The organism is Pseudomonas lundensis (assembly GCF_001042985.1).
Classification (GTDB): Bacteria; Pseudomonadota; Gammaproteobacteria; order Pseudomonadales; family Pseudomonadaceae; genus Aquipseudomonas; species Aquipseudomonas lundensis.
In genome coordinates this window covers 1-57,671 of sequence record NZ_JYKY01000002.1, presented here as the reverse complement: position 1 = coordinate 57,671, position 57,671 = coordinate 1, and the positions used below count along the sequence as shown (strand labels likewise).

The following is a 57,671-nucleotide window of genomic DNA, read 5'->3' as shown; positions in this document are numbered from 1 at the left end:
CGTCCGCAATTGCTCGACCGCTTCGGTCTCAACGTCGCCATGAGCGGCCAGCCAGCGCCTGCCGAGCGCGGCGAAATCATTCGTCGGCGTCTGGACTTTGATGCCGATCCACACGGGTTCTGCGCGCACTGGCGCGCCAGTCAGGAGGCCTTGCGCGCGCGTTGTCAGCACGCCCGTGAGTTGCTGGGTGCTATTGCGCTGGATGATGCCTCGCTGACGATCATCACTGAACGCTGCTTTGCAGCGGGCGTGGACGGCCTGCGCGCGGATCTGGTCTGGCTGCGTGCCGCCCGGGCCCATGCCGCGTGGCGTGGCGCCGTCAGTATCGAGGTGCAGGACATCGACGCCGTGGCCGAATGTGCCCTGCGCCACCGTCGTCGCCAGCAGACGCCGCACGCCCCCACGCCGGATCAACCGCCACCGCCCACGCCTTCGCCCACCACGGCGAGCGAGGCCGGGCAGGGGTTGTGGGGGCAATTGCCGGTTCAGCCGCAGACAACCGGCGCGCGTCGTGAAGTGCCGAGCTGGCCAAAAAAGCCTTAGGCATCCGCCCTCGTGTAACCGGGGGGGCGGATGCCAGACCCCGACCGGGAACCCTGGACAGCGGCAAGCAGGGCGCCAGCCGTCCGGCGCCTTGCGGGGCGGTGGATTGGGTCCAGACCTTGCTGCAGGGACGGCCCCGGCAACGTAAGGACCTGGCGTTCAAAACCCGTCGTGGCACCGCGCCCCAGCTGTGGCTGGTGATCGTGGATGCCTCGGCTTCGACCCGGCGTCATCACGCGCTGACGGATGCCAAAGGCTTGCTGGCCGAAGTGTTCGAGGATGCTTATCGGCAACGGGCACGGGTGGCCGTGATGACCGCCAGCGGTTTGAATCCGCAATGGCACGTCAGCGGCATCAAAGCGGCCAAAGGGCTGGAACAGTGGCTGGAAGGCTTGGGCGCGGGGGGCGGTACGCCGTTGCTGGAAGCGGTGGGCGAAGCCAGTGAATGGCTCAATGCCCGGCGGCGGCGCTTCCCGTTGGAGGAGCAACGCGTGTTGTTGCTCACTGACGGTCGGCTCAAGGCATGGCGCACGTCACACGCACTTGAATGCCCTGGTTTGCTGGTCGACATGGAACGTGGACCGATTCGTCTGGGCCGGGCACGACAAATCGCCAGCGATCTGCACATCGAATACCGGCACCTGGATGAACTTCAAACCCTGTAGCTAAAAACGCGAGGCTGTGATCGAGTGGCCGGGGGTGGCACCCTGTTACAGCCTCATTGCGCGATACACCGGTATCAGGCGGATTAAGCCGGCATGACCCACGGCTGCAACGCGTAGCCTTCTTCGCTCAACTCGGCGCGGGCTTGTGCCAGCAGGCTGGCGAGCTGTTGGGCGTCGGCGCAGGCACTGCGCGGGATCTGCTTACGGCCAATACGGGTGCTGGTGCGGTCAATCACAGTCAGGCTCAGTTCGCCATGGCCGTCCTGTGCAGCCCAAGCCACGCACTGGAAAGGTTGAAACGCGTGGCCGGCAATCAAAAGTGCTTCGTTGAAACGGAGCGGGGCGTTCATAGGGTCGTCTCTCAAATAGGCCCATCAAGTGATTAACCGTCGGCTGGGCATACCGTGCGGTTGGTTACTTGTACTGATGACCGATGCCCCCACGCAGGTCACACCCATTTGCGTTTTTTTTTAACAGGTTTTCATGGGACTGATCTGGATCAGGGTTTTGTTGCTGTTCAAAAACAGCGATTCAGCTTGCACGTCTGTGGCTATGAGTGGGCAAAGTTCCGTTTGATATTAGGGTTATAAGAAAACAGTACAAGCGCCGTTCAAAGGTTGACTACCGTTAGGAGCAATACCCTCAACTTACTGTTTTTACTAATCTTTTAATATTTTGGCGCCAAGGAACAGTCATGCTCGAATTGCCCGTGTCCCGCCGTTTGTTAGTGGTTGATCCTTGTGATGATTGTCATCAGATAGTGCCCGGGCTGCGTCACATTGGCTGGGATGTGGACAGTTGTGAGCTGGACGCTGTGATTGATCGTTCATGTGATGTCGGTCTTATTCGGTTACAACCTTTTCACCTGGAACGACCCGAAGCGGTCAAAGACATGATCAGTCGCAGCGGCACCGAGTGGATTGCCGTGCTCAGCCCTGACACCTTGCAATTGAAAACCGTGGGCGATTTTGTCTGCGAGTGGTTTTTCGATTTCCATACCCTGCCTTTTGATGTGTCGCGGGTTCAGGTGACCCTGGGCCGGGCGTTTGGCATGGCGCGCCTGCGAGGCCGCAGCACCGACCCGATTGAAAGCGCAGGGCACGAGTTGCTAGGGGAAAGTCGCGCAATCCGGGACTTGCGCAAACTGTTGGGCAAACTGGCTCCCACGGAATCGCCGGTATTGATTCGGGGCGAGAGCGGTACGGGCAAGGAACTGGTGGCCCGGACCCTGCACCGCCAGTCCCAACGCCACGCCCGGCCTTTTGTCGCGATCAACTGCGGCGCCATTCCGGAACACCTGATCCAGTCGGAGCTGTTTGGCCATGAAAAGGGCGCGTTTACCGGGGCTCATCAACGCAAGGTCGGCCGTATAGAGGCCGCCCACGGCGGGACGCTGTTTCTGGATGAAATTGGCGATCTGCCCCTTGAACTACAGGCCAACTTGCTGCGCTTCTTGCAGGAAAAACACATCGAACGCGTGGGCGGCAGCCAGCCGATCCCCGTGGATGTGCGGGTGTTGGCGGCGACCCATGTGGACCTGGAAGCCGCCATCATCAATGGGCGGTTTCGGGAAGATTTGTATTACCGGCTCAACGTGTTGCAGGTGTTCACCGCCCCCTTGCGTGAGCGGCACGGTGACATGGCCATGCTGGCCAACCACTTTGCACGGTTTTACAGCCAGGAAACCGGGCGTCGACCGCGGACTTTCAGCGAGCAAGCACTGGTTGCCATGGGCAATCACGACTGGCCGGGCAATGTGCGTGAACTGGCCAACCGGGTGCGTCGCGGCCTGGTACTGGCCGAAGGCCGTCAGATTGAGCCCTGTGATTTGGGGCTTGAGACCCGACAGGCGCCCAGCCTGGCCATGGGCACACTGGAAGACTACAAGGACCGCGCTGAGCGGCAGGCATTGTGTGACGTGTTACAGCGCCACAGCAACAACCTCAGCCTGGCAGCCAAAGTGCTGGGTGTGTCGCGACCGACGTTTTACCGTTTGTTACATAAGCATCAAATCCGCTAGGGGCAGGCCCGCCGTGTTCACCCACAGCGGGCCTGTTGCGCACCTGGCGTTAGAAGTAGTACGGGAATTTGAGGCTGAACGTGAAATCCGGCGCATCTTCGGTCAGACCAATCGAGAGGTTGGGCACGATGGTCAGGTTGTCGGTGGCCGCAATGGTCATGCCCACGTTGAAGTAGCCGGCGTTGGCGTCGCTGGTGGTCAGGGTTTGCCAGTCCTGGCCCTTGTATTTGATTTTGCTCTTGCTCTGGATCAGGTCAGACACCGAGAACGACATGCTCATTTTCTCGTTCAGCGCAAAGGCCACGCCCGCACCAATCTGGTAGCTGTCGCCCAGCTTGACGCTGCCGGGTTGTGACTGACCGGCCGTGGAGCCGATGTCACTGAATGAGTCTTCCAGGTTGTAGGTGTAGGAAAGCGAGCCGAACAGCACCGCCGGGTCGAAGGTCTTGACCAGCGAAATGCCCGGCGTGATGGACCACACCCCATTCCCGGTGGGCAAACTTTCGGGGTAAATGATGTTGTTGTTCTGCCCGTCGGTGACCAGCTTGATGCCGAACGGGTCCTTGCCGGTCGGTGCCTTGACCCTGACCGAGAAGACAGCGTCCGGGGTGTTGGGCGATTCGTCGAGGAACTTGTAGGCAACACCGACGTTAACGTCGCCAATGGTCGGATCGCGGGTGACGGTTTTGTCGGACGCTGCCGACGCATCGCCGCCGTTGGCGCCACCGGACTGGTAGGTTGATTCGCGGTACACCACGGGCACGTTGACATCGAATTGCCAGCGATTGTCGAGGTTGTAACGTGCCGTCAGGTCCAGGGTCCAGTTATCAGCTTTAATCCGGTCCAGGTTGAGGTTGCCCAACAGGATGGAGTCCAGGGCCAGAAAGCCGTTGAGGGTTAACTGGCGGGTGTCATAGCGCGAATAGGTGATCCCGGTTTCGATACTGAACTTGCCGCCGCCGAAGAAGCCGCTGGCTTCGTCGTACAGGTTGGTGACACTTTGCGCGGGTTCAGAATCGTCTTTGAGCGACTGGCCGTACGAACTGCCGGTGCCGCCTGCAGCGCCGCCGGATTGGGCCACCGTTTGCCCGCGCTTGAGATCGGCCGGTGACTTGACCAGGCGTTTGGGGGCCGCAACCGCCGGTTGTTCTTCTACTTGGCGGACGCGTTGTTCAAGCACCGCCAAGGCTTTTTGTTGTTGATCGTACCGCTGGCGCAGCTCCATTAATTCCTGTTTCAACGTTTCTACATCAACCTCCGAAGCCGCCTGTAGCAGGGTGGAGGGAAGGAGTGCGCTCATACATACAACTGCGCGAAAGGTAAACGATCGATGCATGAAATAAGCCGTCCGGGTAGTCCATTAAGTAGTGGAACAGCCTAGTTCAATATCCTGCCGCACGAAGGGCTTTTAGTTGGTTGAGGTTTGAATTAAGTCCCTCAGTACTGGGCAGTTTATTGCCCAGCACCATATTCAATTGAGTCATGTTATTCACGGCATTGCCGCCGCCCAATAACGTGGTGTTCTGTAACACGCCACCTTGAGCGATTTGCTGTAACGAGTTGCCTTGATTGTTGTTGGCGGCTATAGCCATTTGAATGGCTCCATTGTTTATCGCCACACTGACGCTACCTGCCGCGTTGCTTAATGAAACCGGATTAGTGGCCGTCAATACACTGCCTTGTTGAGTGAGCGCCGGTGCTTGACCGGATTGGCTGATGCTGATGTCCACATTGTTTAGCGCGCTGTTGTTATCCCCCGCGGCCCGCACGCTCTGGACGACGCCCTGGCCACTGCCCAGGCCGGCACCGCCCAGCACAATGCCGGTGCCGGTGTCGGGCTTGCCTTGTTGCGGGGTGCCTTGTTGGGAATAGGTGGACACATAAAACTGCGGCTTGACCGAATGTTGCAGGTGCAGGCTGGTACTGGCCCCAATGGTCGCGCCCTGAGCATTGGTCCAGGTGCTGCTCATGACCAGACCGAAACTGATAATGCGACCGGGCATGACAAAACGGCCGCGCAACTCTGACAGTTCCTGATCTTTCAACTCTATGGGTTTAAACGACGTTTCGGCCTGCACGTGCAGGCATGTCGCAAGGCAAGTTAGCGCCAGCCAATAGTGGATGTTCATGTGCTGCTCCCGGGAGCGTCCTGCCCGCCATGGTGAATGAGGTGCCGTTAAAAAAAGTCACTCTGGATAAAGCCGAAGTCCAGCAACTCGGCATCTTTGACCGGGCTGAACGCATCCAGCGTGTTCTTGGCCGAGAGCGGAACCGGAGGGGTGCGCAGCGCATTGGTCTTGTCATAACCGGGACCAATGACGGCAAACACAATACCGTTCCAGCCTTTAACAAAATCTTCCTGGCTGTACCGCTTGTGGCCCAACACGGGGTCGCCGATGTACACCCAGTTGTCTTGAGCCCGTTGCAGCACCACAAAATGCTTGTAGCCCCGTATGTCCAACAGCACGACCACCGGGACATTGATGTCGCGCAGGTTTTGGGCCGGGATGCGATACCCCCGGGCGCGCATGCCGATGCTCTCGATGTAGTGCTTCATGTCCAGCATCGAAAAGCCCTGGGTACGCACCAGGTCTTCATTGGCATTGACCAGCATGCCCTTGATCACGTGGTCTTCATCCACGTCTAGCCAATAGGCCTGACGCAAAATAGTGGCCAACGCGGCGGCACCGCAGCTGAAATCGGTTTTTTGTTCCACCAGATCGCTGAAGCGACGTTCGCGAATGCTCTGTACCGGCTTGAACACCAGATTCCCGCCCGGTAACGCCGCAACTGGCATACGGGCCGCCTGCACCTCGCAGGTCAGGCCTAACAACAGGGCGAGCGCGATCCGCAACATGATGAAGTCACCTCACATGAAGAAAGGGCCTCTGCTGTAGAGGCCCTTCAACCCGCCGTGTTACATCGAAGTTTTGCTGATAGCCATCGAGTTGTTCTGCTGATTGCCGACCCCGGCCGAGACGTTGGCACCCACGTTACCGGAGGTGTACTTGATCGAGTCGTTGACGGTCGAGTTGTTGCTCACCGGCACACGGGTGGTGGTGGGGTGATGCCAAGGGGTGTGGGTGCTGACCGAACTCAGGTCATTGACCACCGCCAGGTTATTGGAGGTTTGTACCGTGCCGGCTGCCGCACTGGCCAGATTGCCACCGGACACGGCGATAGCCAGGTTGTTTTTCTGTTGGTTGAGGTCGCCTGCGGACACGTTCACCCCAATGTTGCCGGAGGTGTTTCGGATGGAGTCGTTGAGCGTGGCGCCGTTTTGCGTGCCGTGGTTATTCACTTTGTTGTAGTTGTTGGTCTGGCTGGCACTCACGACGGCCGCCGCAGTGCCGAGCACAAAGTTCTGGTCACTGCTGGCAATGGCGGCGGCGTTGTCCTGCTGGTTACCCGAGCCGGACGCTACGTTGACCCCGACGTTACCGTTGGTGCTTTTCACAGAGTCAGTGACTTTTGCGCTGTTGAGCGTGCCGTTATTGGTGATGTTGTTGTCATGACTGACCTGCACATCAGCGATCACGGCGCTGGCGCCACTCGTGGCTGCCGGTGTCGGGGTGGGGTGGCGATTACTGTCTGCTTGTGCTGCCACAGCCATCAGTGCAGCCAGAGCGAAGACCAGTGGTTTGAGAGCCATTGTTGGTTTCATGATGTTTCTCCATGCTTCATCAGTTATGTGTGTGTTGGCATACGTCATTGCACTTCGCGTAACCCGAGTCACTGCGTGACCCGTACATTCAGGGTGTTAGCCATGCGGTTCCCCACCCCGGCACTCTGGTTGACCTGAACCACTCCGCGGCTGCCGGTGAAGGCCTGATCGCTGGTAACGACCTGGCGGCTGCCCGTGTTGAGTGATCCCGCTCCCGAGTTTGGTTGCAACGCCACGTTTTGCTGGGACAAGGCGTTGTCATCGATGCTTTGCGGTCCGGCGCCCACGGCGACCCGTACAGCGTTGACCATCTGGTTGTTGGCACCGGCAGACTGGTTGACCCCCAGCAGGCCGCTGCCCTGGCTGAACGAGTCGCCGCCAATGCTGGCCCGGGCGTTCATCGCGGGGTCTGCCGGACCTGTGAGTTGTTGCGTGACCCCGGCCGTGGACTGGGCCTGATTGCCAATGGCAATGGCGCGGCTGTTGACTTGCTGCTGCTGAGTGCCTGAAGCCTGATTGATCATCAGGTTGCCGGTGTAATGGGCACCCGAGGCATTGATGTCGGCCTGATTGCTGTCAGCCAGCACCGGTGCAGCGACCAGCACGGTCAAGAGCAGCGCGAGGTTGTTCATGTCATTGCCCGCCCAGCGAGGTGAGCGGGCGCATGCCTTGCTCAACACTGCGGTTGATCTGGCCGCCGAGTGAGCCCAGCGAGCCACCGCCGCTGCCGCCCCCGGCACGTGCAGTGCTGGTCAAACCGGGCATGCCGCTGTTTTGATTCAGCAGGCCCGGCACGCTGCCAGTGCCGGTGTTGATGACGCGGGTGATGCTGGAACCGGTGCTGACGCGAGCGAAGTCCCCGTCCCCCAGTTCGCCGTGGGTGGTGACGGCATTGATCTGGGCGGCCGGGTTGGCATTGACCGTGGTGGGGTTGGGATCTGGGGGCGGCACAATGCTGCCGACGGCGCGAGGGTAGACATGGCGGGTAATCACAATTTCACCCGTGCCATCGGCCTGTGCGTTCACGCACACCAGCCATGCACCGAAGCTGCACGCCAGTAGCAGGTGACGCGTGAGTAATGTGCGTGAAGTCCCCATGACCGTATTCCTTCTTCAATACGCTGGCCCTGATCAGCGTTGTGAAGGAGAGAGCAGAAGCTGTGCCGCTTTTTAAACGTACTTATAAATCAATGGGTTGAATCTTGAGGATGGGCGCCAGACGAACCGCTGTTTCAGCGTTGGTACAGGGGAGTGGGCGGGGCGGGCTAAGAAAGACTGGGGCTGCAGGACGTTTACGGGGCAGAACGCCCTCTGTAACGAGGGTGTTACACAGCACCCGCTGCCACCCTTGAGACCCGGCGGCATAAGGGTTTCGCGGCAGGCGTGTGTTTCAGCAGCGGACACTTTTGGGTGAAACAGGGTCAATTTGCCAGTAATTGTCGAACGGCGTCCATGGCGCTGGCCTGTCGATCCTGCCAACTGCCGCGAATGATGCGCAGGGGCTGGGCATGCCGTTGCAGCCAGTCCCGGCTTTGCTCGAAGAAGTGTTGGCGCTCGGCCAGGCTCGGCTGGCAGCGCAGGCCGTCGGGCGTCCACTCCACATCGTCGGGCGACAGCAGCAGGTGCAGATCGTAGTGGCGGCTCAGCAGCTCCGGCTCCAGCCAGTCCGGGCAGGCGCCGAACAGGGTGGTGCTCCACAGCATATTGCTCAGCAAGTGGGTGTCGAGGATCAGCAAGGGGGGCTGTAGCGCGCGGGCGGCGTCTTCCCAGGCCAATTGCCCGCGGGCGATGGCCGGGATGTCAGCCAGGCAGGTGTCGCGGGGGTGAACGGCCATGAAGTAACGCACGTATTCGCCCACCAGCAGGCCACCGAAATGCTGGTGCAACTGCGCGGACAACCAGCTCTTGCCGCTGGATTCCGGACCCGCCAATACCACGACCTTCATTTACGCAACGCCGGGTCGAGACGCCAGTCGCGCCAGCCCTGAATCGCGATCACCGTGAACAGCGCATACAGCCCGGCGGTCAGGTACAAACCTTTGTAGACAAACAGGCCGACGAAGATGACGTCCACCACAAACCACAGCGCCCAGCACTGCAAACGTTTTTGCGCCATCCACAGTTGGGCCACCAGACTGAACCCGGTCAGCGCAGCATCCAGCCAGGGCTGGGCCGCGTCGGTCCAGTGGGCCATGGCTGCGCCAAGCGCGAGGCTGCCCACCGCGCCGATGGCCAGACCGGTCACCACCTGACGGGCAGTGAGCGCCGTGACCTGGCGCCCCTGGTGTTGTGCACCGGCGCGTGTCCATTGCCACCAGCCATACAGTTGCAGCGCGGCGTAAACCACCTGTAAGAGCATGTCCGAATACAGCTTCACTTCGAAGAAGATCCAGCTGTAGAGCAGCACCATGACCAGCCCGATCGGCCAGCACCAAGGGTTCTGTTTGACTGTCAACCAGACGGCGATGACACCGAGCGCAGCGGCAAACAGTTCAAGCCCTGACATGGAGGTTCCTTGGCGTGGGGAAAAGCCGGGGATTGTAACCGCAGCCGAGCCCTTTGGGGCACTGGGCGCGTCAGGGTTTTTTCAGCAGCACCATGTCGTTCTTGTCAAAGCGCCCGCTCAGTGTCGGCACCGTGTTGCCCAAGACGGTGCCGTGCAAGCCCAGATAGTCCTTGCGGTCCATGATGACCCAGGCCCGCCCGCTGATCGTGCCCAGCTCAGCAGGCGTCTGGGTAAACACCGGTTGCAGGTCGCGCTCGACATTGACCATGAACTTGATGGCCTTGGCATCCTTGCCCATGCCATGCAACACCAGGGGCTGTGGGGTTTGATCAATCAGGCGCATGGCCTCACGGGTGAATGTGCGTGTGTCGTACACACGGCGTGCGTAAGGCTCGTACACCATGATGTAGGCCGACCACACGGCCAGCACTGCGCAGGCGGCCAATCCCGCCGTGCGCCAGCGGGTGTTGAACAGCGCACCCACGGCCAGCAGTTGCAGGACGGCCAATCCCGTCAGTGCCGTGTTCAACGCCGGCAGCGGTTCATCGAGACGTTTACCCGCCATCACCAACCCTGCAAACAACAGGCCCGGCAACAGCAGCAACACGCCCAGCGTCAAGCCGCGCAACAGCGCAAAAGTACGCCCTTGCCGCCCCTGAAACGGGTACGCCGCAATGACCGCCGCCATGGGCAACATCGGCAGCAGGTAGCGGGCTTTCTTGGCCTGGGGGATGGACAGCCCGACCATCACGATCAGCCCCGCCCCCACGCAGTATTTGACCAGCGTTAATGCGGCATCGGGTTCTTTGCGACCGCAAAAGACGAGAGCGGCCAACACCAGGGCGGCCAGCGGGTACGCCAGCGCGTAGTTGCCCATAGCGCTGGTGAAGTAATACAGCACGCTGCTGGCGCCTTCGGTGCCATCCATACGCCCGGTCACTTGCATGCGGATCACTTCATGCACGAAGGTTTCACCGCCGGCGATCCAGGCCAACGCCAGCAACACCCCGATGCACACAACGAGCAGGGCAGCGGCCTGCATGCCCGTGGTCAGCATCCGTCGCCATTGACCGCCGAGTACGAAATACGCACAGAGCATGCCGGTGGGAATCACCAACCCGATGGGGCCGCGCAAGGCAAACCCCAGCACCAGTAAGGCCAGCACACCGGCGTGTCGGCGCGGTGCACCCAAATGGTCGTGGGCGTAGGCCAGGTAAAAAACACCGAGGCTGACCGCCGACAGCATCTGGTCCAGTGACACGGCGCGGGTTTCGGTGATGAACGTCATGCTCAGCAACAATAACGCTACGCTCATCACCGCCCACTGCCGCGAATGCGGGGCGACCAGGCGCCAGGTCAGGGTCACGATTGTCGCGCTGGCAATCGCAGTCGGCAGCCAGGCCGTCAGCCGGGTGACTTCACCGAACGGTACCGAGAGTAGCCAGATCAAAAACGTCGACGTGGCGCTGTAGTCGGGGTACGGCTGGCCATAGGTGGTGGGAAAAACGCTGGGGCCGTGGCGCAGCATTTCTTGGGCAAACAGCACAAAGCGCGAGTCAAAGCCGATGGTTGCCTGAGTGTGCTCACCCAGCACAAACAGCAGCAACGCCAGCGCTCCGGCTATCAGGGACTGCCTGCGTTGAATGTGTAACGCCGGACGGGAGCTATGGGCAGGCATATTGAGTTTCCTTGACCCCGAAAAATGCACAAAAAAACGCCGCCACTGTTGCCAATGGCGGCGTTGCAGGCGCCTTAAAGGCGTACAGCCGACGGCATGGTGCCGGGCGAAACCGGCAAGTTGCAGGATTCGCCACGCCCCATCGGGAAATACTGCAGGCCGGCTTTGGCCAACCGCTCACCGTCGTACAGGTTGCGCCCGTCGAAAATCACCGGGGTTTTGAGGCGCTGTTTGATCAGCTCAACATCCGGTGCTTTGAACTGCTGCCACTCGGTGCACACGATCAGGGCGTCGGCCCCGGTCAGGGTGGACTCCGGCGTGCCCATCAGGCTCAGGCGCGGCTCGTCCCCATACAGCCGCTGGGTTTCTTGCATGGCTTCCGGGTCGAAAGCGCGAACATGCGCGCCCGCAGCCCACAACGCCTCCATCAGCACGCGGCTTGGCGCGTCACGCATGTCGTCGGTGTTGGGTTTGAACGCAAGGCCCCACAAGGCAAACGTCTTCCCGGCCAGATCGCCGTTGAAGAAGGCGCGGATGCGCTCGAACAGCTTGTGCTTTTGCCGCTCGTTGATGGCTTCGACGGCTTGCAACAAGTCGCTGGAGCAGTTGGCTTGCTTGGCGCTCTGGATCAGCGCCCGCATGTCTTTGGGAAAGCATGAGCCGCCGTAGCCGCAGCCGGGGTAGATAAAGTGATAACCGATGCGTGTATCGGCCCCGATGCCCAGGCGCACAGCCTCGATGTCGGCCCCCAAGTGTTCGGCCAGCTCGGCGATCTGGTTAATGAAGCTGATCTTGGTGGCCAGCATGCAGTTAGCGGCGTATTTGGTCAGCTCGGCACTGCGCAGGTCCATAAACATGATGCGGTCATGGTTGCGGTTGAACGGGGCATACAGGTCACGCATGACCTCGCGCACCTCTTCGCGTTCGCAGCCAATGATGATGCGGTCCGGGCGGCGGCAATCGGAAACGGCTGAGCCTTCCTTGAGAAACTCGGGATTGGACACCACGTCAAATCGCAGCGTGCGGCCACTCTGTTTCAGGGCGTTATTGAGGTGCAGGGTCAGCGCGTCGCCGGTGCCCACGGGGACGGTGGATTTCTCCACCAGAATCACCGGCTCTTCGCGGTGACGGGCCACGGCATCGCCCACGCAAAACACCGCGCTCAGGTCAGCCGAACCGTCTTCGCTGGGCGGGGTGCCGACGGCAATAAACAGCACCTGACCGTGCTCCACGGCCAGCTTTTCATCACTGGTGAACCGCAGGCGCTTGCTGTCGAGGTTCTCGCGCACCAGAGCGCTGAGCCCCGGTTCAAAGATGCTGACGTGGCCTTGCTGCAACAACTCGACCTTGTGTTGATCGATGTCCATGCAGATCACATCGTGACCGACTTCCGCCAACACCGTCGCCTGCACCAGGCCTACATAACCACTACCGAATACACTGATTTTCATGCGCAGTTCCTGGAACTTGGGGGACGTCGAGAGTTGATGGTGAGCACGCCGAGAATGACCAGCGTCACGCCCAGGGTTTTTGAAAACGTGAAACTTTCATGGAACATCGGCAGGCTGGCGGCCAGCAGGTACACCAAGGCATAGCTGATGCTCAGTAACGAGTACGCGCGACCCAGCGGCAGGTCGCGCAACGCCAGCAACCAGCACAGCATCGACAGCGCGTACGCCACGATGGCGCCACTGACCACGGCCACTGCGGCCAGCGAGACCTCGCCATGACGCAGCGCGTCCAGCCAGTGGGTCGGCTCCGGCAAGCGCGTCATGCTCCAGCGCATGCCCAATTGGGCGCTGCTGACCAGTACTACACTGGCGCTGGCAAAGGTGAATCCACGGCGCAAGCTCATGCGTGTTGCCCCAGCAGTGCCACACCGGCGATCACCAGCCCCACGCCACACCAGTGGCGCAGGTCGATGTGTTCCTTGAACAGGTAACGCGCCACCAGGGTAATCAGCACAAAGTTCAGGCTGAGCATCGGGTAGGCCACCCCGACCTCCAGGCGTTGCAGGACCAACAACCACACCAGCAGGCCCAGCCCGAGGCACAGCAACGCCAGCCACAACCAGGGCGAGCGCAGCTTGGCGGCAATGCCTGCGTCCACCCCGCGCCAGCCTTCGACTGCATATTTCTGTGCGATCTGGCCCGCGCAGGTCAGCACACAGGCCATGAGCAACAACACAAGGGTCATGGCGCGCTCTGCGGGAAGATCAGAATCACCATGTTGCCTTCGTCGTAGCGCTTGGCATCGTTGGGCAGCATGTCCATTTCATGGCTTTCATCGCTGTTTTTTACCCGCATTACCACACCTACGGGGCCTTTGAGGCGGGCGGCACTGAGCCATGGACCGACCTCGGCCAGGCCGATGCTTTTGCCTTGGGCGTCGTCGTAGGTCAGGCCGTATTTCACTTCGCCCTGGGTGTTGTACAACGTCACATCCGGACGGCGCAGGCGCCAGGCCAGCGCCGAGGCCGCGCCCAGGTCGTTGCTGAGCAATGAAGTGGCCGGCGTCAGTTCCTCGATGTGTTCCAGCACGAACTGGTCGGGCATTTTGTTGTGCACCACGCTGCTGGGCATGGCCGCCGGCAGCAACAGAACCAGCGCGCCCATGCTCAGGGCCGGCGCCGCCCACAGCGAGAGCGGGCGCCACAGTTGCACGGCACCGGCGACGATCCAGGTCAGCAGCACGATCACCAGCAGGGTCATGTGCAGCGGTTCGTTGTCGTAGAAAGGCTTTTTGATTTGGAAGTAGATCAACGCCACCAGACCCACCCCTGCCAGCAACAGGTTGACCAGTGCATTGGTGCGCAAGGCGCCGGTTTGCGCATGCTCCACGCGTTGCATCAGTGCGTGACCCAGCAGCAATGCCAGCGGCAGCATGCACGGCATGATGTAGGTCGGCAGTTTGCCTTTGCTCAGGCTGAACAGGGCCAGCGGCAGCAGCATCCACAGCAGTACAAACACCACCTTGACGTTGCGCCTGTTATGCCAGGCATCCTTGAAGGTCACGGGCAGCAAAGCGGCCCACGGCAAACTGGAAACCACCAGCAGCGGCAGGTAGAACCACCACGGACGGCCGTGTTGCGCATCCTCACCGGCAAAACGGCGAATGTGTTCATGCCAAAAGAAAAAACGCCAGTAGTCCGGTTCCTGGGCATGCACCGCCAGCACCCAGGGCAGTGACACCAGCGCCGCCACCAGCATGGCCAGCAGGCCGAACTTGACCATTTCGACAAAGCGTTTCTGCCAGATCATGTAGGGCAGGGCGATCAGCACCGGCAGCAAAAACGCCAGAAAACCCTTGGTCATGAAGCCCATGCCGCACGCAAAGCCCAACACGGCCCAGCTGATGACGCGCTCGCGCCCGCTGCGGCTGTCCACGGCAAACCACAGCGCCACCAGGCTCAGGTTGACCCAGAAGGTGAATTGCGGATCGAGGTTGGCGTAACCCGCTTGCCCCGCGATCAAGCCGAACGTCATGTAGATCAACGCGCAGGCCACGCTCTTGCGTGGGTCGTTCCACAGGCGCCGTGCCACGCAGTAGGCCAGCAACACGCTGAGGCCGGTGGCCAGCGCCGACGCAATGCGCACGCCAAACAGGTTTTCGCCAAAAATGGCCTGGCCGAGGGCGATCATCCAGTAACCGGCGATGGGTTTTTCGAAGTAGCGCAAGTCCATGAAATGCGGCGTGACCCAATTGCCATCAATCAGGATCTGCTGACCGATTTGCGCATACCGGGATTCGTCCGGGATCCACAGGCCGTGGGTGCCCAGCGGCACTAGATAGAACGCGACAAACGCCAGTATCAGCAACGGGATTGCCCAGCGATTGAGGGTCATGGTTGCTGCACTCCCAGCCAGCCTTCACGGCCTTCCAGCACGCCACGGCTCAATTGCCCGGTGGGGATGCTGTCGGGATCGCTCGGTAACAGCGCGCGCAAGGGCTGGAAATGAATGTCGCGGGCGCGTGCCTGCGCCAGCAGTTGCCGGAAGTCGTTTGCCATAAGAATCCCTTCTACTTCTGCATGGATGGTGTAGGCATTCAGCGTGTGCGGGCTGAAGCGTTCAAGAATGTAGGCGTTGAAGTCGGCCGCGCTCAGGTGCGGCCCCACGACTTCATCGAAGGTTGGTAAGTCCACAGGGATTTGCGGCGTGCCCAACTGGCCATCGGCCAGACGAGGCCGGAACAGGCTGTGCCCGCGGCAATCACTGTTGTAACGAAAGCCAAAGGCCTGCTTGGCCTCGACCACGCGTTCATCGGCGCGCCAGCCCGCGGCGGCCGAACACTCGACCGCCTGGCCGGTGATGTCGCTCAGGGTGTCGACACCCCGGCGGATCTGCTCGATCAATTGCGCCTGCGACCAACGCCCGGCGTTGGCTTGCCAGCCGTGGTGATCCCACGCGTGCAGGCCCACTTCATGGCCCGCGGCCAGGGTCTGGCGCATCAGGTGCCCCAGCTCCTTGCCAATCGGCTTGCCCGGCCAGGCGGTGCCCGCCAGCAAAATGTCCCAGCCATACAGGCTGGCGGCTTTGGAACGCATCATTTTCCAGAAGAACTGGGGCTTGATCAGCCGCCACAGATGGCGGCCCATGTTATCCGGCCCCACGCTGAAGAAAAACGTGGCTTTGATTTGAGCTTCATCCAGCAGTTCGAGCAGTTGCGGAACCCCTTCTCGGGTTCCGCGGTACGTGTCGACGTCGATACGCAGGCCTGCTTGCATTAGCGTTTTTCCGCGATTTCTACCATGGCTTCACGCAGGAAGAAGTCCAGAGTCTTGCCAATGGTTGCGCTCAGTTCGGTGGTCGGTGTCCAGTCGATCAGGCGACGGGCGTTTTCAACGCTCGGTTTGCGGTGGCTGACGTCCTGATAACCGGTGCCGTAGAACGACTGGCTCTCAACGTCGCGGAAACCGGCGAACGGCGGGAAGTTGTCGCGCAGCGGGTGGGCTTCGAACTGACGCAGTAACTCTTCGCCCAGTTGACGGATGCTGGCTTCGTTTTCCGGGTTGCCGATGTTGATGATCTGGCCGTCGCATTTGCCGTCGCGGTTCTCGATGATGCGCGCCAGCGCTTCGATGCCGTCGGCCACGTCGGTGAAGCAACGCTTTTGCTCACCGCCATCCACCAGACGGATCGGCGTGCCTTCCACCAGATGCAAAATCAGTTGGGTAATCGCGCGCGAGCTGCCCACCCGTGCCGAATCCAGACGGTCCAGACGCGGGCCCATCCAGTTGAACGGACGGAACAGGGTGAATTTCAGGCCTTTCTGGCCATAAGCCCAAATCACTCGGTCGAGCAACTGCTTGGACACCGAGTAGATCCAGCGCTGCTTGTTGATCGGGCCGACGATCAGGTTGGAGGTGTCTTCGTCGAAATTCTTGTCTTGGCACATGCCATACACTTCGGACGTCGACGGGAAAATCACCCGCTTGTTGTATTTGACGCAGTAGCGCACGAGCTTGAGGTTTTCCTCGAAGTCGAGCTCGAACACCCGCAGCGGGTTACGGGTGTACTCGATCGGCGTGGCGATGGCCACCAGCGGCAAGACCACGTCGCATTTTTTGATGTGGTACTCGATCCACTCGGTGTGGATGCTGATGTCGCCTTCCACAAAGTGGAAGTTCGGGTGGCTGCGCAGGCGGTCAATGGCGTCGGAGCCAATGTCCAGGCCATACACTTCGTAGCGGTCGTCTTGCAGCAGGCGCTCGGACAGGTGGTTACCGATAAACCCGTTGACCCCGAGGATCAGCACGCGGGTGCGGCGGGCAGGGCGCCCGGACTCACTGCCGCGCAGGCGCGAGCCGTCCACCAGACCCAGTTCGCGGGCCAGTTGCGGGCCGCTCAGGTACAGGCCGTCGGCGTTGCGTTGACCGGCGATGATGACCAGCGAGTCTTTGCCGCAGGCGATGCGCAGGGGCTCACAGCTGATGACGTGGCCCGGCGCCAGCCCTGCATTGCCCGGCATCACCTCGGCGGCCCAGACAATCAGTTTGTGCTCGCCCACGGCGCAGAACGCGCCCGGATACGGTTGCGTCACCGCCCGCACCAGATTGAACAGTTCTTCAGCCGGACGCGCCCATTGCAGCAGGCCATCAGCGGCGGTGCGACGCCCGAAGTACGTGGCTTTGGATTCGTCTTGCGGGGTTTCGGTCAGCTTGCCTTCCGGCAGCAGGGGCAAGGTTTCGGCCAACAAGGCTGCCGCGCTTTCGCGCAGTTTGGCGTGCAGGCTCAGCGCGGTGTCGCTGCGTTCGATGCTGACCCGTTGCTGGGCCAGAATGGCACCGGCATCCGCGCGTTTGACCATGCGGTGCAGGGTGACGCCGGTCTCGGTTTCACCGTTGACCAGCACCCAGTTGGCCGGGGCGCGGCCACGGTAGCGCGGCAGCAACGAGCCATGCAGGTTGAAGGCGCCCTGGCTGACGCTGGCGAGCAGTTCTTCGCCCAGCAAATGGCGGTAGTAGAACGAGAAGAGGTAATCGGCGTTCAGTTTGCGAATGCGCTCGACCCACAACGGGTGGTTGGCGTCTTCCGGGGCATGCACCGGGATGCCTTTGCGCGCGCACAGCTGCGCAACCGAACCGTAAAAGTTGTTTTCCTTCGGGTCGTCAGCATGGGTGAACACCGCTGCGATTTCATACCCGGCGTTGAGCAAAGCATCGATGCCGGTGCAGCCAATATCGTGATAGGCGAAAACTACGGCTTTCAAACTCATGATTGGACCTGTGTCGAGGTGGAAATAGAAGAAGGGGGCGTCGAAACGTCAGCCTTGGCCGGCTCGGCGCGCACGATTTTTTCGATAAAGAAGCGTGGCCGGGCCCGCACATCGCTGTACATGCGGCCCAGGTATTCACCCAGCAGGCCCATGCCAATGAACTGTCCGCCGGTGAACACAAACAGCACCGCAAACAGGACGAACGTGCCGTCACCGGCCCAGGTCGCCCCAAAGATCAGGCGCAACACGATCAGCAGGATGGCGAACAGCCCGCCCAGCAAAGCCATGCTGAAGCCGATGATGCTCAGCAGGCGCAACGGCGTGGTGGTCATGCAGGTCACCAGATCGAACATCAGGTTGATCAGGCGCATGGGGCTGTACTTGGAATCGCCGTGCTCGCGCTCGGCATGTTCGACCAGCACTTCAGTGGTGTGCCGCGCGAAGCTGTTGGCCAGAATCGGAATGAACGTGCTGCGTTCGCGGCACGCCAGCATGGCGTCGACGATGGTACGGCGATAGGCGCGCAACATGCAGCCGTAGTCACTCATGGCAACCCCGGTGGAGCGCTGCACGGCCAGGTTGATCAGGCGTGACGGCCAGCGGCGCCAGGCTGAGTCCTGACGGTTGTTGCGCACGGTGCCGACCACGTCGTAGCCCAGCGCGGCCTGAGCCACCAGGCGCGGGATTTCTTCGGGCGGGTTTTGCAGGTCGGCGTCCAGCGTGATAACGACATCACCTCTGGAGTGTTCGAAACCGGCCATGATTGCGGCGTGCTGGCCATAGTTGCGGTTCAAAATCACCGCCACCACGGGGCTGCCTTCGCGCTCGGCCGCTTCCTGGAGAATGCTGGCCGATTCATCGCGGCTGCCGTCATCCACCAGCACAATTTCATAGGGTTGCGACAGTTGCGCACACGCCGCTTCAGTACGACGCAACAACTCAGGCAAACTTTGTTCTTCGTTGTAGACCGGAATGACGATAGACACACACTGGATGGGGTAGGGTTTCAAAGTATTCGTTCCAGTCAGTTTCAATGGCACAAGACGGCAAGTCTTAACTCAACACGCACACACGGGCACTGCACATAACACCCACAGGGATTAAAGCCTATTGCGGACAAAGGTAAAGCCCTCAACGGCGTTATCTACATGATTTACCTACGAACTCTTGGCGCGGTTGGGTTCGGGTAGCGCATACGGTAAACGCACTTTTGTGAAAAACCTATGAAAGACAGATCAACAGAACCTGTTTCCATCAGGCAGACAGGTGCTATTCAGGAAAGTAATTACCGCGTGCGAAGTTAGCGTGGGGTGTTTGAGTTTTAGGCGTTTAAATGCCGGGCGTGTTCATGAGGGATTTAAATGCCCGGCACGCTAAGTCAGTTAACAACGTTTAAGACGGCATTAACGGTTTTAAAAAAATAGCGTCCACCTGCGGGTATGTGAATCGGATCACATGGATGGACGCTGTGGGCAGGGGTTAGTTCAAACCCCTCCAGCTGTGGGCCTTGGAAAGCGCCACTGAGCGCTGTCGGGGGCGTGGTGGCGAGCATCCGTGCTCAGGGGCCGCTGCTTGATGGGCAGGTCAGCCCATGGCGCTGCGAAAAAAGCGCCCGTGTCAGTTTCAGGCATCCCGCCCGGCTTGATGCCCGGCACGGATGGCCCCTTCGATATAACCCATATTCTGGCAGTCGCCGATGCTGCGCGCCGGCAACCCGGCATGGGTCAATGCGTCGAGCAGGCGGGTGTCGGGTTGCGCGCCAATGGCCAGGACCACCGAGTCTGCGGGGCTTGTGCCAGGTTGGCCATCCGCCAATTGATAGTGGACCGCGCGCCCGTCGATCGACGTCACGCTGGCCCCGGTGATCAGCTCACCGCCATGGGCGCGGATTTCATGCAGCACACGCCAGCGCCGCACAATGGCCAGTTCCCGGCCCAAGTGGCTGCCGCTTTCGAGTACGCAGACCTGACGGCCGCGGGCGATCAGGAACTCTGCCAGCTCCAGCCCCACCAGCCCGCCGCCGATGATGGTCACGCGCTTGCCCAGCGGCATCCAGACCCTGGACAGTTTCTGCATCGCTTCGCTGCTGTCGGTCACGCCCGCCAGGCTGCCGGCTTTCATCAGGGTGCGTTGGGCGAACGACAGTTTGCGCCGGGCAATCTCCTCAGCCCGGTCGCCGGTCATCAGCCGACGCAATTCATCGCCGCTCCATACGTGGTCCTGATCGGCGCCGGGAATCGACGGTGCGGCCCGCTCGGCCCCCACGGCCACCAGCACCTGATCGGCTGCCAGATCCCGCAACAGCGCCGGGGACGCTTGGGTATTGAGGCGAATATCCACCGCCGAACGTTCGAGCTGCGCACGCAGGTTGTCCAACAAACGGGCGTTTTCGGCATACGCCAGACCCGCAAAAAACAGCGTGCCACCGAGGCGGTCGCTGCGTTCCAGCAAGGTCACGCGGTGCCCCCGGGCACTGGCCACCCGCGCCGCCTCCATACCGGCCGGGCCAGCGCCGACCACCACGATATGTTTGGGCTGCTCGCACGGCGTGATGACGTACTCGAACTCGTGCCCGGTCATGGGGTTGACCGCGCATTTGACCCGCTCGTTGACGAAAATCTGGCTCACGCACACGTAGCAATAAATGCACGGGCGGATGGTGTTTTGTTGGTTGTTGAGCAGCTTGTTAGGCAAGTCGGGGTCGGCCAGCAGTTTGCGGGCCATGGCGATGAAATCGCAGTCGCCACGCTTCAAGGCGGCCTCTGCGGCCTCGGGTTCGATGCGCCCGACGGCAATCACCGGCACGTCCACGCTGCGCTTGAGGGCCGCGGTCCATTCCATAAAGCCGCTTGGCTGATGCACCAGCGGCGCTTCGGTGAACACTTCGCCGCTGGTGATGCGGGCGCTGGCCGACACACTCACCGCGTCCACGCCTGCCGCTTGGGCCATGCGCGCCACCGCTTTGGCGTCCTCCAGATCAATACCGCCGGGGGTGTGCAGCTCCTGGGCATCGAGCCGCAGCCACAGCGCGAATTCGGCACCGACCCTGGCGCGCACCGCTGCGATGATCTCCAGCAGCAAGCGGGCGCGGTTTTCCAGCGGGCCGCCGTACTCGTCGTCGCGTTGGTTGTAATACCCCGACAGGAACCCGGCAATGATGTAGCCATGGGCGGCATGCAGTTCCACGCCGTCAAAACCCGCCCGTTTGGCGCGCTCGGCGGCGCTGGCGAACCATTCGGTCATTTGTGCGATGTCGGCGCGGTCCATGACCCGGATCGGGGAGCCTTCAGCGCGACGCTTCATCGAGCTGACAAAGTTGGCCAGTTCTTCGGGGGTCAGGGCGGCCATCATGTCGCTGTGCAACACCGGCGGCACCGAGGGCACCCACAGCTGGCGACCTTCGGCCATGTCCCGCACCGAGGTCTTGCCCGCGTGTTGCAACTGCATGGCGATCTTGGCGCCGTGTTGGTGGACCCGTTCGGCCAGCCGGCTCAGCCCCGGCAAGAACGCATCGCTGGACACGCCCACCTGATAAGGCTCGGCGGTGCCAGCAGGGAAGGCCACCGAACACACGCCCATGATCAGCAGCCCGGCGCCGCCACGGGCACGCGCTTCGTAATAGGCCTGAATGCGTTCGCCGCAATGGCCATCGGCTTCTGCGAAATTGGAGCCCATGGGCGCCATGATGATGCGGTTGCGCAACGTCAGTGAACCGATGCGACCGGGTGCCAGTAACTGAGGGAATGTTGTCATTGTCAGGTCAGTCCAAGCAGGTGGGTTTATTCGTTCAAAAACGCCAGGCACGTTTTATTGAACAGTTCCCGGTGTTCAACCTGCACCCAATGGCCACAGCGATTGAGCAGGGTGAAGCGCGCATTCGGCGCATGTTGCAGCACCTTGAAGGCCCCGCTCGCCGGGTTGAAGTTATCGTCGGTGCCCCAGAACCCCAGAATCGGGGCCTGTATGGCTTCAAGTTGCTGGGTCATGTTCGGCACCATCATCGTGCTGAACAAGTTGCGCGGCTGGTGCGCGGCCACGGCCACGCGTTCGGCCAGCAGCTTGTCGTCCAGCTGCGAGCTGTCAAACAGTTGCAGGCTCATGATCCGGCGCATGTGCTCGATGTCCAGCGGGCCTGCGTTGTACAGCTCGACCATGCGCTGGATGCCGATCATCTTGAAGTAGGTTTCCCGCTCTTCAACGCCGCCGGGTGCCATCAGGATCAGCTTTTCAACGCGGTGCGGTTCAGCCAGCGCCAGGCCCAGGGCAATCGCGCCGCCTAACGAGTTGCCGAGCACGGTGGCGCGGGTAACCCCGACCGCCTTGAGAAACCCCGACAGGGCGGTGACGAAAAAATCCAGGTTGTACTGCACGTCTTCTGGCTTGTCGGAGCGGCCGAAGCCCGGCAAGTCCACCACCAGATTGCGAAAGCCAGCGGCTGCGAACGCCGGGTAATTGCCTTTGAAGTTGCTGAAACCGCTGGCTCCCGGGCCGCTGCCATGCAACCACAGCACCACCGGGCCGCTGCCTTCATCCAGAAAGTGCAGGCGCAGGCCACTGTCCAGCGTGACGAAATGCCCAGTCGGCAGGGGCAGGTCTTGTTCGGTCATGACTCAATCTCCAAAAATCAGGCTGTGACCGCTTTGGCCAAAGGCGCGGCGGCAGGGGTCGGATGGATCAATTGATTGCGGTAGCGGGGCAAGGCCAGGGCCAGGAACACCGACGCCAGGACCAGCAACGACACGCATGAGGCGAGGGCATAACGCAGCCCTTCGTTGCCCAGACGGTGTGCAAAACCGTCACTGAGCATGCCGATCAGCAACGGCCCGACACCGACCCCCAACAGGGTCATGGCCATCACAAAAATCGACGTCGCCTGTGCCAGTCGCGTGGCCGGGAACAAGTGCGAAATGGCGCCTAGGCACGGGGTTGCCCACCATGTGCCGAAGAAGCTGAACACCGAATAAAACAAAAACGCGGTGGGCACGGGGGTGTTGCCGACATAAAACGCCGTGCCGGTGGGCCACAGGAAATACGCCAGTGCGAAGGGAATGCTGATGAGCGTGCCCAGCAGCGGCACCCCGATTTGCCAGCCCTTGTCGCGGCGTGCCAGGCGGTCGCACAACACGCCGCAGGTCAGGGTGCCGAGCGTGGCGCCCGCACCGCCCGCCACCCCGGCCAGCAAACCGGCGTCTTGCAGGCTCAGGCCATGGGAGCGAATCAAAAAGCTTGGGCTCCAGGTGCCGATGGCGTAACCCGCGATGGCCGCCGAGCCACCCGTGAGCACAATCCACACAAACGAGGGCATTTCAAACAACTGACGCAGGGTCACGGCCCAATGGTCCTGAACCACATCGGCCGGTTTGACCCACTGTGCGGGTTTAGGCGCCCGCACGGTGAGCAACAGCAGCAGGCCGAGAAACACCCCCGGTGCGCCGATGATCACAAAGGCATTGCGCCACCCGTAATGCTGAGCGATCCAGCCGCCGAGCCCGAGGCCGAAAATCGCCCCGAGGCTGGAACCGAGCATCAGCACCGAGAGGGCGGTTGAACGACGCTCCGGGGGGTACAAGTCCGACACCATGGCCATCGACGGCGCCGTGCCCCCTGCCTCGCCAATGGCCACGCCGATACGCGCCAGCACCAGCATGCTGAAGCTGGCCGCGAGGCCGCAGAACATTGTCATCACACTCCAGGCGATGCAGCTGAAGGCAATCACCGATTTACGCCCGACCCGGTCGGACAGGCGCCCAAGGGGGAAGCCGAACAGGGTGTAGAACACCGCGAATGTGACGCCCGACAGCAGGCCGATGCCGGTGTCGGAAATGCCGAATTCGGCTTTCACCGGTTCGATCAGAATCGCCATCAGCAAGCGGTCGATGTAGTTGAAGACGTAAATGGCGGCCAGTACGCCTAATGCGTAATGCGTTCGCCAGGTGGGGCGCAAGGGTGTGCTCACGGCGGGTTCTCCCGGTTTTTGTTCTAGTGGGAAGGGTTATTTCACAGGCAGGTCGAAAACAGCATCGTCCGTTCAGACCACCTTCGGCGCGCAGGCTGTTTGCGTGTCTGTGCGGCCTGCCATGCCAGCTTGCCCGGAGTCGATGCCCAAGGCTGCGAACCCCGTCACGTCGTTGTGAACCCGCCGAACTCGGGGTTAGTCCCATCGGACGATGTTGCGCGCTGGCCTGCAGTCAATGATTGCTCCCCAATCCCGCCGTCAGCCGTTCCGCGCTGCAGTCGGGCAGCACTCTGGCAAGCGGGAGAAACGTATGAAGCTGATCAATAAAGTGGCATTTGTAACCGGCGCAGGCCAAGGCATGGGGCGCGCCATCGTGCGCCACTTTGCCGAACAGGGCGCCCATGTGGTAGCCGCCGACATCAACCTTGAGGCAGCGCGCCAGACCATCGAAGGGCTGAGCGACAACGCCATGGCCGTGGACTGCAACGTGGCAGACAGCGACTCGGTCGCCACCGCCATGGCGGCGGTGTATGCCCGCTTCGGCCGTTTTGATGTGCTGGTGAACAACGCCGGTATCGGCTCCATCGATGCCTTCGCCGACACCCCTGACGAACATTGGCAGCGCGTCATCGGCGTCAACCTGACCGGCCCGTTTTTTTGCAGCCGCGAGGCGGTGAAGCTGATGCTCAAGGCCGCAACGCCGGGCGTGGTGATCAACATTTCCAGCACCGCCGCCATTACCGGCGAAGGGCCTAGCCATTACTGCGCGGCCAAGGCCGGGGTAATGGGCCTGACCCGCAGCATGGCCCGTGAACTGGCAGGCCAGGGTATTCGCGTGAACACCATCGTCCCCGGCCCGACCAACACGCCAATGATGGCGGACATCCCGGACGACTGGATGCACAGCATGCTCAAGGCCATCCCGCTGGGGCGCATGGGTGAAACCGAAGAAATTGCCCGGGTCGCCGCATTTTTGGCCAGCGATGACGCCAGTTTCATCACCGGGCAAAACCTCGCGGTCAACGGCGGCATGGCGTTCATCTAACAGCGGATTGAGGAGCAGGTCATGGGCAGTCGTTTACAAGGCAAAGTTGCATTGATCACTGGCGCCGGTTCAGGCATTGGCGCGGCCACCGCGTTGCGGTTTGCCGAGGAGGGCGCGCTGGTCGTGCTTTGCGGGCGCCGGATCGAACCGCTTGAAGCCGTCGCCGCGCAGGTGCGCGATGCCGGTGGTCGCGCCGAATGCGCCGTGGCGGACGTGAGTCAGGAAGCCGCCTTTGTGGCGGCCATTGAGGCCGCGGCCGCGCGCAACGGGCGGTTGGACATTCTGGTCAACAACGCGATGGCCTACAGCTGGGGCGCGATTGACAGCACCTCGACCGCTGACTGGCACTCCAACTTTTCCACCACCGTGGACGGTACGTTCTGGGGTACACGCACCGCCATGGGCCTGATGCGTGCGCAGGGCAGCGGTTCGATCATCAATATTGCGTCGATCTGCGGGGTGTTCGGCACGCCGTGGATGGCCGGTTATTCAGCGGCCAAGGCGGCGGTGATTAACTTCAGCCGCGCGGCGGCCAGTGAAGGCGCCAGCCACAACATTCGCTGCAACGTGGTGATTCCGGGCGTGGTGCAAACACCAGCCACCGGCGGCATGCTCACCGACGACAAGACCCGCCACAACACCGAAAAACTCATTCCGCTCAAACGTGTCGGCCAACCCCGCGAGGTGGCCAACGCCATTTTGTTCCTGGCCAGCGACGAGGCGTCGTACATCACCGGCGCGAGTCTGCCGGTTGATGGCGGGCGCAGCAGCGAGCTGTACACGGTTCTGGAATAGCCCCACCGGGCAACCGTTTTTAAAGATCGTTTGAAGGACACCGCTTATGGAACAGAACGCCTTGCTCGCCCGTCTCGACCGGCTGGAGTCGATCGAAGAAATTCGCCAGTTGGCCGGCAAATATTCGTTGTCGCTGGACATGCGCGACCTTGATGCGCACGTCAATCTGTTTGCCGAAGACATTCGCGTCGGGCGCGAGAAAACCGGGCGGGCGCACCTCAAAGCGTGGGTCGATGACACGCTGCGCCATCAGTTTCAGGGCACCTCCCACCATCTGGGCCAGCACCTGATTGAATTCACCGACGCCGATCATGCCATTGGCGTGGTGTATTCCAAGAACGAGCATGAAACCGGCCCCGAGTGGGTGACCATGCAAATGCTGTATTGGGATGACTACGAACGCATGCAGGGGCGCTGGTATTTCCGCCGTCGCCTGCCGTGCTACTGGTACGCCAGCGATTTGAACAAGCCGCCGATCGGCTCGCAAAAAATGCGCTGGCCGGGGCGCGAACCCTACGCCGGCACCTTCCATGATTTGTTTCCGTCCTGGAACGACTTTTGGGCCAACCGCCCCGACAAGGATCAGTTGCCCGAAGTGGCCGCTGCCGCGCCCCTGGAACACTTTCTTGCCACCCTGCGCCGTGGGGCTGGCGCACCGTCGATTCGCGTGCGCTGAGGAGCTGCCATGAGCATTTTGTTTGAGCCTGTGCGTTTGGGTGAGTTGCAGTTGGCCAACCGCATCGTGATGGCGCCGATGACCCGCAGCCGCGCCGATGCCAACGCGGTGCCAACGCCTGAGATGGTCGAGTATTACCGCCAGCGTGCGTCTGCCGGACTGATCATTGCCGAAGGCACCGCGCCGTCGGCCAGTGGCCTGGGCTATTGCCGCACCCCGGCGATTTACACCCCGCAACAGATTGCCGCCTGGAAAGCCGTGACCGAGGCCGTGCACGCCGAGGGCGGCCTGATCGTCTTGCAACTGATGCACGTGGGCCGGGCCGCGAGCGCGCACAACAAACCCGCCGGGGCGTCCACCGTCGCGCCTTCGGCGTTGCGGGCCCGCACCCAGTTGTTCACCGACGTGGCGGGGCTGGTCGATACCGACGAACCGCAAGCGTTGTCGTTGCAGGACATCGCCCAGGTGATCGAGGAATACCGGCAGGCCGCCCTGAATGCCCGCGAAGCCGGGTTTGACGGCGTTGAGTTGCATTGCACCAGTGGTTACCTGCCGATGCAGTTCATGGCATCGGGCAGCAACCGGCGTGAAGACCGCTACGGCGGCTGTGTGGAAAACCGCGTGCGGTTCCCGGCCGAGGTGCTGGCGGTCATGGCGTCGGCGATCGGTGCCGGGCGCGTCGGGCTGCGCTTGTGCCCGGGCAACCCGTTCAACGACATCAGCGATGACGACCCCCAGGCCACGGCTGAGGCCTTGTGCAGCGCCGCCGAGCCGCTGGACCTGGCCTATGTGCACATCATGCGTTCGCCCTTGCCGACCCTGGATGCCTTTGCCCTGGCGCAACGCTATTGCAGCAGCGGACTGATCCTCAATGACGGCTTTGACGGCCCCGGTGCAGAAGCTGCCTTGCACGCCGGGCAGGGCGAAGCGGTGTCGTTTGCGCGGCACTTTATCGCCAACCCGGACTTGGTGCATCGCCTGCGCCACGGCTTGGCGCTGGCGCCTTTCGAGCGCAAGACCCTGTATTCCCCAGGCCCCGAAGGCTATAGCGATTACCCGTGTGCAGTAGCGGTGGCGCCATGAACGACATGACCCATATCCATACGCCCCTGGCCACCTTGCAACAGCCGGTGCCGCGCGAACACACCCAGGCCCTGCTGGACCGGCGTGCGGCCGCCAGCGCGCAGATCAAGCCATCGGACCTCTACACCCTGGCCGACCGCCTTGAAGCGCAGGCGCTGCGTTTTGCAGAGCGCCCGTTTTTGATTTACGGGGGCCAGACCTACACCTATGCCCAGGTCGACGCCCAGGCCAATCGCATGGCCCACGTGTTTTATGACAACGGTTTGCGCCCCGGCGATGTGTGTGCGATTGCCATGGAAAACCGTCCGGCGTTTTTCTTCAGCTGGTTCGGGCTGGTCAAGCTCGGCGCAGTGGCCGCGTTCATCAATACCCAGGTCAGCGGCAAACCGTTGGTGCACGCCCTGGAATCCACCGCCGCCAAGGCCGTGGTCGTGGGTGAAGAATGCCTGGGCAATGTCTTGAGCACCGACGGCTTGCCTGACGTGCCGTGGTGGTTGATCCGCGACCCGGAAAACCCCAGCGACGCGGCATTACCGGCCTGTGTTGACGAGAGCCTGGCCGTGCAACTGGAGCGCGCACCGGCCACGGCGTTCCCCCGTGACGGACGCGCCAGCATCCCGGCCGAAAGCACCACCTTGCTGATTTTTACGTCGGGCACCACCGGGCTGCCGAAGGCGGCGCGTTACAGCCATATGCGCTGGCTGTCGTCAGGGGATGTGATGGAAGTGACCCTCGGCGCCACCTGTGAGGACGTGTTCTATTGCTGCCTGCCGCTGTACCACGGCGCCGCGGCCACCTCGGTCACGTCTACGGCTTTGCGGGCCGGGGCGAGCATTGTGGTGCGGCGCAGATTCAGCGTCCGTGAGTTCTGGCACGACGTGCGTCAGCACGGCATCACCACCTTTCAGTACATCGGAGAAATCTGCCGTTACTTGCTTAACCGGCCGGTGGTCGCAGGCGAGCGTGAGCACAGCTTGCGCTACATGCTCGGCGCGGGACTGACGCCTGATTCCTGGCAACGCTGGATCGAGCGCTTCGGGCCGATTCAGGTGTTCGAGGGCTGGGGCTCCACCGAAGCCAACGCCAACCTGATCAACGTCGACAACTACGTCGGCTCGTGCGGCCGGGTGCCGGACTGGAGCCGCACCAATCTGCGACTGGTGCGCTATGACATCGAAAACGACATCCACCCGCGTGACGCACAAGGGTTTTACCAACTGTGCCAGCCGGGCGAAGTGGGCGAGGCGATGGGGTTTATCGTCAACCATCCGCAGATCGGCGGTGGACGCTTTGAGGGCTACACCTGCGCGCACGCCACCGAAAGCAAGATCCGTCGCGATGTGTTTGAGCCGGGGGACGCGTACTGGAGCTCGGGCGATCTGTTGCGTTATGACGACGACGGTTACTTCTATTTCGTTGACCGCATCGGCGACACGTTCCGCTGGAAGAGTGAAAACGTGTCCACGCTGGAAGTGGCCGACACCCTGAGCGATTTGCCGGGGCTTGAGTTGATCAACGTCTACGGCGTGCAAGTGCCCGAGCACGAAGGGCGGGCCGGGATGGCCGCCATTCTGATGCAAGACGGGCATTGTTTTGATCCGCAGGCGTTTTACGACCTGACCGAAGCACGTTTGCCGCGCTATGCGGCGCCCGTCTTTGTGCGGGTTTCGGCAGCGGCCGACCTGACCAGCACCTTCAAATTGCGCAAGGTGGATTTGCAGCGCCAGGGCTATGCGCCGTGCCTGTTTGCCGACCCTTTGTTTGTGCGTGACGACAGCAGCGGCACCTACCAGCCGTATTCGTTGCAGGTGCTGGCGCGCGCGGGATTGCCGCCGTTCGTGAGCAGCGACCATGAATGACGTCGACGCCCGGGGGCATGAATGGCGCGACGGGCTGCGCTACCCGTGGCCGCACCCGCCTGCCAACGGTCAGGTGCAGACGGTGGCCGAAGGCGTGCTGTGGCTGCGCATGCCGCTGCCGTTCGGACTGGACCATATCAACCTGTATTTGCTGCGCCATGGCGAGGGCTGGGTGGCGGTGGACACCGGGCTCAACACCCCGCAATGCCGTGAGGTGTGGGCGCAGGTGTTTGCCGGAGCGATGGCGGGCCTGCCGCTCAAGGCGGTGATCTGTACGCATTTTCACAGCGATCACACGGGCGTGGTGGGGTGGCTGGCCGAGCGCTTCCGCTGCCCGGTGTTGATGACCCTGGGGGAGTTCGACGCGTTGCACCACGGCCCGCCCAGGGCCACGACCCCGGACTGGGCGTTTCTCGATTTCTACCAAAAGGCCGGTTTCAGTGCCGAGCAAACGGCCGCGCTGCTGCCGTTGATTCAGAGCGAGCATTTTCGCCCGCAGCTCGCGGCCGGTTTCGTCCGGTTGCAGCACGGCAGCGAACTGCGCATTGGCGGGCGCAACTGGCAAGTGGTAATGGGCAACGGCCATTCACCTGAGCATGCCTGCCTGTACAGCGCCGAGGACGGGTTGCTGATTTCCGGCGATCAGGTGTTGCCGCGCATTACCTCGACCGTGGCGGTGCACGTCACCGAGCCGGGTGCCAACCCGTTGCAGGACTGGCTCGACTCCATTGAGCGGCTGCGGGTGATTCCCGACAGCGTGCTGGTGCTGCCTGCCCATGAGCGACCGTTTTTCAACCTGCATGCGCGGCTCGATCAGTTGCGCGACCACCACCACAACCATTTGCAACAGCTGCTCGATGCCTGCGCTCAGCCGTGTTCGGGGCTGGAGATGATGGGCGTGCTGTTCAAAAAACTGTCGGGCCGTTTTGACGAGTTGATGGCCCTGGGTGAGACGCTGGCGCACGCCAACTACCTGATGGCCGAGGGCAAGCTTGTACGTGAAGAACAAGAAGGATTGCACCGTTACCGGCGTGCCCGGACAGGAGATTCGACGTTTAACCCGCTCGCGCTGCACTGAGCGGGGCCGTATGCGCCAACCCACGCAATGACGCTTGAACCCATCGATGCGGCCGCGTGTCGCGAATCAGGAGAGGCAGTGTGATTAATAAAAACAACAATAAATGTCCGGGGCTGCGCCCGCACACGGTTCAGGTCACAGGCCTGGCCGCCGCCGTCGCGTTGTTCGCCAGCCCGTTGTGGGCCGGTGAGACCATCGAGTTTGACAATGGCGCGACCCTGGATTGGTCGGTGACCACCAGTTATGGCATCGGCATGCGCCTGGGCGCCCCCAGCGATCGCTTGATGGGCATTAACGCGGATGACCCGAACCGCAACTTCGACCAGCATAGCCTGACCACCAACCGGATCGGCGCGCTGGGCGAGATGATCCTGCGCAAAGACAACTACGGTGCCGTGGTGCGGGCCAGTACGTTCTATGACGATGTGTACCACCGCCACAACGACAACGACTCCCCGAGTACCGTCAACAAATATGGCAGCAATGACACGTTCACCAGCGACACCCGCACTTACAGTGGCGGGCGCACGCGGCTGCTGGACGCCTACGTGTTTGGCGGCTGGCGGTTTGAGAACGACACCATGCTCGACGTCAAGGCCGGGCGGCATATCGAATCCTGGGGCGAGAGCCTGTATTACCCCGGCGTGAATGGCGTGCAGAACCCGTCCGACGCGGTCAAGGCCGCGCAACCGGGGGTGGAGGTCAAGGAAGTGTTGCTGCCGGTCGGGCAGGTGTCGGCCTCGTACCGGATCAACCCCGTGCTGACCCTCGGCGGCTATGTGCAGTACGAGTGGAAAGGCACCGAACTGCCACCGGTGGGCAGCTACCTGTCGACCTCCGACGTGATCGGGCCGGGCCGTGAGTTTTTGTACGGCGCCGGGGGCGCCAAGGTGCCTTACAACGGCACCGACGATCCGCGCGACAGCGGCCAGTGGGGCGCGCAGATCCGTTTCCGGCCGCTGCCCGAGCTGGAAATGTCGCTGTTCCATGTGGTGTACCACGATAAAAACCCGGCCACGGCGCTGATCGGCTATGACCCGCTGCCGATCAACAACGGCCAGTACGCGTACACCAGCAACGGCTACCGGATCAAATACTTTGAAGACATCAAACTGACCGGGATCAGCGCCACCACCAAAATCGGCGATACCCAGGTCGGCGCCGAGTGGTCGTACCGCGACGGCGCGCCGGTGATGGTCAACACCGGGCTGGGGCCGGTGCCGACCCGTGGCAAGGGCCAGCAACTGCAAGTGTCGGCCATGCGCATTCTCGGAGACCGGCCGTGGGCCAGCCAGACCACCCTGACCGGCGAAATCGTCACCGTGCGTGTGGATGACGTGGACGATGTGTCCGGTGCGCCGAACCTGTTGGGTTTACCGCTGGACCCGCGCTATGCCGGGGCCGTGCAGCCGTCCAATGACTACACCTACAAAACCGGTTCGGCCTGGCGCACACGCTCCTCCAGCGCATACACCGTGGGCGCCTCGTTCAGCTACCCGGGCGTGTTCAATGGTTGGGACCTGGAAGTGCCGTTCACCTACTCCGATGTGTTCAGCGGCGCGGCGCCGATGTCCGGCACCATCGCCGGGGTGGCAGGGGATCGACGCCTGAGCGCGGGCACCACGTTCAAATACTTGAGCAATCTGGAAGTGGCCTTCAAATACACCGCGTACCTGGGTGAGCCGGACCCGATCAAGCGGCCGCTGGCCGACCGTGATTACGCGACGTTCTCGATGAAATACACGTTCTGAGCCCTTCGTCCCTGTCCTCGCTGCATCGCGCAGCGTGGGCAGGGCCCAGCATTCGACATAAAGAGAGAAACCCATGGGTCTTAAAGGTCATGCGGCCATTGTCGGCAGCGCGCAGTACAAACCGGAAAAATACGCCACGGCCCCACGCATGTTCCACCTGGAGCAAGTGGCGGACCTGGCGGCCCAGGCCTTGCGGGACGCAGGGCTACAGGCCAGTGACCTTGACGGGCTGGTGATCAACGGCCCGCAGTTTCATGAGGCGTCGGTGTTCGTGCCCGCCATGGCGGCCGAATACCTGGGGCTCAAACTGAACTTCGCTGAAGTGGTGGACTTGGGCGGCTGCACCTCGGTGGGCATGGTGTGGCGCGCCGCCGCGGCCATTGAGTTGGGGTTGTGTCAGGCGGTGTTGTGCGTGCTGCCGGCGCGCATGGCGCCCATGGGCCCGGACGAAGACCCAAGCTGGATGGCCCGGGCCATGCGCTTTGGCGGCCACAGCACGGCATTTGGGGCGCCCGAAGCAGAGTTCGATTTGCCCTATGGCCACATGGGTCAAAACACCGGTTACGCCATGATCGCCCAGCGCTATGGCGCGCAATACGGGTACGACCCGCGGGCGTTGGCCAAGATCGCGGTAGACCAACGCACCAATGCGCAATACAACCCGCAGGCGATGTTTTATGGCCAGCCGCTGACCATCGAGCAGGTGCTGGCGAGCAAAAAGGTTGCCGATCCGCTGCACGTGCTGGAGATCGTCATGCCGGTGGCCGGTGGCGCCGCGATGATTATTGCGTCCAAAGAAGTCGCGGCCCGGGCTCGCAAGCGGCCCTCGTTTATCACCGGGTTCGGTGAACACTTGGCATTCAAGTCGCCGTCCTACGCCCAAGACATGGTCCATACCCCGATCGGCCCGGCGTCGCAGCGGGCGTTCAACATGGCCGGGCTTAAACCCGGGGACGTGGACGCCGCGCAAATCTACGACTGCTACACCATCACCGCGCTGTTGACCCTCGAAGATGCCGGTTTCTGCGGCAAGGGCGAGGGCATGAATTTTGTGCGCGAACATGATTTGACCTGGCGCGGCGACTTCCCCATGAACACCCATGGCGGCCAGTTGAGTTTCGGTCAGGCCGGGTCGGCGGGCGGCATGAGCCAGGTGATCGAGGCCGTTACGCAAATCGCCGGGGCGGCGGGTGAGCGACAACTCAAACGCTGTGACACCGTCTACGTCTCAGGCACCGGCGGTGTGATGAGCGAGCAGGGCGCGCTGATACTTCAGGGAGCATGAATCCAATGTCCAATAACAAACCAATGCCCGTGCCGACCGAAATTTCCGCGCCGTTCTGGGAAGGTCTCAAAGCCGAGCGCGTGCTGATACAACAGTGCAACCCGTGCGGCCAGTGGGTGTTTTACCCGCGTCGGCATTGCCCGGCGTGCCTGGCCCACGACCTGAGCTGGCGGGAAGTCAGCGGCGAGGCCACCCTGTACAGCTTTACCGTGACCCGCATCCCGACGCTGCCGGATTTCGCTGACGAAATGCCGCAGATGCTGGCCGTGGTCGAGCTGGATCAGGGCGTACGCATGAACACCAACCTGGTGGGGCTGGAGGCGTCTGAAGTCAGCATCGGCATGCGCCTGCGGCCGGTGTTTGCAGAAGTGGACGCCCAGGGCAATCGCCTGCTGCGCTTTACCGGCGTGGACAAGGACGCGGCCGGGCTCAGGCAACGGCCTGGCGTCGAGCAGCCTGCGCCTGTGGAACCGGCCCGTGCCGCGGTGCGCCAGATCGCGCTGAGCGATGACGCAGCCTTGCAGGGGTTGGTCAGCGAAACGTTCAGCCCGTGGAGCAATCAGGTGATTGTCGATCAGGCGCTGATTGACGCCTTTGCGCAGTTGTCCGGCGATGATTACTGGATTCACACCGACCCGGAGCGGGCGCGCAAACAGAGCCCGTTCGGCGGCACCATTGCCCACGGCGCGCTGGTGCAGATCCTGCAATCGCGGATGCACCTGAACCTGGGTTACGAGATCACCGGGTTCAGCAATATGGTCAATTACGGATCGGACCGCTTGCGCTTCCCGTCGCCGGTGCCCGCCGGGGCCACCATTCATGCGCGGGCGCGGGTCAAGAAGGTGGAGAAGGTCAAAAGTGGCACCCAACTCACCCTTGAACTCAATACCCATGTACTGGGCAACGAGCGGCCCTCGGTCATCAACGAGCTGGTGATCCTGTACATGTAAACCTCTTGCACCGTCGTCATTGCCCGGCGCGCAGCCTGTGTGCCGGGCAACGACGCCCCCCTCGGCGCCCGTTAGTCTCAACGGACGATGATCCCCGCTCCCTTCCTTCCCATACTCCCCTCAGCCACTACAGACAGGCGTTGAGGAGCAGGCATGATCGACATTCGCGGTTTGAGCTACTTCGTTGCACAGTCCCCCGATCCCGTTGCGTGGCAGCGTTATGCCGAGGATGTGCTGGGCATGATGGTGACGCCAGCCCCCTCGGGCGGGCTGTACGTGAAGATGGACGAGCGTCCGTTTCGCATGCTGATCGTGCCCGGTGACGAGGCGCGTTATGTGGCGTCCGGCTGGGAGCTGGGCAACGAAGCGGCGTTCAACGCCGCCATCGCCACCCTCAATCAGGCCGATGTCAGCTGGCGTCAGGGCAGTGCCGAGCAGTGCGAACAACGGGGCGTGCAAGCGCTGGTCCACGTCACCGACCCGTCAGGCAATCGCCACGAGTTGAGCTGGGGCCATCGTTCCGATTGCCAGCCTTTTGTGTCGCCTCAAGGCGTGCCGCGCTTTATCACCGGTGACATGGGCCTGGGCCACACGGTGCTGCCCGCGCCGAACTTCGATGCGACCCTGGCCTTTGCCAAGGACGTGCTCGGGTTTGAGCTGTCGGACATCTTCAACTTCCGGCCCGACCCTTCGGCGCCGCCGATCCGGATTCACTTTCTGCATTGCAAAAACAGCCGCCATCACAGTTTGGCGCTGGCGGAGTACCCGGTGCCATCGGGCTGTGTGCACGTCATGGTCGAGGTCGACAACATGACCGAAGTCGGCCGCGCCCACGACCGGCGCCTGGCCCATGACGTGCCGTTGTCGGCCACGCTGGGCCAGCACCTGAATGACCGGATGACCTCTTTTTACATGAAAACCCCGTCGGGTTTTGACCTTGAGTACGGCTATGGCGGCCTGCTGGTGGACTGGCAGGCGCACAGCGCCTTCGAATTCACCCGGGTCAGCCTCTGGGGGCACGACTTTTCAGTCGGCCAGCAGTAAGGAGCGTGAGATGAACAAGCAAATGACAGCGGCCGATGTGGTCGGCCAATTACGCGATGGCATGACCATCGGGTTCGGCGGTTGGGGCCCACGGCGCAAGCCGATGGCCATCGTGCGTGAAATCCTGCGCTCGGACGTCAAGGACCTGACCGTGGTCGCCTATGGTGGCCCCGAAGTCGGGATGCTCTGCGCCGCGGGCAAGGTCAAGAAACTGGTGTTTGGCTTTGCCACCCTGGACGCCATCCCGCTGGAAGCCCACTTTCGCAAGGCGCGCGAAGCGGGCGGGTTGCAACTGATGGAACTTGACGAGGGCATGTTGCAATGGGGGCTGCGGGCGGCGGGCATGCGCCTGCCGTTCTTGCCGACCCGCTGCGGCCTGGCCACCGATGTCACGCGGCTCAACCCCGAGATCAAACAGGTGCAATCGCCCTATGACGATGGCGAAGTGATGCTGGCCATGCCTGCCCTGAACCTCGACATCGCGTTCTTGCACGTCAACGTGGCCGACCGCCTGGGCAACACCTTGGTGACCGGGCCTGACCCGTACTTCGACCACTTGTATGCCCGTGCCGCCAAACAGTGTTTTGTCTCGTGCGAACGGCTCGAAGAGCGCCTGAGCCTGGACGCGCAGCAGGCGCGGTTCAACACGTTTGAACGTTATCTGGTGACGGGTGTGGTGCACGCGCCCTTTGGTGCGCACCCGACCTCGTGCCCGTCCGATTACGGCTGGGACTTGAGTCACTTGAAGCGCTACAGCGCCAGCGCGGCCCAAGACGGTGGCTGGGCCGCCTATGTGGCCGAGTTCGTGACCCCCGGCGAAAGCGCTTATCAGGCCAGCAATGGCGGTGTCGATCGGCTGAGCGCATTGCCGCTGCCCGTGTTTTAAGGAGCATGAATATGTCTGCTGATTGCGAATTTTCCCTGGCTGAACTGCTGATTGTGGCCGCCTCTGAAGCCTGGCGCGGCAACGGCGAAGTGATTGCCTCGGGGCTCGGGGTGATCCCGCGTCTGGCGGCCAGCCTGGCCAAAATGACCCACAGCCCTGAACTGTTGATGACCGACAGTGAAGCGTTTCTGGTGGAAGAACCGATCCCGTTGGGCCCTCGCGGTGATGTTGAGCCGCGCTATTCGGGTTACCTGTCATTTGAGCGGGTGTTCGAATGCGTCTGGGGCGGTCGTCGCCATGCCATGATCGGCCCGACGCAAGTGGACCGCTGGGGTCAGACCAACCTGTCGTGCATCGGTGATTACCACACACCCAAAGTGGCGATGCTGGGCGTGCGCGGCTTGCCCGGCAACAGCATCAATCACCTCAACTCATTCTTCATCCCCGCCCACAACACCCGGGCGTTTGTCGGGGGCGAGGTGGACATGGTGTCGGGCGTGGGGTTTAACGACGCGCGTTGGGAACCGGGCATGCGCCGCGACCTGATGGACATCCGCCTGATCGTGACCGACCTGTGCGTCATGGATTTCGGCGGCCCACAGCGGGCCGCGCAGGTGCGTTCGCTGCACCCGGGCGTGCGTTTCGAACAGGTGCAGGAAAACACCGGCTTCCCGCTGCTCAAGGCGGCCGACCTGCACCCCACCGTGGCCCCGACCGCCGAGCAGTTGGCGTTGATCCGCCGGCTCGACCCCCATGACTACCGCGCTGCTGCGCTCAAGGGCAATCCGCCCGGCATCCGTCAGGCCTGACGCCAAGGATCACTCTTATGAGCATCGACAGTGAATTTGTGCAGCGCGTTGACAGCGCTGTGTATGAAACCGATGAGCCGGTGTTGTACGCGGTGGTCGAGGGCGTGGCCAGTGTGACGCTGAACCGGCCGACGGTGAACAACGCGCAGAACTCGCAAATGACCTATGCACTGGACGATGCGTTCAGGCGTGCGGTCAACGATGACGCGGTCAAGGTCATCGTGCTGCGGGCCAATGGCAAGCACTTTTCGGCCGGGCACGACATCGGCACGCCGGGGCGCGACATCAACAAGCCATTCGAGCGTGCCCACCTGTGGTGGGATCACACCAACAAGCCCGGCGGGGAGTATTTGTATGCCCGCGAGCAGGAGGTTTACCTGGGCATGTGCCGGCGCTGGCGCGAGGTGCCCAAACCGACCATCGCCATGGTGCAGGGCGCGTGTATTGCGGGTGGGCTGATGCTGGCCTGGGTGTGCGATTTGATCGTGGCCAGTGACGATGCTTTTTTCCAGGACCCGGTGGTCCGCATGGGGATTCCGGGGGTGGAGTATTTCGCTCATCCGTACGAACTCAACCCGCGCATTGCCAAGGAATTTCTGTTCACCGGAGACCGGATGAGCGCCGAGCGTGCTTATCAAATGGGCATGGTCAATCGCCTGTTCAGCCGGGAGGAACTGGAGGCCGGGACCTACGCGCTGGCCGCAGCCATCGCCCGGCAGCCGCGCATGGGGCTGGCCCTGACCAAGCAAGCGATCAACCACGTCGAGGACTTGCAGGGCAAGCGCACGGCGATGGACGCAGTGTTCGCGTGGCATCACTTCGCCCATAGCCACAACGAACTGCTGTCCGGTGACAAACTGGGCGGTTTCGATGCCAAGGCCATGGCCGACGCCAACAAGGCTGCTGCGGGTGAACGCCGATGAGTGACTACCTGAACACGGCGTTGACCCAGGCGCTGGGCTGCCGTTATCCGATTGTGCAAACCGCCATGGGCTGGGTGGCGGACGCTAATCTGGTGATCGCCAGCACCCAGGCGGGAGCCTTTGGTTTTTTGGCCGGAGCGACGATCGCTGCCGATCAACTGGAGGGTGAAATTCAACGGGTGATCGAGGCCACGGGCGGTAGCAACTTCGGTCTTAACTTTCATATGTTTCAGGACAATGCCGCGCAGTGCGTGGACTTGGCCATTGAATACCGCCTGCGTGCGGTGAGTTATGGGCGCGGTCCCGACCTGCAGACCATTGATCGTTTCAAACGCGCCGGGGTGTTGTGCATTCCCACGGTGGGCGCCCTCAAGCATGCGATCAAGGCCGTGGAACTGGGCGCTGACATGGTCACCGTGCAGGGCGGCGAGGGCGGCGGCCACACCGGCGGCGTACCGGGCACCATCTTGCTGCCACAGGTGCTGGATGCGGTGCAGGTGCCGGTGATTGCCGCGGGCGGCTACTCCACCGGGCGCGGCCTGGCCAGTGCGCTGGCGTGCGGTGCAGCGGGGGTTGCCATGGGCACGCGGTTTCTCATGACCCGTGAATCCCCCACGCCGGTGCAGACCCTGGAGCGTTACCTCAAGGTCAACGACCCGCAGCAGATTCGGGTCACCACTGCCGTGGACGGCATGCGTCACCGGATGATTGAAAATGCCTTTATCAACCGGCTGGAGCGTGCCAGTGCGTTTGGCCGTTTACGCATTGCGCTGGGCAGTGCCTGGCAATGGAAGCAACAGACCGGCATGAGCCTGCGGCACATGCTCGGGGTGTTTGCCCAGTCGGTCAAAGAAGACCCCGGCGCGCTGTCGCAAACCGTGATGGCCGCCAACCAGCCGGTGCTCTTACAGCGCTCGATGGTCGACGGCGTGCCGGATGAAGGCATATTGCCCAGCGGACAGGTGGCGGCGGCGATTGGCGAGCTGAAAAGCTGCCAGCAGGTGATTGAGGAGATGGCGCAGGAGGCTGAGCGCTGTTTGCGGGCCGTCAGCACGCCGTATCCCCGTTAATCGAGGCTGACCCAGCGCTGCTCCTGTGCTGCGCGGCGGATGGCGGCGGCCAGGCGCTCCACTTGCCAGGCTTCTTCGAAATCCGGGCCGGGGGCGGGCACGCCGGCGCAGGCTTGAATCACGGCGTGGACTTCGAGGGTTTTCAGCTCGTTGTAACCCAGTTGATGCCCCGCCGCCGGGCTGAAGGCGGCATAGCCCGGCAAGTCAGGGCCGGACAGCCGGCGCTCGAAACCTGATTGTCCTTGCAGGCACACGTGCAGTTCGTTCAGGCGTTCCTGATCGAACCTGAGCGTGCCCAGGGTGCCGCTGATTTCGACGCTCAGGTGGTTTTTGTAGCCGTGTTTGAGCCAACTGCTGCTGACGCTGCCGCGGGCGCCATTGCGAAAGCGCAACAACGCGTGAGTCTGGTCGTCCACGTGGATCGGTGTGTGCCGCGGGTCGGTATGACTGGCGGGTCGCAGCGGGTGGACGGTCTGGCTGTCGGCGCACACCGCCTCGACGTCGCCCATCAGGTAGCGGGCGAGGGCCAGCACGTGACTGCCCAGATCTGCCAACGCTCCCCCGGCATGTTCGGCTTCGCAGCGCCATGACCAGGGCAAGGCCGGGTCGGCCATGAAGTCTTCGCTGAACTCCCCTGCAAAGCTGATGAGCCGCCCTAGCTCGCCTCGCGCGATCATTTCGCGTGCCTGCACCAACACCGGATTGTGCTGGTAGTTGTAACCGACCCGCGTGACCACGCCTGCAGCCCGCGCGGCCTGACGCATGTCATCGGCTTGTTGCAGGCTGACCGCCAGGGGCTTCTCGCAGTACACGGCCTTGCCCGCCGCGATGGCAGCCATCGCCATGGGGAAATGCAAGTGGTTGGGGGTGGTGATGGCCACCAGGTCGACCTTGGGATCGCTGATTAACTGCTGCCAGTCGCTGCGGGCGCGTTCAAACCCCCAGGCCGAAGCGCACTGTTGCGCCCGTTCGGCGTCTGCATCGGCCACGGCAGCCAGGCGCAGGTGCACCGGCAGTTCGAATGCTGCGCTGACATTGCGGAACGCCAGCGCATGGGCGCGCCCCATAAAGCCGGTGCCGATCAGACCTATTCCCAGTGAACGCATGGCAACTTCCTTTGGATGTTTTATTGTAAGGAAGTACCTTTATGGAATTAAATTTCCGAAAATGCAATCGGTGGAATTAAATTATCGGATTGTTCAGGACAAGAACCCACCGTCCACATTCAACGAAACGCCCGTGGTGTAGGTGGAGGCATCGCTGGCCAGGTACAGCACGGCGCCTGCCATTTCTTCAGGATTGGCCACGCGGTTGAGCGGGATCTGTTGCAAGACGCCCTTGAGAATCGCGTCGTTCTTGACCAGCGCCGAGGCGAATTTGGTGTCCGTCAGGCCGGGCAGCAAGGCGTTGCAACGAATGCCCAAAGGCGCGCATTCCTTGGCAAACACTTTGGTCATGTTGATGACCGCGGCTTTGGTCATCGAGTACACGCCCTGAAAGGCGCCCGGCGAGACGCCATTGATGGAGGCGACATTGATGATGCTGCCGCCGCCGTGTTCGCGCATCAGTTTGCCGGCTTCGACCGACATGAAGAAATAGCCGCGAATGTTCACGTCGACGGTTTTCTGGAAGGCACTCGGGTCGGTGTCCAGCACATGGCAAAACTGCGGATTGGTGGCCGCGTTGTTGACCAGAATGTCGAGGCGGCCGAAATCGTCACGGATGCGCGCGAAGGCCTGTTGTATCTGCTCCAGCTCACCGATGTGGCAGGCCATGGCGGTGGCTTTGCCCCCGGCGGCGATGATCGCGTCGGCCACGGGTTGACAGTTCTCCAGCGTGCGGCTGGAGACGATGACATGCGCCCCCTGGCGGGCCAGCAAGTGGGCAATGGCCTCACCGATACCGCGGCTGGCGCCGGACACGAAAGCGATTTTGCCATCAAGGTCAAACAAGTGAGTGCGGGTCATGCGGAATCCTTCGTGTTCGGGGGCTTAGAGGCTGGAGCGCTCGATGACCTTGAGGCTCATGTGCTCCAACAAGGCGTTCATGTGGACGAACTGGGCGAAGCGTTTGTCCTGCGTTTGGCCGTGGTAGAAGCGGTAGTAGATCTGCTGCACGATGCCTGCCAGACGGAATAGCCCATAGGTGTAGTAGAAATCGTAGTTATCGATCTGAATCCCGGCGCGTTCTGCGTAGTAATCGACGAATTCGCGGCGGGTCAACATCCCCGGCGCATGGCTCGGTTGGCGCCGCATCCGCTGCACCTCCGGCGGGTCATTGGCCTCAATCCAGTAGGCGAGGGTGTTGCCCAGGTCCATCAGAGGGTCGCCGAGTGTGGTGAGCTCCCAGTCCAGTACGCCAATGATCTGCCTGGGGTTGTGCGGGTCGAGGATGACGTTGTCGAAGCGGTAATCGTTGTGAACGATGGCAGGCGTCGGGTGATCGGGCGGCAGGTGCGCATTGAGCCACGCCTTGACGGTTTCCCAGTGCGGCGCATCCGGGGTCAGCGCCTTTTCGTAACGGTCGCACCAGCCGCTGATCTGGCGTTGCACATAACCTTCAGGCTTGCCCAGGTCGGCCAGGCCGCACGCGGTGTAATCCACCTTGTGCAGCTCGACCAGGGTGTCGATAAAGCTGCGGCACAGGGCGCCGGTGTTGTCGGCCGTGAGGGTGAGTTCCGCGGGCAATTCCGAGCGCAAGATGATCCCTTTGACCCGTTGCATGACATAGAACTCGCTGCCGATCAGCGACGTGTCGGTGCAATGGGCATAGGCCTTGGGGCAGTAGGGGAAGGCGTCCTTAAGGTGATTGAGAATGCGGTACTCACGGCCCATGTCATGGGCAGACTTGGCTTTATGGCCAAACGGTGGGCGGCGCAGCACCAGTTCGTGGCCGGGGTACTCGATCAGGTACGTGAGGTTGGATGCGCCACCGGGGAACTGGCTGATGCGGGGCTCACCGCCAAGCCCCGGGATGTGGGCCTTCAGGTACAGGTCAATCTGGCTGGCGTCGAGTTCTTCGCCAGAGCGGATACGGGTAGACGAGTCGGTGAGCGCCATGGCTATCTCTTCTGCTTATTTTTGAGGCCGGACAACATTCGCTAATCTAATGGGCCGCCCCGTCGACAACAAGCCGCGGGCGGCCTTAATAGACGCGGGTGTTAGTGGCCGATCAGCGTGTCTGATAGCAAGGCGCCCACTGTGAAGCGCAAAAAAAACCGAAGCTGCGTGGGCTTCGGTTTTTTTGACATGCGCGAAACTTAGCTTGGGAACAGTTCGCTCAGTTTCATCGCCAGCATCATGTCGCCTTCAGCGCGCAGTTTGCCGCCCATGAACGCTTGCATGCCGTCGGTTTCACCGCTGACGATGCCTTCCAGGGTTTCGCCGTCCATCACCAGAGTGACTTGTGCGTCCGGGTTTTCGCCTTCCTTCAGTTCGCAGGTGCTGTCTTTGACGATCAGCGAAAAGTTCTGGGTGTCATCAATGCGAAAGCCGAATACCAGGTCCAGGCCGGCAGCAGCGGCTGGGTTGAATTTGGCTTTCATTGCTTGAACGGCATCAGCTACAGACGTCATGGTTCGATCCTTTTGTGGTGGGGTACGGCGACCCGTGGGTCGCGGTTGCCGGCGCTCAACGATAGGTGATGAGTGACGGCGTCTTCAACAGTTGCAAATGCAGGTGACTGTTAAAGGAAGCCAGTGTGACCTCGCGGCCTTGAAACGAGAGGCGGCTGAGCGAGGTGTTCGCAATGTGCCAGGTGAGCTTGAAGGCTTCGCTGGCGGGAATTCGGGTCAACAGGTGGAGCAGGGCGGTGATGGTGCCGCCGGAGGTGAACACGGCGATGGTGTGCTGGCTGGCCTGGGCGTGATCCAGCAACCGGTTGAGCCCGCCTTGGACGCGTTCGACAAAGGCCAGCCAGCTTTCGAGTTCAGGGGTGTCCCAGGTGCCGCTGACCCAGCGCGCCACAATCAGGTCAAATATCCGCTGGAATTCGGCCGGGTCATGGGCTGCATGGGTCAAGGCTGCCACGGCATGGGGCTCATCCGGCAACAAGCCTGGCAGCAGCGCGCTGAGCACGCCGAACGCATCGAATTCATTAAAGGCCGGGTCAACTTCCAGTGCGGGGGTGGCGAGCCCGGTTACGCTGAATTGCTGCAGGGCGTGGCGGGCGGTGTCTTGCTGGCGGGAAAGATCGCCGGACAGGCAACGGTCAAAGCGCAGGCCGAGGTCAACCAGATGCTGGCCGACGATTTGCGCCTGGCGCACACCCAGTGGCGACAGCACGTCGTAGTCCTCAGCGCCGAAAGAGGCTTGGCCATGTCTTATTAGATAGATGCTGCCCACGTCCGCTTTGCCCCGGTACGTTGAAAGTCAGGCGAGGTTAGGAGCAAGGCGGGGAGCTGTCAATGAAAAAACATACGCTTGTTTGAATTGCGCCCGGCACGTGTCGACGCAGCGTTTCACGGCTGGCAGCCACCGATTGGCGCCGGTATGCTGAGCCCCATTACGCCACCCGGACGTCCGGGGTGGCCTCGTTTGAAGGAGTGTCTGTGGAATTTCTTGCCGATTACGCCAGTTTTTTGGCGAAAACAGTGACGATAGTGGTTGCGATCCTGGTGGTGCTGGTCACGCTGGCTGTCGTGCGCGGCAAAGGGCGCCGACGTTCGACGGGGCAACTGCACGTCACCAAATTGAATGACTTTTACAAAGGTTTGCGCGAGCGTTTGCAACAGTCACTGTTGACCAAGGATCAGTTGAAGACCTTGCGCAAAGACAGCAGCAAGGCTGAAAAGAAGCTGAAGAAACAGCCTGATGAAAAGCCACGAGTGTTCGTCCTCGATTTCGATGGCGATATCAAGGCCTCTGCCACTGAAAGCCTGCGTCACGAGATCACCGCCTTGCTGACCCTGGCCACCCCGGCCGATGAAGTGGTACTGCGGCTGGAAAGCGGCGGCGGCATGGTACACAGCTATGGTCTGGCCTCGTCGCAGTTGGCGCGGATTCGTCAGGCGGGCATTCCGCTGACGGTGTGTATCGATAAAGTGGCCGCCAGTGGTGGCTACATGATGGCTTGCATTGGGGCCAAAATCATCAGCGCGCCTTTCGCAATCCTCGGTTCGATCGGTGTGGTCGCGCAGTTGCCTAACGTCAATCGACTGTTGAAAAAGCACGACATTGATTACGAAGTACTGACCGCTGGCGAGTACAAGCGCACGTTGACCGTGTTTGGCGAAAACACTGAAAAGGGGCGTGAGAAGTTTCAGCAGGACCTGGACATCACGCATCAACTGTTCAAGAACTTCGTCGCGCAATACCGCCCACAATTGGCCATCGATGAAGTTGCCACGGGCGAGGTATGGCTGGGTGTGGCGGCGGTTGAAAAGCGCTTGGTGGATGAATTGAAAACCAGCGATGAGTATTTGTCGGAGCGTGCCAAGACTGCGCAGCTTTATCATTTGCACTTTGCCCAGCGTAAAAGCCTGCAAGAGCGTGTGGGGCTGGCCGCCAGTTCTTCCGTCGAGCGTGTCGTGGATTCGCTCTGGGCGCGTGTGACCCAGAACCGTTTCTGGTAACCCACTGTGGCCTGCCGTGCCTGTGGGTACAGCGGGCCATGTCAACCTCAGTGGTCGGCGCTGAGGCGTCAGAGCGCGAGTGGGGGACCACTAACTATCTAACTCATTGCCGCAAAAGCCTGTGCTTAAGCTGAACGTCTTATTAGAAGACAGGCTTTGGTAATGGCAACGATCAATGGCTCTACCCCTTCCAATGCAGTCAGGCAGATGACGCAAACGTCAAAACGTCTGTTGCAGGCACCCGCCGAAAATAAATACGAAACCCTTGTCTCAACCTTGTTACCCGGCTGGTTCGTCAACGCGCCGGAGTCCGTTCGCCAGTCCTTGAAAAAGAGCTTGCAGCTCAGGCATGAGACGCAGCAGATAACATCCGGGATTCTGGCCGCCATCAAGCCCATCGAACAGTTCTGCGAACCCCTGCTGAAACTGGCGCTATCGGTGTATGGGTGGAGTGATCTGGATGTAAAGACCCATGCGTTAAAACAAGTGCACCTGGTCAACAACTTATTGGTCTTTATTGCGCGTTATCAGGTCAAGTTGGTCGATACGGCTGCACGTTCCTTAATGCCGGACGCACTGATTCCTGAGTCGCTGGAACTGAATCTGGTGTCCAGTATTTCGCACCACAGTCTGTTGCAGGCCGCCATGCAGAACTTTGACGAGTCGGAAACACGTGCCGGTGGCTTTGACCCGGGCTCTTATATCTACGGCATTGCAAGCAATAAGTCGGAGGTGATTAACCCCGATCTGACACCGGAGAAATTTGCACAAATCAGCCGTGATCTGAATTTGGGGTTTCAATACCAACTGCATCTGGACCGCCAATTCAGGCCTGTAGAAAACCAATGGCCCATGACAGACCCTCGTTCCCAGGCCTTTAAAAACATGCAGGCCTTCAGTGACGATGTACGCCATGAGTTTTCATGTGCGTTGCATATGGAGTTCATGAAGGGGTTTGTGAGCCCCGGCATTTACCGCTTCATGGATAATTTGCTGGCCGCACAGCCCTCGGTGTTTACGACCGGGCCGGCCATGTGTGGAACCTTCCAGATACTCGATTTCGAAGTGACGGGGGTCATTATCGTATTGCCGTTGCGCAAAGCCAGTCACAACGTTCAGCCGTGTGTAGTCTATCTGCCACAAGCGCCCGAGCGTTGTTTCTACGAGTTTGAAACGTTTAATGCCTTCCAGATTCACTTACGCGAATGGTTAAAAAATCCTCAATTTGCCGAATATTTCATAACGCGCGTTCCCTTACGCCATCGTGCCGAGTTTGTGCGCCGCACGCATATCAGGCATGCCACGTGGGATTCGTTGTTGCTACGACGCCCACCCATCATTTACGAACCGGCTTTATTTACAAACTCCCACTACAACCTTAAAAGCGAAAACCCCTTTGAAGTGGCATGGCAGCAGCAACTGGCTCAAATCAAAGACGACGCCAGTGTATTGGTCGTGCCGACCGAAGACGAAGACCAGCGGGCGCGCGTTGAGCGTCAGGCGATGTATTTGAATATCGGGATCAGTTTGTTTGGATTGGCACTGGGGTTTGTGCCGGTACTGGGCCAGGTGCTCCTGGCCATCAGCGTGATTGAGCTGGGGGAAGAAGTCTTTGCGGGTATTCATGCATGGGAAAGAAATGACAAGTACACAGCGATCACTTACCTCTTCGATGTTGCCCAAAACGTGGCGTTACTGGCGGGAACGGTAGGGGTCGCCAAAGCCTTGCAGGCCCCTGCGCCTGTAGATGCGTTGGTGCCCGTGAGGATTGAACGGGGAGTCAGTAAGTTATGGAAACCTGACCTTGCCGGCTACGAAGTTAAAAAGATTTCCCTGGAGGGCATTACAGCGGATGAGCGCGGTATTTTTACGGTTAATCAACGCACGTATATCAAATTGGATGACCAGGTATATAGGGTTGCAATGGAGCCCGGCACAGACCGTTTCTACTTGAAACATCCTTCTGATGGGCGTGCGTACAAGGTCAAGTTGCGTCATAACCATCAAGGCATCTGGACGCATGAACTGGACGATCCCCTGTATTGGGACCGCGCACAATTATTCCGGCGCATGGGGGGGGACGCCCAAGCCTTATCAACCACCACGCTTGATAAGGTGATGATGATCTCGAATCTGTCTGATGCAACCTTAAGGCATGTGGTGCTTGAACAACTGCCGGCCCCCGCTTTGTGGGTGGACAGTCTGAAACGTGCCGCGCTGGTCGAGAAAATCAAGACCTTCGTCACCCGGATGAAAAACGGCGCAGGCCGTCTGGCAGCCGACGCTGATCTTCAGTTACGGCTGATTACCCAGCTGCCGGGATGGCCAGCAGATCGAGTACTGCGTGTGGTTGAAAATGATGGCGTGCTCTTCAGGGAGTACGGCAATGACCTGGTCTCCAGGATCCCGAGGCTGCAAGTGACCGAAGCGCAGATCGCACACAGGGACCTGCTGAAAGTGACCCTCGACTGTTTGTCCCAGACACAGATCACCCAGTTACTGGGGCGTGAAGTCGCTGGCGAGCAGCAGGTTCAGGCGCTGGCGCAACGCTTGGGGGCCTTTGCGCAAGCCACAGAGAAAGCCCTGTTCTTGAGTCTGTACACCGAAACACAGGCAACGTCTTCGATCGGCGCCCTGATACAACAACAATTTTCCAGTTTGCCCGCTGCCGTGGTCGAGGAGTTGGTAGAGCACTTGTCACCTGAGCAGGTGGCGCTGATTCGCAGCGAAGGGCGGCTCCCGCTCGTGGTGCTGGAGGAGGCGCGGCACTACGTTCAATCCGTGCGCATGAGCCGTGCGATTGAAGGGTTGCTGTTTGACTCGCTCAGCAGCGACGACAGTTTAAAAGTGGCCCGTAAAATTCTGCCTTCTGTCCCGGGTTGGCCCAGGAACTTACGCCTTGTTGTACGAGACAAAAGCACCGGGCACGTGATTGAAACGTTTGGAAGCCCGTTAGTGACGTCTGCGCGTGAGGTGTTCAAGAGCGGTGATCACTATGAATATTTTGGGTTTGCCGAGGGCGAGACATTCAGGCATGCGTCCTTGCTCAGGTGCATTTTTGAAGCGCTATCAAACGAAGAACGCACGGGGTTGATGCTGCCTGCGGCTGCCCCCTATGAGGCGTTCACCCTCAAGGTGGCGACGGTCGCGAACCGGCATCGCTCCCTAAGCGCCCAAGCCTTGGGCTTACACACGATAAAACCGTGGATCAAGTCGCCTTTGCGATTGGCCGATGGGCGCCTGGGCTACCCGCTGGGTGGCCGCTCAGGGCGTTTACTGCCTCAAGAACGGCCGCCATTACTCAAAGATCAGTTACTTGAGCTTTACCCCTCAATGAGCGAGGCGCAGGCCGGTCATTTTATGTATCGCTTGAACCTCAGTCCCGCTCAAATTACCCGCAGGCTGGTCAGCCTCAGGGGTGAGTTACAAAGCCTGCGCGTCGATCTCGACAGTTGGGTGGCGTCCGAGGTGTGGAGCGCGCCCCACAACGCGCCGCGGTTCAAAGTGTCGACTCAGGTCAAGAAGTCGATGCGCCGGGCCCTGATACAAGCTTGGCGGCGCCAGACGCCGCACAACCAGATTGGGGGCCACTTTGGCTACGAACTGGATCTGGATGGCTGGCCCGTTGATTGTCTGCCTGAGTTATCCGCGGACTTTTCTCACATCCATACCCTGAATGTGCGTCACTCACCCTCAGGCCACTTTCCTGCGTCATTTTTGGGCAAGTTCAAACAACTTCGCGCGTTGACCTTGAAGAACAGCGAATTGATCGAGCTACCCGCTGCCATTGCAGACATGAGTGAGCTGACAGTGTTGAACCTTCAGGGCAACCACATTACGTTGACCGCGTCCGCCCATCAGACACTGGCCAGCCTGACCCGGCTAAAGTCTCTCAACCTGACCGGCAACGGATTGGGCATGCGGTTGTCGGTGGGGCGGTTGTCCGGCCTTGAACACCTGCAGTTGCGTTATACCGGAATTGATCAATGGCCCGAAGGCATTGAAAGGCTTCAACACCTGCAAGTGGTTGATTTGCGCGATAACGCGATCAGCCATGTGCCTTCCGAGGTGCTGTCGCCTGCGCGCAACGCGGTCAATCGCGTGACTTTTTTACACGACAACCCTTTGAGCGCCGACTCTTTACGCCGTCTCTATGTGTATCGGCTGGAGGAACAGATCAACTTCGGTATCTGGATATCTCGCCAGCATGTGTCGGCCCCTCGGGGTCTTCAGCGCTGGGCGCAGCCGCCAAGCGATGAGCAGTTGGCGGTGTGGAATGCCTTATGGGCTGAGAACAATGGTCGTGATTTTTTTCGGATACTCGAGGATTTAAGCGCGTCCGCCCAGTTTTCACGTAATTACGGGGATTTAAGTCAGCGCGTATGGTCACTGCTAGACGCGATGCATCAGAACACGGGGCTTCGTACATGGTTGTTTGATATAAGCAGTCAGCCCCGAACCTGCGTCGACGGCATTGCCATGGTGTTTGCTGATCTTGAACTGCAACTTCAAATCTATTTGGCTGAGCACGGCCTTAATACCGAAGAACAATTGCTGGATTTGACCCGGGGCTTATTGCGCATTGAGTCGCTTAATCAGCATGTGGACACGGTCATTGCTCAGCGGATTGCTCAAATCAGTGCGCGACCGATTAACGCAGTCCAACGTTTGCAGCAGTTGATTGATGAGGTCAGCCCTGACTTTGCCGAGCAGCCCTTGAGTGAAATGTCGGCGCAAGAGTGTCAAGGCGTGGCGTATCGGCTGGGTACGCCAGAAGCGCTGCAATTGGCCGAGATTCTGAGCCCGCGATGGCTGCAAGAGCGCATTGCGCACATTGATCCGTTGGAAGTACAGATGTATTACCAGGTGCATCTGGCGCAAGAGCTGGGCTTGCCCGCCAGGCCGCGAAGCATGTTCTTCGAAAATGTGGCGAGCGTGACACCGGCCGAGTTGCAAGAGGCCAAGGCCTATGTCATGAGCAAGGAATCCCCTGAGGCCTTGAAAGCCTCGCTCATTGCTCGCGATTACTGGCAAAACTGTCTCAGGCTTAAATACCAGGAAACGTTCTTTCGCTCGGACGAGGCTCAAGATGAGCGGATGGCGGCGCTTTTCGCAACGCGCGAAGGCATGTCCAGCAGCGACTACGTTACGCAATCACAGGAAATCGTGGGGGAGAGGGAAGACGCACGGTTGGCGTTGGTGACGCGATTGACTGAGCAGGAAATTGCTGAAAACCCGCGCCTGATGGCAATGTTGCAACCACCGGGGCGTTGAGCGTGTGACGCTGGCGCCAAGGCGTTCAATGCCCGGGGCCAGCGTTTATTCAGGGATTAACGACGCCGGAACAGCGGTTGAGGCTCATCCGTTGACGCCTGATAGGTCACGCTGAAGTCCTTAAGGCCTTCGAGCGCTTCGTAGGGGTCTTTGTCGGCGCGAATGGCAAACGCATCAAAGCCACAGCGATGCAGGTAGAAAAGCTGATCACGCAGTACATCACCAATGGCGCGCAATTCGCCTTTATAGCGGTAGCGATCACGCAGCAAGCGTGCATTCGAATAGCTGCGGCCATCGGTGAAGGCGGGGAAGTTCAGGGCAATGACCTGAAAACTGTTCACGTCTTCGCCGATTTCTTCGGCTTCTTCATCGCTGTCCAGCCAGACGCCCAAACCGCCATCGCGGGCTTTGAGTGCGTGAGCATGCTCGCGCCACAGGGCCAGCGGCACGATCAGATCATCGCAATTGGGGATGGCGTCGAAGCTCGCGTCCTTGGGCAGCAAGTGCCAGGTTTCATCGATCACTTCGTTGTTCTTAATGATTCGCTGCATAGACGCGCTCCTTGAAGGGATCGATGCCAATACGTTGGTAGGTGTCGATGAAGCGCTCGTCTTCGGTACGTTTTTCAACATAGACGTCGATCAGCTTTTCAATCACATCCGGCATGTCGTCCTGGGCGAACGAGGGGCCGAGGATTTTCCCCAAGCTGGCATCACGGCTGGCACTGCCGCCCAGCGAGACCTGATAGAACTCGGCGCCTTTTTTATCGACGCCCAAGATGCCGATATGACCGACGTGGTGGTGGCCACAGGCGTTCATGCAACCGGAAATATTCAGGTCCAGCTCACCGATGTCGAACAGATAGTCCAGGTCTTCAAAGCGGCGCTGGATGGATTCGGCAATCGGGATGGATTTGGCGTTGGCCAGCGAGCAGAAATCGCCGCCAGGGCAGCAAATCATGTCGGTCAGCAGGCCGATGTTCGGCGTGGCGAAACCGTGTTCGCGCAACTCGCCCCACATGGTGAACAACTGGCTTTCTTCGACATCGGCCAGGATGATGTTCTGTTCGTGAGAGGTGCGCAGTTGGCCGAAGCTGTAGCGGTCGGCCATGTCGGCAATCGCGTCCCACTGCTTGTCGGTCACATCACCCGGCGCGACGCCGGTGGGCTTGAGCGACAGCGTCACGGCCACATAGCCCGGCTTCTTGTGCGCCAGGGTATTGCGGGTGCGCCAGCGGGCGAATCCGGGGTGTTGTTTGTCGAGTTCAGCCAGCTCGGCGCTGAAATCGGGCAAGTCTTTGTACTCCGGATCCACAAAATGCTTGGCGATCCGTTGCACTTCGGCTTCGGTCAGGGTGGTTGACCCCCCGCGCAAGTGCACCATTTCGGCTTCAACGCGTTGCGCGAAGACTTCAGGGGTCAGCGCCTTGACCAGAATCTTGATACGCGCCTTGTACTTGTTATCGCGGCGACCGTAGCGGTTGTAAACCCGCAGGATGGACTCGAGGTAGCTCAGCAAGTCTTGCCACGGCAAGAATTCATTGATGAACGCACCGACCACCGGCGTACGGCCCAAACCGCCGCCTACCAGCACACGGAAGCCCAATTCACCGGCCTCATTGAACACCGGTTCCAAGCCGATGTCGTGCACTTCAATGGCGGCGCGGTCAGAGGCCGAGCCATTGATGGCGATCTTGAATTTGCGTGGCAAATAGGCGAATTCGGGGTGGAACGTCGTCCACTGACGCACGATTTCACACCACGGGCGGGAGTCGATCAGTTCGTCGGCGGCAACACCGGCAAACTGGTCGGTGGTGACGTTGCGCAGGCAGTTGCCGCTGGTCTGAATGGCGTGCATCTGCACAGTGGCCAGTTCTTCCAGAATGTCCGGCACGTCTTCCAGCGCAGGCCAGTTGAACTGCACATTCTGGCGAGTACTGATGTGGGCGTAGCCCTTGTCGTAGTCGCGGGCAATCTTGGCCATCATCCGCGCCTGGCGCGAGGTCAGTTGGCCATAGGGCACAGCGACCCGCAACATGGGTGCAAAACGCTGAACATACAGGCCATTTTGCAGGCGCAGAGGGCGGAATTCTTCTTCGCTCAGCTCACCTGCCAGGTAGCGTCGGGTCTGATCACGGAACTGCTTGACGCGGTCCTCGATGATCCGCTGATCGTACTCGTCATATACGTACATATAGGTCCTGTTCTCAGGCTGCTAACAGCTTATCTGCGCGCACGGCCGCGCACTCCCCACGGAGCGAGGCACGATACCAGTTTGCAGTTATGCGCAAAAGTGATGTTTAAGCATATGGAAAGAACCAAAAAGACTATAAGAGGCTGATTCTCAATCACTTACTTGTCTTGTGGGGATTGCTGGACTTAACTGACAGGACGTCTTCAAGCATTCACCCATAACATTCCAAAAAGGCGATGCGATGAGCACTCCAGTCAAGGCACGTAAAAGTGACAGCAAGGTCGATGCGTGGGCCATTCTGTTCATGATTATTCTGGTGGTGGCAACGGCGGTGTTTTGGGTCAGCCACCAATAAATCGTCCCCCCGCGTATTCTCCGGTAGCCCCCCGGCGCTGCTGACTGTCGCGCCATACGATGGTCACCCGCGTGTCTGATGGTATTGTGCCAGTTATTATGTGGCTCAATTTCCGGGGGCGGGTTTCAATGCGAAAGGTTTTCAACCATTGCCTGGTGTTGCTGTGCTTGCCGTTTTCGATGGCGGTGCAGGGCGCCACGGTGCTTTTCCTGAACCCCGGCTACACGGATGAGACCTTCTGGGTCAGTTATTCGACGTTCATGCAGGCGGCTGCTCGCGATTTAGGCATGCAGCTTGAGGTGCAATATTCCCAACGCTCCCCCGAGCGCGCGATCGAACAGGCGCGCACGGCCTTGCAGGGCCAGCACCGCCCTGACTATCTGATCTTCGTCAACGAACAGTACATTGCCCCGCAAATTTTGCGCCTGTCTCAAGGCAGCGGCGTGAAGCTATTCATGGTCAACAATGGCTTGACCCGTGAGCAGGCGCAGTTGATCGGTCCGGATGATGCCCAGTACGCCGGCTGGCTCGGGAGTATGGTGACCAATGATGAAGAGGGCGGTTACCTGATGCTCAAGGAGTTGATTCGTCAGCGCGGGCCTATTGAACCGGGGCACACCCTGGACCTCTTGGCCTTCTCAGGGGTAAAAAACACCCCGGCTTCACGCTGGCGCGAAAAAGGCATGAAGCGGGCCTTGAGCGAACACCCTCAGGTGCGTTTGCGGCAGATGGTCTATGGCGAATGGAACCAGCAGCGGGCGTACGAACAGGCCCGGCTGTTGTTCAAGCGTTACCCCGACACAGCGCTGGTGTGGTCGGCCAATGATGAAATGGCCTTCGGCGCCATGCGCGCGGCGCAAGAAGCCGGGCACACCCCGGGCAGCGATGTCCTGTTCAGCGCGGTCAACAGCTCTATTCCTGCCCTTGAATCTCGGATCAGCGGGCGGCTCAGTGCGCTGGTGGCAGGGCATTTCACCCTCGGTGGCTGGGCGATGGTGTTGTTGAACGACCACAGCAAAGGCGTTGATTTCAAGCGCCTCGGTGGGCGAGACCGGCAGGTTCCGGTGTTGCAGTTGCTCAATGCCGAACAGGCGGCCACTTTACTCAAAGTCATACGCAGCCAGGCGTTCAACCTGCCCTTCACGTCGCTCTCCGCGCAGGGTAAACCCGCGAATTACCGCTACCCGTTCACGCTCGATAGCCTGCTGCACAGGCCTCAGACCCCGGCAAAGTGAAGCACCAGTTTGACGATTGCGAACAGCGTCAACGCAAATACCCCGGTAAACAGCAAGCCCAGCAGCAAGAACTGACCGGGTTTACCGTGAGTGAAGTCGCGTGTTCTGTTTTTGCCACTTTGCACGCCGAACGCAGCGGCCATCACGCTGTGCAGCACTTGCCAAAAGGTGGGCGGTTTTTCGGGGCTTTCCATAAGGACCTCGCAGGCCGGAGTGGAGTGTCTCCCTAGATGATAGTCAACCCCGCAAAAGGGGTAGCCCGTTACCACCGTCAGCACTGAGGCTTTGTATCTACTGATGCTCTATTTGATGAGTTATCAGGAGAGACTCAGTGACAGACATTTCAACGGCTAATGGACTAGGTCCTCACGCAGCCTTTATTGAAGAAAAACTGCCGGCCTGGATAAAACACAGCCACCGCAAGGATTTAGTTCGTCTGCGTGCGGGTGCTGTGCTGGGGCACGAACCTTTACCCGACACTCATTTGGCCGACGCGCCACCCTGGCTGCGTGAGGCTTTGCACAGCAGTCAGGTGCGCAGCCGGCAGGCAACGCTGCGTTTGGCTCAGCACCTGAAAGTGCTTAAGGGCATCACAAAGTTTGCCGAGCCACGCCTTCAATTGGCCCTGCAGAGTCACCACACAACGGGCCGGGCGCTGGATATAAACAAAGACTGTTTGTTTTACCTGCAGCGTGACCAACCCGTGCAGGAGCAGAGCTTGTTACAGGCCGCGCTGCTCAATTTTGAAGGCAACGAAGACTTCACACGGCTGGTGCGTGGTCGAACCAGCGCGATAGCACCTTCAGGGTCGTTGCCGGCCATGCCCGAAAAAAATGGGAGCGGCATTCCTTATTCGATGCTCGCCGACGCGCTGGTCAAGGGAAGTGGTTTTGGTGTGGCCAAGATGGAAGATGAGCTGAATAACCTTCATGCCCCCGACGGTTTCAGCTATCGCGAAACGCTGCCTATGAAACCGCAAACCTTCTCGAGTATTTGCAGGGCGCTGGACCTCGGGCAGCAATACCAGGATCACTTGAGCGAAGTGTTTGACAGCCCGCAGAACGGATCAAAACTGCGCGCGCAAATGGTGCAGGCGCAAAAAGAACTGCTTGAAGTACGGTTGCACGCGGCCTTGATCCAGAAACACATCAGTGAAGACGCGTATCGATGCGTGTCGGATGTCGTGAAGGGGCTGCCTGTCCCCCTGCTCGGTGGCAAGCCTGTGGTGTTTAGCCAACTGAGTCTGTATGGCTTCACCATCGCCGATGTGCTGCTGATAGGGCCCTATCGGTCCTGGCTGCCCGAGACGCAAATAGTGAACACGCCCATAGGGGTAGACTTACCCGTGTTTACAACGTCGAAAATCGAACCGCTGGTGGTATACATTCCGGGCGCTGCGACGGATCAACTCATGGAGTATGCGTCCCTTGAAGCCTTTGAACATGCCCTGGCGGTTCATCTGCGAACCCCGGCCTATCAGCAGTTGTTTGCGAATTTGGTGCCGCAAGGTGATGCCCAGGCTTTTCTGAAACGGCTTAACTACCAGCTGTATAGCAAAGCGCCAGATCCCAAAGGAAAAGAACCGCCGGTTTACAGTGATGACGTCAGTCTTCGTATGGGCCAAACCTATATAAGCAGCACCCCGGCCAATCTGTTCTTTGCGTTAAACGCGCTGCATGTGGCACGCATCAAAGCCAACGCGCGGGTGCTGGCGGTGCCCACCGCGGATGCTGACAGCAAATTACTGCGCGAACGCCTGGAGTATTACGCCGGCTTGGGGATGGACGTGCTCAATGCGGCGGTGTTTTTTATTCCGGGCGTGGGCGAGGTCATGATGGCCGTGATGGCCTTGCAGATCGGCCTGGAGGTCTATCACGGCTTGGAGGCGTTCAGCGTCGGGGATATGGACGGCGCATGGGCGCATCTGGAATCCGTGGCCATCAACGTTGGGGTTGGCGTCGCCATTGCCGGAGCCGGGTATGGCATCAGCAAGATCCCGTCCGGCGCGTTGAGCAGGTGGACTGAAAGTGTCACCGCCATTGTCTCGCCGCAAGGTAAAACCCGTTTGTGGAAGCCGGACCTGGCCTCTTATCAGGCCGAGTTGACGCTGGGTGTGGAGCAACCCAATGCATTGGGTCAATACACGATCAACGGCAACACCTGGGTCCAGATTGATCAGCATTTGTATGAGCAAGTTTTCGATCAGGAACTCAACACATGGCGGGTCAAACATCCCTCTGACAGTGAGGCCTATCAACCTGTACTCAAGCACAACCATGACGGTGCCTGGCGTTTTGCGCATGAGCGCCCTTTAACGTGGGACCGCCAGACCTTATTGCGGCGACTGGGCTACAAAGTCCGACTGTTTGATGACGAAACTCTTGCCCGTTCAGGTGAAATCAGCGGTGTGAGCGACGACTCCCTGCGCAAAATGTACCTTGACGACTTACCCGTTCCGGCAGCATTGGCTGATGTGCTTGACCTGTTCACGGTGGGTCCCGTCGTTGAACCCGGTGCGCCGTCGTCCCCCGAAGTGAAGTTACTGCTTCAACGATTCAAAAGCCTGAACCTGTCCGAGTCATCGGCCCGTGAAATCGTCATGTCCGCAGGCGCGCGCGACCTGTCCAGTCTTCGCAAGGGGCGCTCTACATGGCGTATCGATGACCAGTGTCGACGTTACGCTCAGACAGGCCGCCTGAATCGGGCGCTGGCAGGTATATATCAGGCCGGGCCGATCAGTGCAGACACTGCCCGAATAAAGAACTATGTCCTGACGAAGGTGCCGGAAAGTGCGGGTATGGAAAGTGTCGAACAGACCTACGCCATAGGCCGATATGCGACGTCGCATCGAGCTGAGATGGAGGATGTCCTGCAGACCGTTTCTCCCCGGACACAACCCTCGACAAGAAGTGGGCGTAGCGGTTTTGGTTACAGCTTATCCGGCAGAGGAGGGCATTTGAGTGTCGAGAACTCGTTGGTGGTCAGGCTGCGGGAGGTCTATCCGAATGTTGACGACGAGTTGGCCCTTGATTTCATTCAGGAACGATTGCGAGGAGGCCACACCGATCAGCAGGTATTTCACTTTCTGAACACTCGAGCGCGTGAATCGGATGCATTAGCGGCGACATTGGCACGTTGGGCGGAGGTGCCCGGCAATTCCGGGCAAGCGTTGGCGCGAAGATCAGTCATGGAAAAGGTCATCCATTGCTGGCGCCAAGGTTTTTTCCGTGCTCAAGAACCCTACGCGACCCTTGATTTAGGTGATGTGGACGCGTTACCGGAACTGACGGCGGACTTTTCACATGTACGCACCCTCAAAGGCACAGGATCACTGTTGCTGGCCAATTCGGGTGAAACAATTATCAGGATATTTCCCGGTATCAAGGGCCTCGAACTGGGCCTGGAGCTCGAAGAGCGCGACATGATGTCGGTCATCCATAAAATTGCGGCATTACCCCAACTCAAAGCGCTATCCGTCTCAAGTTTGGAAAGTGCATTCTCGCCGGAGTTTATGCGTCAACTGACCTCCATGAATCAACTTCAACGCCTGACGGTGCGGGGTAGCCTGGAATCTCTGGACGTCAGCAGTCTGCATGAACTGCGTGAATTGCAGGTTGCAAGTCAACAGTATTCAAGTTGGCCCCAGGGTGTGTTGGACTTACCGCATCTTGAACAGCTGGACATGCATGCTTGCACACTGCGTGACGTACCGGTGGAGTTATATTCTGGTCACGAACGGTTGTGGCGCGGCCTGCGTTTGAACTGGTCACGGATTGAAGAACAATCCGTTCTTAAAACCTATGGGTACTTGCAAGGCAATGCTTTTCATTTGGCTGATATGCGACAGTGGGTCGATCTTTATACGCTGGATTGTTTCAAACGCATGATGCCGGAGTACAACGGTTCTTTTCTTAGGCTCTGTACGTAAACCCAAGAAATACGATTTTCTGTAAAATACACCGCCATTAAAGCCAGGAGGCCAAGATGGCAAAGCGGTATGAACTCCCCGACGCAGCCTGGGATCTGGTTGCAGATATCT

General features: G+C 60.4%; 49 protein-coding genes (1 of these 49 running past the window's edge). 21 read left to right on the top strand and 28 right to left on the bottom strand.

Annotation, left to right across the window (positions count from 1 at the left end):
* Both TU74_RS01995 and TU74_RS01990 read left to right on the top strand, forming a co-directional pair.
* Positions 1–543 carry the 3' portion of a magnesium chelatase ATPase subunit I gene (locus tag TU74_RS01995; protein WP_047274642.1) on the top strand. Its footprint begins 465 nt before the window's first position, so only the last 543 of its 1,008 coding nucleotides appear in the window; its start codon lies off the left edge, out of view; it ends in the stop codon at positions 541–543.
* Positions 544–644: 101 nt separating this feature from the next.
* Positions 645–1,208, top strand: coding sequence for a vWA domain-containing protein (locus tag TU74_RS01990; RefSeq protein WP_319021835.1), 564 nt, complete (start codon positions 645–647; stop codon positions 1,206–1,208).
* 83 nt (positions 1,209–1,291) lie between these two features.
* Here the strand turns inward: TU74_RS01990 and TU74_RS01985 are convergent, their stop codons facing one another.
* Entirely contained in the window at positions 1,292–1,558 is a 267-nt protein-coding gene (locus tag TU74_RS01985; protein WP_047293527.1) for a hypothetical protein, read from the bottom strand.
* A gap of 344 nt (positions 1,559–1,902) precedes the next feature.
* Here TU74_RS01985 and TU74_RS01980 point away from each other — a divergent pair, with 344 nt between their 5' ends.
* On the top strand, positions 1,903–3,228 hold the full coding sequence (locus TU74_RS01980) for a sigma-54 dependent transcriptional regulator (RefSeq protein WP_048374816.1): 1,326 nt from the start codon (positions 1,903–1,905) through the stop codon (positions 3,226–3,228).
* A 49-nt stretch (positions 3,229–3,277) separates the two neighbouring features.
* On the opposite strand, the gene TU74_RS01975 is transcribed toward TU74_RS01980, so the two are convergent.
* The 19 genes from TU74_RS01975 to TU74_RS01885 all read right to left on the bottom strand — a co-directional run bounded on the left by TU74_RS01975 (position 3,278) and on the right by TU74_RS01885 (position 23,749).
* Positions 3,278–4,564 (bottom strand): transporter, encoded by a 1,287-nt coding sequence (locus TU74_RS01975; RefSeq protein WP_048374814.1) that lies wholly within the window; start codon positions 4,562–4,564, stop codon positions 3,278–3,280.
* A gap of 46 nt (positions 4,565–4,610) precedes the next feature.
* On the bottom strand, positions 4,611–5,357 hold the full coding sequence (locus TU74_RS01970) for a hypothetical protein (protein ID WP_047293521.1): 747 nt from the start codon (positions 5,355–5,357) through the stop codon (positions 4,611–4,613).
* Positions 5,358–5,404: 47 nt separating this feature from the next.
* Entirely contained in the window at positions 5,405–6,085 is a 681-nt protein-coding gene (locus TU74_RS01965; protein ID WP_047274352.1) for a C39 family peptidase, read from the bottom strand.
* A 60-nt stretch (positions 6,086–6,145) separates the two neighbouring features.
* Positions 6,146–6,892: a hypothetical protein gene (locus TU74_RS01960; RefSeq protein ID WP_047293517.1), complete on the bottom strand. Its 747-nt coding sequence runs from the start codon at positions 6,890–6,892 to the stop codon at positions 6,146–6,148.
* Between the two features lie 68 nt (positions 6,893–6,960).
* The gene (locus tag TU74_RS01955; RefSeq protein WP_048374812.1) at positions 6,961–7,524 is read right to left on the bottom strand and encodes a hypothetical protein; all 564 of its coding nucleotides are present in this window, start codon (positions 7,522–7,524) and stop codon (positions 6,961–6,963) included.
* 1 nt (position 7,525) lies between these two features.
* The gene (locus TU74_RS01950; protein ID WP_047293515.1) at positions 7,526–7,990 is read right to left on the bottom strand and encodes a hypothetical protein; all 465 of its coding nucleotides are present in this window, start codon (positions 7,988–7,990) and stop codon (positions 7,526–7,528) included.
* A 323-nt stretch (positions 7,991–8,313) separates the two neighbouring features.
* Positions 8,314–8,838, bottom strand: a complete 525-nt coding sequence (locus TU74_RS01945; RefSeq protein ID WP_048374810.1) for an AAA family ATPase — start codon at positions 8,836–8,838, stop codon at positions 8,314–8,316.
* Positions 8,835–9,398 carry a nicotinamide riboside transporter PnuC gene (gene pnuC / locus TU74_RS01940; protein WP_048374808.1) on the bottom strand — a complete coding sequence of 188 codons (564 nt, stop codon included), beginning with the start codon at positions 9,396–9,398 and terminating at the stop codon, positions 8,835–8,837. The genes TU74_RS01945 and pnuC overlap by 4 nt, the downstream gene beginning before the upstream one ends.
* Positions 9,399–9,468: 70 nt before the next feature.
* Positions 9,469–11,076, bottom strand: a complete 1,608-nt coding sequence (locus TU74_RS01935) for an ArnT family glycosyltransferase (RefSeq protein WP_048374806.1) — start codon at positions 11,074–11,076, stop codon at positions 9,469–9,471.
* A 74-nt stretch (positions 11,077–11,150) separates the two neighbouring features.
* On the bottom strand, positions 11,151–12,527 hold the full coding sequence (locus TU74_RS01930; protein WP_048374804.1) for a UDP-glucose dehydrogenase family protein: 1,377 nt from the start codon (positions 12,525–12,527) through the stop codon (positions 11,151–11,153).
* Entirely contained in the window at positions 12,524–12,931 is a 408-nt protein-coding gene (arnF, locus tag TU74_RS01925; RefSeq protein ID WP_048374802.1) for a 4-amino-4-deoxy-L-arabinose-phosphoundecaprenol flippase subunit ArnF, read from the bottom strand. The genes TU74_RS01930 and arnF overlap by 4 nt, the downstream gene beginning before the upstream one ends.
* Positions 12,928–13,272: a 4-amino-4-deoxy-L-arabinose-phosphoundecaprenol flippase subunit ArnE gene (arnE, locus tag TU74_RS01920; RefSeq protein WP_047276589.1), complete on the bottom strand. Its 345-nt coding sequence runs from the start codon at positions 13,270–13,272 to the stop codon at positions 12,928–12,930. Before arnE ends, arnF begins: the two co-directional genes overlap by 4 nt.
* Entirely contained in the window at positions 13,269–14,921 is a 1,653-nt protein-coding gene (gene arnT, locus TU74_RS01915) for a lipid IV(A) 4-amino-4-deoxy-L-arabinosyltransferase (RefSeq protein WP_048374799.1), read from the bottom strand. Before arnT ends, arnE begins: the two co-directional genes overlap by 4 nt.
* Positions 14,918–15,802 carry a 4-deoxy-4-formamido-L-arabinose-phosphoundecaprenol deformylase gene (gene arnD, locus TU74_RS01910; RefSeq protein ID WP_048374797.1) on the bottom strand — a complete coding sequence of 295 codons (885 nt, stop codon included), beginning with the start codon at positions 15,800–15,802 and terminating at the stop codon, positions 14,918–14,920. Before arnD ends, arnT begins: the two co-directional genes overlap by 4 nt.
* Positions 15,802–17,793: a bifunctional UDP-4-amino-4-deoxy-L-arabinose formyltransferase/UDP-glucuronic acid oxidase ArnA gene (gene arnA / locus TU74_RS01905; protein WP_048374795.1), complete on the bottom strand. Its 1,992-nt coding sequence runs from the start codon at positions 17,791–17,793 to the stop codon at positions 15,802–15,804. The genes arnD and arnA overlap by 1 nt, the downstream gene beginning before the upstream one ends.
* Positions 17,790–18,803 carry an undecaprenyl-phosphate 4-deoxy-4-formamido-L-arabinose transferase gene (gene arnC / locus TU74_RS01900; protein ID WP_048374793.1) on the bottom strand — a complete coding sequence of 338 codons (1,014 nt, stop codon included), beginning with the start codon at positions 18,801–18,803 and terminating at the stop codon, positions 17,790–17,792. The genes arnA and arnC overlap by 4 nt, the downstream gene beginning before the upstream one ends.
* A gap of 613 nt (positions 18,804–19,416) precedes the next feature.
* The gene (locus tag TU74_RS01895; RefSeq protein WP_047293502.1) at positions 19,417–21,546 is read right to left on the bottom strand and encodes an oxidoreductase; all 2,130 of its coding nucleotides are present in this window, start codon (positions 21,544–21,546) and stop codon (positions 19,417–19,419) included.
* Between the two features lie 26 nt (positions 21,547–21,572).
* Positions 21,573–22,400: an alpha/beta fold hydrolase gene (locus TU74_RS01890; protein WP_048374792.1), complete on the bottom strand. Its 828-nt coding sequence runs from the start codon at positions 22,398–22,400 to the stop codon at positions 21,573–21,575.
* A gap of 17 nt (positions 22,401–22,417) precedes the next feature.
* Positions 22,418–23,749 carry a spinster family MFS transporter gene (locus tag TU74_RS01885; protein ID WP_048374790.1) on the bottom strand — a complete coding sequence of 444 codons (1,332 nt, stop codon included), beginning with the start codon at positions 23,747–23,749 and terminating at the stop codon, positions 22,418–22,420.
* 310 nt (positions 23,750–24,059) lie between these two features.
* Here TU74_RS01885 and TU74_RS01880 point away from each other — a divergent pair, with 310 nt between their 5' ends.
* From TU74_RS01880 to TU74_RS01815, 14 genes are all read left to right on the top strand, one after another.
* On the top strand, positions 24,060–24,794 hold the full coding sequence (locus tag TU74_RS01880) for an SDR family NAD(P)-dependent oxidoreductase (RefSeq protein ID WP_048374788.1): 735 nt from the start codon (positions 24,060–24,062) through the stop codon (positions 24,792–24,794).
* 21 nt (positions 24,795–24,815) lie between these two features.
* A complete protein-coding gene (locus TU74_RS01875; protein WP_048374787.1) occupies positions 24,816–25,589 on the top strand; it encodes an SDR family NAD(P)-dependent oxidoreductase in 774 nt (257 codons plus the stop codon).
* A 46-nt stretch (positions 25,590–25,635) separates the two neighbouring features.
* Entirely contained in the window at positions 25,636–26,265 is a 630-nt protein-coding gene (locus TU74_RS01870) for a nuclear transport factor 2 family protein (protein WP_047274388.1), read from the top strand.
* Positions 26,266–26,274: 9 nt separating this feature from the next.
* Positions 26,275–27,348 (top strand): alkene reductase, encoded by a 1,074-nt coding sequence (locus TU74_RS01865; protein WP_048374785.1) that lies wholly within the window; start codon positions 26,275–26,277, stop codon positions 27,346–27,348.
* Positions 27,345–29,207 carry a long-chain-acyl-CoA synthetase gene (locus tag TU74_RS01860; RefSeq protein WP_047282662.1) on the top strand — a complete coding sequence of 621 codons (1,863 nt, stop codon included), beginning with the start codon at positions 27,345–27,347 and terminating at the stop codon, positions 29,205–29,207. Before TU74_RS01865 ends, TU74_RS01860 begins: the two co-directional genes overlap by 4 nt.
* Positions 29,200–30,285, top strand: a complete 1,086-nt coding sequence (locus TU74_RS01855) for an MBL fold metallo-hydrolase (RefSeq protein WP_048374782.1) — start codon at positions 29,200–29,202, stop codon at positions 30,283–30,285. The genes TU74_RS01860 and TU74_RS01855 overlap by 8 nt, the downstream gene beginning before the upstream one ends.
* A gap of 80 nt (positions 30,286–30,365) precedes the next feature.
* Positions 30,366–32,036, top strand: coding sequence for a DUF1302 domain-containing protein (locus TU74_RS01850; protein ID WP_048374780.1), 1,671 nt, complete (start codon positions 30,366–30,368; stop codon positions 32,034–32,036).
* Positions 32,037–32,109: 73 nt separating this feature from the next.
* Entirely contained in the window at positions 32,110–33,321 is a 1,212-nt protein-coding gene (locus tag TU74_RS01845; protein ID WP_047274400.1) for a thiolase family protein, read from the top strand.
* Between the two features lie 5 nt (positions 33,322–33,326).
* Entirely contained in the window at positions 33,327–34,271 is a 945-nt protein-coding gene (locus tag TU74_RS01840; RefSeq protein WP_048374779.1) for a bifunctional OB-fold nucleic acid binding domain-containing protein/MaoC family dehydratase, read from the top strand.
* Positions 34,272–34,424: 153 nt separating this feature from the next.
* Positions 34,425–35,315: a VOC family protein gene (locus tag TU74_RS01835; protein WP_047293491.1), complete on the top strand. Its 891-nt coding sequence runs from the start codon at positions 34,425–34,427 to the stop codon at positions 35,313–35,315.
* A 10-nt stretch (positions 35,316–35,325) separates the two neighbouring features.
* Complete coding sequence (locus tag TU74_RS01830; RefSeq protein ID WP_047274406.1) at positions 35,326–36,201, top strand: CoA transferase subunit A; 876 nt, start codon at positions 35,326–35,328, stop codon at positions 36,199–36,201.
* A gap of 11 nt (positions 36,202–36,212) precedes the next feature.
* Positions 36,213–37,010 (top strand): CoA-transferase subunit beta, encoded by a 798-nt coding sequence (locus tag TU74_RS01825; RefSeq protein ID WP_047280735.1) that lies wholly within the window; start codon positions 36,213–36,215, stop codon positions 37,008–37,010.
* 17 nt (positions 37,011–37,027) lie between these two features.
* A complete protein-coding gene (locus TU74_RS01820; RefSeq protein ID WP_047293485.1) occupies positions 37,028–37,933 on the top strand; it encodes an enoyl-CoA hydratase in 906 nt (301 codons plus the stop codon).
* Positions 37,930–39,003 carry an NAD(P)H-dependent flavin oxidoreductase gene (locus TU74_RS01815; RefSeq protein WP_048374776.1) on the top strand — a complete coding sequence of 358 codons (1,074 nt, stop codon included), beginning with the start codon at positions 37,930–37,932 and terminating at the stop codon, positions 39,001–39,003. The genes TU74_RS01820 and TU74_RS01815 overlap by 4 nt, the downstream gene beginning before the upstream one ends.
* Here TU74_RS01815 and TU74_RS01810 read toward each other — a convergent pair.
* From TU74_RS01810 to TU74_RS01790, 5 genes are all read right to left on the bottom strand, one after another.
* Positions 39,000–40,109, bottom strand: a complete 1,110-nt coding sequence (locus TU74_RS01810) for a Gfo/Idh/MocA family protein (protein ID WP_048374775.1) — start codon at positions 40,107–40,109, stop codon at positions 39,000–39,002. The genes TU74_RS01815 and TU74_RS01810 overlap by 4 nt on opposite strands.
* 93 nt (positions 40,110–40,202) lie before the next feature.
* On the bottom strand, positions 40,203–40,970 hold the full coding sequence (locus TU74_RS01805) for an SDR family oxidoreductase (RefSeq protein ID WP_048374772.1): 768 nt from the start codon (positions 40,968–40,970) through the stop codon (positions 40,203–40,205).
* Positions 40,971–40,994: 24 nt separating this feature from the next.
* A complete protein-coding gene (locus TU74_RS01800; RefSeq protein WP_048374770.1) occupies positions 40,995–42,062 on the bottom strand; it encodes a phosphotransferase family protein in 1,068 nt (355 codons plus the stop codon).
* Between the two features lie 200 nt (positions 42,063–42,262).
* On the bottom strand, positions 42,263–42,577 hold the full coding sequence (locus tag TU74_RS01795; protein ID WP_048374768.1) for an SCP2 sterol-binding domain-containing protein: 315 nt from the start codon (positions 42,575–42,577) through the stop codon (positions 42,263–42,265).
* A 55-nt stretch (positions 42,578–42,632) separates the two neighbouring features.
* A complete protein-coding gene (locus TU74_RS01790; protein WP_048374766.1) occupies positions 42,633–43,346 on the bottom strand; it encodes a histidine phosphatase family protein in 714 nt (237 codons plus the stop codon).
* 206 nt (positions 43,347–43,552) lie between these two features.
* Between TU74_RS01790 and sohB the strand changes: the two genes are divergently transcribed.
* Complete coding sequence (sohB, locus tag TU74_RS01785; RefSeq protein WP_048374764.1) at positions 43,553–44,575, top strand: protease SohB; 1,023 nt, start codon at positions 43,553–43,555, stop codon at positions 44,573–44,575.
* 162 nt (positions 44,576–44,737) lie between these two features.
* Positions 44,738–49,849 carry an NEL-type E3 ubiquitin ligase domain-containing protein gene (locus TU74_RS01780; RefSeq protein WP_048374762.1) on the top strand — a complete coding sequence of 1,704 codons (5,112 nt, stop codon included), beginning with the start codon at positions 44,738–44,740 and terminating at the stop codon, positions 49,847–49,849.
* 56 nt (positions 49,850–49,905) lie between these two features.
* Here TU74_RS01780 and TU74_RS01775 read toward each other — a convergent pair whose 3' ends face one another.
* Together TU74_RS01775 and TU74_RS01770 are read right to left on the bottom strand one after the other, a co-directional pair.
* Entirely contained in the window at positions 49,906–50,400 is a 495-nt protein-coding gene (locus TU74_RS01775; RefSeq protein WP_047293470.1) for a DUF934 domain-containing protein, read from the bottom strand.
* Positions 50,384–52,042 (bottom strand): nitrite/sulfite reductase, encoded by a 1,659-nt coding sequence (locus tag TU74_RS01770; RefSeq protein ID WP_047274431.1) that lies wholly within the window; start codon positions 52,040–52,042, stop codon positions 50,384–50,386. The genes TU74_RS01775 and TU74_RS01770 overlap by 17 nt, the downstream gene beginning before the upstream one ends.
* 483 nt (positions 52,043–52,525) lie before the next feature.
* On the opposite strand from TU74_RS01770, the gene TU74_RS01765 reads away from it, so the two are divergent.
* The gene (locus TU74_RS01765) at positions 52,526–53,632 is read left to right on the top strand and encodes an ABC transporter substrate-binding protein (protein WP_048374760.1); all 1,107 of its coding nucleotides are present in this window, start codon (positions 52,526–52,528) and stop codon (positions 53,630–53,632) included.
* Here the strand turns inward: TU74_RS01765 and TU74_RS01760 are convergent.
* Positions 53,614–53,826 (bottom strand): DUF2970 domain-containing protein, encoded by a 213-nt coding sequence (locus TU74_RS01760; protein WP_047274435.1) that lies wholly within the window; start codon positions 53,824–53,826, stop codon positions 53,614–53,616. The genes TU74_RS01765 and TU74_RS01760 overlap by 19 nt on opposite strands.
* Before the next feature lie 323 nt (positions 53,827–54,149).
* Between TU74_RS01760 and TU74_RS01755 the strand changes: the two genes are divergently transcribed.
* Positions 54,150–57,560, top strand: a complete 3,411-nt coding sequence (locus TU74_RS01755; RefSeq protein ID WP_157315131.1) for a dermonecrotic toxin domain-containing protein — start codon at positions 54,150–54,152, stop codon at positions 57,558–57,560.
* Positions 57,561–57,671: the final 111 nt, after the last annotated feature.

What these genes read in the sequence shown, in the direction of transcription:
- TU74_RS01985 (WP_047293527.1), bottom strand. Translation starts at nt 1,558, where the DNA reads ATGAACGCCCCGCTCCGTTTCAACGAAGCACTTTTGATTGCCGGCCAC.
- TU74_RS01980 (WP_048374816.1), top strand. Translation starts at nt 1,903, where the DNA reads ATGCTCGAATTGCCCGTGTCCCGCCGTTTGTTAGTGGTTGATCCTTGT.
- TU74_RS01975 (WP_048374814.1), bottom strand. Translation starts at nt 4,564, where the DNA reads ATGCATCGATCGTTTACCTTTCGCGCAGTTGTATGTATGAGCGCACTC.
- TU74_RS01970 (WP_047293521.1), bottom strand. Translation starts at nt 5,357, where the DNA reads ATGAACATCCACTATTGGCTGGCGCTAACTTGCCTTGCGACATGCCTG.
- TU74_RS01965 (WP_047274352.1), bottom strand. Translation starts at nt 6,085, where the DNA reads ATGTTGCGGATCGCGCTCGCCCTGTTGTTAGGCCTGACCTGCGAGGTG.
- TU74_RS01960 (WP_047293517.1), bottom strand. Translation starts at nt 6,892, where the DNA reads ATGAAACCAACAATGGCTCTCAAACCACTGGTCTTCGCTCTGGCTGCA.
- TU74_RS01955 (WP_048374812.1), bottom strand. Translation starts at nt 7,524, where the DNA reads ATGAACAACCTCGCGCTGCTCTTGACCGTGCTGGTCGCTGCACCGGTG.
- TU74_RS01950 (WP_047293515.1), bottom strand. Translation starts at nt 7,990, where the DNA reads ATGGGGACTTCACGCACATTACTCACGCGTCACCTGCTACTGGCGTGC.
- TU74_RS01945 (WP_048374810.1), bottom strand. Translation starts at nt 8,838, where the DNA reads ATGAAGGTCGTGGTATTGGCGGGTCCGGAATCCAGCGGCAAGAGCTGG.
- pnuC (WP_048374808.1), bottom strand. Translation starts at nt 9,398, where the DNA reads ATGTCAGGGCTTGAACTGTTTGCCGCTGCGCTCGGTGTCATCGCCGTC.
- TU74_RS01935 (WP_048374806.1), bottom strand. Translation starts at nt 11,076, where the DNA reads ATGCCTGCCCATAGCTCCCGTCCGGCGTTACACATTCAACGCAGGCAG.
- TU74_RS01930 (WP_048374804.1), bottom strand. Translation starts at nt 12,527, where the DNA reads ATGAAAATCAGTGTATTCGGTAGTGGTTATGTAGGCCTGGTGCAGGCG.
- arnF (WP_048374802.1), bottom strand. Translation starts at nt 12,931, where the DNA reads ATGAGCTTGCGCCGTGGATTCACCTTTGCCAGCGCCAGTGTAGTACTG.
- arnE (WP_047276589.1), bottom strand. Translation starts at nt 13,272, where the DNA reads ATGACCCTTGTGTTGTTGCTCATGGCCTGTGTGCTGACCTGCGCGGGC.
- arnT (WP_048374799.1), bottom strand. Translation starts at nt 14,921, where the DNA reads ATGACCCTCAATCGCTGGGCAATCCCGTTGCTGATACTGGCGTTTGTC.
- arnD (WP_048374797.1), bottom strand. Translation starts at nt 15,802, where the DNA reads ATGCAAGCAGGCCTGCGTATCGACGTCGACACGTACCGCGGAACCCGA.
- arnA (WP_048374795.1), bottom strand. Translation starts at nt 17,793, where the DNA reads ATGAGTTTGAAAGCCGTAGTTTTCGCCTATCACGATATTGGCTGCACC.
- TU74_RS01895 (WP_047293502.1), bottom strand. Translation starts at nt 21,546, where the DNA reads ATGACAACATTCCCTCAGTTACTGGCACCCGGTCGCATCGGTTCACTG.
- TU74_RS01890 (WP_048374792.1), bottom strand. Translation starts at nt 22,400, where the DNA reads ATGACCGAACAAGACCTGCCCCTGCCGACTGGGCATTTCGTCACGCTG.
- TU74_RS01880 (WP_048374788.1), top strand. Translation starts at nt 24,060, where the DNA reads ATGAAGCTGATCAATAAAGTGGCATTTGTAACCGGCGCAGGCCAAGGC.
- TU74_RS01875 (WP_048374787.1), top strand. Translation starts at nt 24,816, where the DNA reads ATGGGCAGTCGTTTACAAGGCAAAGTTGCATTGATCACTGGCGCCGGT.
- TU74_RS01870 (WP_047274388.1), top strand. Translation starts at nt 25,636, where the DNA reads ATGGAACAGAACGCCTTGCTCGCCCGTCTCGACCGGCTGGAGTCGATC.
- TU74_RS01865 (WP_048374785.1), top strand. Translation starts at nt 26,275, where the DNA reads ATGAGCATTTTGTTTGAGCCTGTGCGTTTGGGTGAGTTGCAGTTGGCC.
- TU74_RS01860 (WP_047282662.1), top strand. Translation starts at nt 27,345, where the DNA reads ATGAACGACATGACCCATATCCATACGCCCCTGGCCACCTTGCAACAG.
- TU74_RS01855 (WP_048374782.1), top strand. Translation starts at nt 29,200, where the DNA reads ATGAATGACGTCGACGCCCGGGGGCATGAATGGCGCGACGGGCTGCGC.
- TU74_RS01845 (WP_047274400.1), top strand. Translation starts at nt 32,110, where the DNA reads ATGGGTCTTAAAGGTCATGCGGCCATTGTCGGCAGCGCGCAGTACAAA.
- TU74_RS01840 (WP_048374779.1), top strand. Translation starts at nt 33,327, where the DNA reads ATGTCCAATAACAAACCAATGCCCGTGCCGACCGAAATTTCCGCGCCG.
- TU74_RS01835 (WP_047293491.1), top strand. Translation starts at nt 34,425, where the DNA reads ATGATCGACATTCGCGGTTTGAGCTACTTCGTTGCACAGTCCCCCGAT.
- TU74_RS01830 (WP_047274406.1), top strand. Translation starts at nt 35,326, where the DNA reads ATGAACAAGCAAATGACAGCGGCCGATGTGGTCGGCCAATTACGCGAT.
- TU74_RS01825 (WP_047280735.1), top strand. Translation starts at nt 36,213, where the DNA reads ATGTCTGCTGATTGCGAATTTTCCCTGGCTGAACTGCTGATTGTGGCC.
- TU74_RS01820 (WP_047293485.1), top strand. Translation starts at nt 37,028, where the DNA reads ATGAGCATCGACAGTGAATTTGTGCAGCGCGTTGACAGCGCTGTGTAT.
- TU74_RS01815 (WP_048374776.1), top strand. Translation starts at nt 37,930, where the DNA reads ATGAGTGACTACCTGAACACGGCGTTGACCCAGGCGCTGGGCTGCCGT.
- TU74_RS01810 (WP_048374775.1), bottom strand. Translation starts at nt 40,109, where the DNA reads ATGCGTTCACTGGGAATAGGTCTGATCGGCACCGGCTTTATGGGGCGC.
- TU74_RS01805 (WP_048374772.1), bottom strand. Translation starts at nt 40,970, where the DNA reads ATGACCCGCACTCACTTGTTTGACCTTGATGGCAAAATCGCTTTCGTG.
- TU74_RS01800 (WP_048374770.1), bottom strand. Translation starts at nt 42,062, where the DNA reads ATGGCGCTCACCGACTCGTCTACCCGTATCCGCTCTGGCGAAGAACTC.
- TU74_RS01795 (WP_048374768.1), bottom strand. Translation starts at nt 42,577, where the DNA reads ATGACGTCTGTAGCTGATGCCGTTCAAGCAATGAAAGCCAAATTCAAC.
- TU74_RS01780 (WP_048374762.1), top strand. Translation starts at nt 44,738, where the DNA reads ATGGCAACGATCAATGGCTCTACCCCTTCCAATGCAGTCAGGCAGATG.
- TU74_RS01775 (WP_047293470.1), bottom strand. Translation starts at nt 50,400, where the DNA reads ATGCAGCGAATCATTAAGAACAACGAAGTGATCGATGAAACCTGGCAC.
- TU74_RS01770 (WP_047274431.1), bottom strand. Translation starts at nt 52,042, where the DNA reads ATGTACGTATATGACGAGTACGATCAGCGGATCATCGAGGACCGCGTC.
- TU74_RS01765 (WP_048374760.1), top strand. Translation starts at nt 52,526, where the DNA reads ATGCGAAAGGTTTTCAACCATTGCCTGGTGTTGCTGTGCTTGCCGTTT.
- TU74_RS01760 (WP_047274435.1), bottom strand. Translation starts at nt 53,826, where the DNA reads ATGGAAAGCCCCGAAAAACCGCCCACCTTTTGGCAAGTGCTGCACAGC.